The 57,671-nt window shown below is 70.8% G+C and carries 50 protein-coding genes, 1 pseudogene and 1 riboswitch (1 of these 52 running past the window's edge); of the genes and pseudogenes, 19 read left to right on the top strand and 32 right to left on the bottom strand.

Annotation, left to right across the window (positions count from 1 at the left end; genetic code table 11):
- Positions 1-84: 84 nt before the first annotated feature.
- The 5 genes from ABR738_RS28540 to ABR738_RS28520 form a co-directional block, all read right to left on the bottom strand.
- Positions 85-2,196 (bottom strand): putative bifunctional diguanylate cyclase/phosphodiesterase, encoded by a 2,112-nt coding sequence (locus ABR738_RS28540; protein ID WP_502964162.1) that lies wholly within the window; start codon positions 2,194-2,196, stop codon positions 85-87.
- 275 nt (positions 2,197-2,471) lie between these two features.
- Positions 2,472-4,667, bottom strand: a complete 2,196-nt coding sequence (ligA, locus tag ABR738_RS28535; protein WP_350232814.1) for an NAD-dependent DNA ligase LigA — start codon at positions 4,665-4,667, stop codon at positions 2,472-2,474.
- 31 nt (positions 4,668-4,698) lie between these two features.
- A complete protein-coding gene (locus ABR738_RS28530; protein ID WP_350232813.1) occupies positions 4,699-5,724 on the bottom strand; it encodes a methionine synthase in 1,026 nt (341 codons plus the stop codon).
- Positions 5,725-5,764: 40 nt separating this feature from the next.
- Entirely contained in the window at positions 5,765-6,454 is a 690-nt protein-coding gene (locus ABR738_RS28525; protein ID WP_350232812.1) for an SDR family oxidoreductase, read from the bottom strand.
- Between the two features lie 28 nt (positions 6,455-6,482).
- The gene (locus tag ABR738_RS28520; protein ID WP_350232811.1) at positions 6,483-7,022 is read right to left on the bottom strand and encodes an LOG family protein; all 540 of its coding nucleotides are present in this window, start codon (positions 7,020-7,022) and stop codon (positions 6,483-6,485) included.
- Between the two features lie 81 nt (positions 7,023-7,103).
- On the opposite strand from ABR738_RS28520, the gene ABR738_RS28515 reads away from it, so the two are divergent.
- Positions 7,104-7,433, top strand: coding sequence for a DUF427 domain-containing protein (locus ABR738_RS28515; RefSeq protein ID WP_350232810.1), 330 nt, complete (start codon positions 7,104-7,106; stop codon positions 7,431-7,433).
- A 9-nt stretch (positions 7,434-7,442) separates the two neighbouring features.
- Here the strand turns inward: ABR738_RS28515 and ABR738_RS28510 are convergent, their stop codons facing one another.
- On the bottom strand, positions 7,443-8,429 hold the full coding sequence (locus ABR738_RS28510; protein ID WP_350232809.1) for a GlxA family transcriptional regulator: 987 nt from the start codon (positions 8,427-8,429) through the stop codon (positions 7,443-7,445).
- A 125-nt stretch (positions 8,430-8,554) separates the two neighbouring features.
- On the opposite strand from ABR738_RS28510, the gene ABR738_RS28505 reads away from it, so the two are divergent.
- On the top strand, positions 8,555-9,505 hold the full coding sequence (locus ABR738_RS28505; protein WP_350232808.1) for an NADP-dependent oxidoreductase: 951 nt from the start codon (positions 8,555-8,557) through the stop codon (positions 9,503-9,505).
- Positions 9,506-9,525: 20 nt separating this feature from the next.
- On the opposite strand, the gene mnmA is transcribed toward ABR738_RS28505, so the two are convergent.
- Positions 9,526-10,671, bottom strand: a complete 1,146-nt coding sequence (mnmA, locus tag ABR738_RS28500; protein WP_350232807.1) for a tRNA 2-thiouridine(34) synthase MnmA — start codon at positions 10,669-10,671, stop codon at positions 9,526-9,528.
- 147 nt (positions 10,672-10,818) lie between these two features.
- Here mnmA and ABR738_RS28495 point away from each other — a divergent pair, with 147 nt between their 5' ends.
- Entirely contained in the window at positions 10,819-11,424 is a 606-nt protein-coding gene (locus ABR738_RS28495; RefSeq protein ID WP_350232806.1) for an N-acetylmuramoyl-L-alanine amidase, read from the top strand.
- A 22-nt stretch (positions 11,425-11,446) separates the two neighbouring features.
- Here ABR738_RS28495 and ABR738_RS28490 read toward each other — a convergent pair whose 3' ends face one another.
- The 3 genes from ABR738_RS28490 to ABR738_RS28480 form a co-directional block, all read right to left on the bottom strand.
- A complete protein-coding gene (locus ABR738_RS28490; RefSeq protein ID WP_350232805.1) occupies positions 11,447-12,616 on the bottom strand; it encodes a cysteine desulfurase family protein in 1,170 nt (389 codons plus the stop codon).
- Positions 12,617-12,685: 69 nt separating this feature from the next.
- A complete protein-coding gene (locus tag ABR738_RS28485) occupies positions 12,686-12,955 on the bottom strand; it encodes a DUF4190 domain-containing protein (RefSeq protein WP_350232804.1) in 270 nt (89 codons plus the stop codon).
- A 2-nt stretch (positions 12,956-12,957) separates the two neighbouring features.
- The gene (locus ABR738_RS28480; RefSeq protein ID WP_350232803.1) at positions 12,958-13,113 is read right to left on the bottom strand and encodes a hypothetical protein; all 156 of its coding nucleotides are present in this window, start codon (positions 13,111-13,113) and stop codon (positions 12,958-12,960) included.
- A 257-nt stretch (positions 13,114-13,370) separates the two neighbouring features.
- On the opposite strand from ABR738_RS28480, the gene ABR738_RS28475 reads away from it, so the two are divergent.
- A complete protein-coding gene (locus ABR738_RS28475; protein WP_350232802.1) occupies positions 13,371-13,985 on the top strand; it encodes a TetR family transcriptional regulator in 615 nt (204 codons plus the stop codon).
- 1,033 nt (positions 13,986-15,018) lie between these two features.
- On the opposite strand, the gene ABR738_RS28470 is transcribed toward ABR738_RS28475, so the two are convergent.
- The 11 genes from ABR738_RS28470 to ABR738_RS28420 form a co-directional block, all read right to left on the bottom strand.
- On the bottom strand, positions 15,019-15,888 hold the full coding sequence (locus ABR738_RS28470; RefSeq protein WP_350232801.1) for a thioesterase family protein: 870 nt from the start codon (positions 15,886-15,888) through the stop codon (positions 15,019-15,021).
- A 108-nt stretch (positions 15,889-15,996) separates the two neighbouring features.
- The gene (locus ABR738_RS28465) at positions 15,997-16,656 is read right to left on the bottom strand and encodes a trimeric intracellular cation channel family protein (protein WP_350232800.1); all 660 of its coding nucleotides are present in this window, start codon (positions 16,654-16,656) and stop codon (positions 15,997-15,999) included.
- A 45-nt stretch (positions 16,657-16,701) separates the two neighbouring features.
- Positions 16,702-18,105, bottom strand: coding sequence for a M1 family metallopeptidase (locus tag ABR738_RS28460; RefSeq protein WP_350232799.1), 1,404 nt, complete (start codon positions 18,103-18,105; stop codon positions 16,702-16,704).
- Between the two features lie 95 nt (positions 18,106-18,200).
- Positions 18,201-19,757, bottom strand: coding sequence for an ABC transporter ATP-binding protein (locus tag ABR738_RS28455; RefSeq protein WP_502964248.1), 1,557 nt, complete (start codon positions 19,755-19,757; stop codon positions 18,201-18,203).
- Positions 19,758-19,786: 29 nt separating this feature from the next.
- Positions 19,787-20,884: an ABC transporter ATP-binding protein gene (locus ABR738_RS28450; protein ID WP_350232798.1), complete on the bottom strand. Its 1,098-nt coding sequence runs from the start codon at positions 20,882-20,884 to the stop codon at positions 19,787-19,789.
- Positions 20,881-21,879: an ABC transporter permease gene (locus ABR738_RS28445; RefSeq protein ID WP_350232797.1), complete on the bottom strand. Its 999-nt coding sequence runs from the start codon at positions 21,877-21,879 to the stop codon at positions 20,881-20,883. The genes ABR738_RS28450 and ABR738_RS28445 overlap by 4 nt, the downstream gene beginning before the upstream one ends.
- Before the next feature lie 123 nt (positions 21,880-22,002).
- On the bottom strand, positions 22,003-23,775 hold the full coding sequence (locus ABR738_RS28440; protein ID WP_350232796.1) for an ABC transporter substrate-binding protein: 1,773 nt from the start codon (positions 23,773-23,775) through the stop codon (positions 22,003-22,005).
- A gap of 80 nt (positions 23,776-23,855) precedes the next feature.
- Complete coding sequence (locus ABR738_RS28435) at positions 23,856-24,860, bottom strand: ABC transporter permease (protein ID WP_350232795.1); 1,005 nt, start codon at positions 24,858-24,860, stop codon at positions 23,856-23,858.
- Between the two features lie 429 nt (positions 24,861-25,289).
- Entirely contained in the window at positions 25,290-26,087 is a 798-nt protein-coding gene (locus ABR738_RS28430; RefSeq protein WP_350232794.1) for an enhanced serine sensitivity protein SseB C-terminal domain-containing protein, read from the bottom strand.
- Positions 26,088-26,264: 177 nt separating this feature from the next.
- Positions 26,265-27,038, bottom strand: a complete 774-nt coding sequence (locus ABR738_RS28425) for an enhanced serine sensitivity protein SseB (RefSeq protein ID WP_350232793.1) — start codon at positions 27,036-27,038, stop codon at positions 26,265-26,267.
- Between the two features lie 139 nt (positions 27,039-27,177).
- On the bottom strand, positions 27,178-27,834 hold the full coding sequence (locus ABR738_RS28420) for an AAA family ATPase (protein ID WP_502964161.1): 657 nt from the start codon (positions 27,832-27,834) through the stop codon (positions 27,178-27,180).
- Between the two features lie 254 nt (positions 27,835-28,088).
- Positions 28,089-28,186: riboswitch (glycine riboswitch) on the top strand.
- Between the two features lie 153 nt (positions 28,187-28,339).
- Here ABR738_RS28420 and gcvT point away from each other — a divergent pair.
- From gcvT to efeB, 6 genes are all read left to right on the top strand, one after another.
- Entirely contained in the window at positions 28,340-29,467 is a 1,128-nt protein-coding gene (gcvT, locus tag ABR738_RS28415) for a glycine cleavage system aminomethyltransferase GcvT (protein WP_350232792.1), read from the top strand.
- Between the two features lie 100 nt (positions 29,468-29,567).
- Complete coding sequence (gene gcvH, locus ABR738_RS28410; RefSeq protein WP_350232791.1) at positions 29,568-29,942, top strand: glycine cleavage system protein GcvH; 375 nt, start codon at positions 29,568-29,570, stop codon at positions 29,940-29,942.
- Positions 29,943-29,980: 38 nt separating this feature from the next.
- A complete protein-coding gene (glyA, locus tag ABR738_RS28405) occupies positions 29,981-31,240 on the top strand; it encodes a serine hydroxymethyltransferase (RefSeq protein ID WP_350232790.1) in 1,260 nt (419 codons plus the stop codon).
- A 155-nt stretch (positions 31,241-31,395) separates the two neighbouring features.
- Complete coding sequence (locus ABR738_RS28400; RefSeq protein WP_350232789.1) at positions 31,396-32,793, top strand: L-serine ammonia-lyase; 1,398 nt, start codon at positions 31,396-31,398, stop codon at positions 32,791-32,793.
- A gap of 553 nt (positions 32,794-33,346) precedes the next feature.
- Entirely contained in the window at positions 33,347-35,386 is a 2,040-nt protein-coding gene (efeU, locus tag ABR738_RS28395; protein WP_350232788.1) for an iron uptake transporter permease EfeU, read from the top strand.
- A gap of 44 nt (positions 35,387-35,430) precedes the next feature.
- Entirely contained in the window at positions 35,431-36,702 is a 1,272-nt protein-coding gene (efeB, locus tag ABR738_RS28390; RefSeq protein ID WP_350232787.1) for an iron uptake transporter deferrochelatase/peroxidase subunit, read from the top strand.
- Between the two features lie 15 nt (positions 36,703-36,717).
- Here the strand turns inward: efeB and ABR738_RS28385 are convergent, their stop codons facing one another.
- On the bottom strand, positions 36,718-37,803 hold the full coding sequence (locus ABR738_RS28385) for a bile acid:sodium symporter (protein ID WP_350232786.1): 1,086 nt from the start codon (positions 37,801-37,803) through the stop codon (positions 36,718-36,720).
- Positions 37,804-37,922: 119 nt separating this feature from the next.
- Positions 37,923-38,189, bottom strand: a complete 267-nt coding sequence (locus ABR738_RS28380) for a phosphatase PAP2 family protein (protein ID WP_350232785.1) — start codon at positions 38,187-38,189, stop codon at positions 37,923-37,925.
- Between the two features lie 333 nt (positions 38,190-38,522).
- Here ABR738_RS28380 and ABR738_RS28375 point away from each other — a divergent pair, with 333 nt between their 5' ends.
- Genes ABR738_RS28375 through ABR738_RS28360 form a run of 4 tightly spaced genes read left to right on the top strand, consistent with a single transcriptional unit; the run spans position 38,523 to position 41,968 of the window.
- Positions 38,523-39,830, top strand: coding sequence for an MGDG synthase family glycosyltransferase (locus ABR738_RS28375; RefSeq protein ID WP_350232784.1), 1,308 nt, complete (start codon positions 38,523-38,525; stop codon positions 39,828-39,830).
- Complete coding sequence (locus ABR738_RS28370) at positions 39,827-40,576, top strand: polysaccharide deacetylase family protein (protein WP_350232783.1); 750 nt, start codon at positions 39,827-39,829, stop codon at positions 40,574-40,576. The genes ABR738_RS28375 and ABR738_RS28370 overlap by 4 nt, the downstream gene beginning before the upstream one ends.
- A 51-nt stretch (positions 40,577-40,627) precedes the next feature.
- Positions 40,628-41,017, top strand: coding sequence for a BlaI/MecI/CopY family transcriptional regulator (locus ABR738_RS28365; protein ID WP_502964160.1), 390 nt, complete (start codon positions 40,628-40,630; stop codon positions 41,015-41,017).
- A 3-nt stretch (positions 41,018-41,020) separates the two neighbouring features.
- Positions 41,021-41,968, top strand: a complete 948-nt coding sequence (locus ABR738_RS28360) for a M56 family metallopeptidase (RefSeq protein WP_350232781.1) — start codon at positions 41,021-41,023, stop codon at positions 41,966-41,968.
- A 50-nt stretch (positions 41,969-42,018) separates the two neighbouring features.
- Here the strand turns inward: ABR738_RS28360 and ABR738_RS28355 are convergent, their stop codons facing one another.
- The 5 genes from ABR738_RS28355 to ABR738_RS28335 all read right to left on the bottom strand — a co-directional run bounded on the left by ABR738_RS28355 (position 42,019) and on the right by ABR738_RS28335 (position 48,523).
- Positions 42,019-43,293, bottom strand: a complete 1,275-nt coding sequence (locus ABR738_RS28355) for a COG4705 family protein (protein ID WP_350232780.1) — start codon at positions 43,291-43,293, stop codon at positions 42,019-42,021.
- Between the two features lie 38 nt (positions 43,294-43,331).
- Positions 43,332-44,618, bottom strand: a complete 1,287-nt coding sequence (locus tag ABR738_RS28350) for a sensor histidine kinase (protein WP_350232779.1) — start codon at positions 44,616-44,618, stop codon at positions 43,332-43,334.
- The gene (locus ABR738_RS28345; RefSeq protein ID WP_350232778.1) at positions 44,609-45,262 is read right to left on the bottom strand and encodes a response regulator transcription factor; all 654 of its coding nucleotides are present in this window, start codon (positions 45,260-45,262) and stop codon (positions 44,609-44,611) included. Before ABR738_RS28345 ends, ABR738_RS28350 begins: the two co-directional genes overlap by 10 nt.
- 232 nt (positions 45,263-45,494) lie before the next feature.
- On the bottom strand, positions 45,495-47,330 hold the full coding sequence (locus ABR738_RS28340) for a phosphatidylglycerol lysyltransferase domain-containing protein (protein ID WP_350232777.1): 1,836 nt from the start codon (positions 47,328-47,330) through the stop codon (positions 45,495-45,497).
- A gap of 215 nt (positions 47,331-47,545) precedes the next feature.
- Positions 47,546-48,523, bottom strand: a complete 978-nt coding sequence (locus ABR738_RS28335; protein WP_350232776.1) for a magnesium transporter CorA family protein — start codon at positions 48,521-48,523, stop codon at positions 47,546-47,548.
- Between the two features lie 851 nt (positions 48,524-49,374).
- Here ABR738_RS28335 and ABR738_RS28330 point away from each other — a divergent pair.
- Together ABR738_RS28330 and ABR738_RS28325 are read left to right on the top strand one after the other, a co-directional pair.
- Entirely contained in the window at positions 49,375-50,721 is a 1,347-nt protein-coding gene (locus ABR738_RS28330; protein WP_350232775.1) for a magnesium transporter MgtE N-terminal domain-containing protein, read from the top strand.
- A gap of 92 nt (positions 50,722-50,813) precedes the next feature.
- Entirely contained in the window at positions 50,814-52,022 is a 1,209-nt protein-coding gene (locus ABR738_RS28325) for an NRAMP family divalent metal transporter (protein WP_350232774.1), read from the top strand.
- 116 nt (positions 52,023-52,138) lie between these two features.
- On the opposite strand, the gene ABR738_RS28320 is transcribed toward ABR738_RS28325, so the two are convergent.
- Complete coding sequence (locus tag ABR738_RS28320; RefSeq protein ID WP_053726211.1) at positions 52,139-52,351, bottom strand: EF-hand domain-containing protein; 213 nt, start codon at positions 52,349-52,351, stop codon at positions 52,139-52,141.
- Between the two features lie 54 nt (positions 52,352-52,405).
- Here ABR738_RS28320 and ABR738_RS28315 point away from each other — a divergent pair.
- The 3 genes and pseudogenes from ABR738_RS28315 (at position 52,406) to ABR738_RS28305 (ending at position 54,980) form a co-directional block, all read left to right on the top strand.
- Positions 52,406-52,929 (top strand): annotated as a pseudogene (locus ABR738_RS28315) (hypothetical protein).
- 168 nt (positions 52,930-53,097) lie between these two features.
- Positions 53,098-53,793, top strand: a complete 696-nt coding sequence (locus ABR738_RS28310) for a tRNA-dependent cyclodipeptide synthase (RefSeq protein WP_350232773.1) — start codon at positions 53,098-53,100, stop codon at positions 53,791-53,793.
- Positions 53,790-54,980 carry a cytochrome P450 gene (locus ABR738_RS28305; RefSeq protein ID WP_350232772.1) on the top strand — a complete coding sequence of 397 codons (1,191 nt, stop codon included), beginning with the start codon at positions 53,790-53,792 and terminating at the stop codon, positions 54,978-54,980. The genes ABR738_RS28310 and ABR738_RS28305 overlap by 4 nt, the downstream gene beginning before the upstream one ends.
- A 55-nt stretch (positions 54,981-55,035) precedes the next feature.
- Here the strand turns inward: ABR738_RS28305 and ABR738_RS28300 are convergent, their stop codons facing one another.
- From ABR738_RS28300 to ABR738_RS28290, 3 genes are all read right to left on the bottom strand, one after another.
- A complete protein-coding gene (locus ABR738_RS28300) occupies positions 55,036-56,220 on the bottom strand; it encodes a YncE family protein (RefSeq protein ID WP_350232771.1) in 1,185 nt (394 codons plus the stop codon).
- On the bottom strand, positions 56,220-57,029 hold the full coding sequence (locus ABR738_RS28295) for a polysaccharide deacetylase family protein (protein ID WP_350234781.1): 810 nt from the start codon (positions 57,027-57,029) through the stop codon (positions 56,220-56,222). The genes ABR738_RS28300 and ABR738_RS28295 overlap by 1 nt, the downstream gene beginning before the upstream one ends.
- A gap of 407 nt (positions 57,030-57,436) precedes the next feature.
- Positions 57,437-57,671 carry the 3' portion of an ATP-binding protein gene (locus ABR738_RS28290; RefSeq protein WP_350232770.1) on the bottom strand. 269 nt of this gene lie beyond the right edge of the window, so 235 of the gene's 504 nt are visible here — the last part of the coding sequence; its start codon lies off the right edge, out of view; it ends in the stop codon at positions 57,437-57,439.

Here is a 57,671-nt window from a genome sequence, read left to right as displayed (position 1 = left end):
GCTGGGGCCGGCCCGCGCATCACCGCACACCCCCGCACTCCCTGGCAGGCTCGGCGCCGGCCGGCATCGGTATCAGCGGCGGGGTCACTGGACGGGCTGGCCCGACGCCCGGCCCGCTTCCGCCTCGGCCTGCGCGGCCGCCGTGTCGGCCGGCCGGCGCCATCCCGTGTCCCCCCGCGCCAGCAGCCACGCCGTCGCCTCGGCCGGCGGCATCGCGGCGGCGACCAGCCACCCCTGCACCGCGTCGCAGCCGAGCCCCCGCAGCCGCTCCCACGTCTCGTCGTCCTCGACCCCCTCGGCGACGACGAGCAGCCCGAGCGAATGGGCGAGGTCGACGGTGCAGCGCACGATCTCCGCGTCCTCGTGGTCGACGGCGAGCCGGGCCACGAAGGACCGGTCGATCTTCAGCTCGCTGACCGGCAGCCGCCGCAGGTGGACCAGGGAGGAGTAGCCCGTGCCGAAGTCGTCCAGGGACATCTTCACGCCGTGGCTGGTCAGCCCGGCGAGGGTGTCGGCGGCCCGCTGCGGGTCCTCGAGCAGGACGTGTTCGGTGATCTCCAGTTGCAGCGCCCCGGCCGGTACCCCGTGCCGGGCCAGCCGCGCGGCGACGGCCCCCGCGAACCCGGGAGTGTGGACGTCGCGCGGGGAGACATTGACGGCGACCGGCACGAACAGGCCCTGGGCGCGCCAGCGCGCGACCTGCGCGAGCGCGGTGTCCAGGACGTACTCCGTCAGGTGCGGCATGAGCCCGCTCGACTCGGCGATGGCGATGAACTCGTCCGGAGCGACGCTCCCGCGCTCGGGATGCACCCAGCGCACCAGCGCCTCAAGTCCCGCCACCTGCCCGTCGAACCGCACCTTGGGCTGGTAGTGCAGCTCCACGTCCCCGGCGTCGAGCGCGCGCCGCAGATCCCCCAACAGGCCGAGCCGGTCCGGGGTGTTGGAGTCCCGCTTGGACTCGTAGACCTCCACGCCCGTACGGTCGCGCTTGGCCTGGTACATCGCGATGTCGGCCCGGCGCAGCAGTCCTTCCGCGTCGAGGGCGTGGTCGGGGTAGAGGGCGACGCCGGCGCTGGCCTCAAGGACGAGGGTCAGTCCGTCGAGGTCGAGCGGCGAGGACAGCTCGGCCACCAGGGCCCGGGCGGTGCGCATGGCCCCGGTGGCGGACTCGCACACGGGCAGCAGCACGGCGAACTCGTCGCCGCCCAGCCTCGCGGCCTCCGCGCCACGCGGCAGAGCGGTCTTGAGCCGTTCGGCTATCTGGAGGAGGAGGCGGTCCCCGGCGAGGTGGCCCAGGGTGTCGTTGACCGAACGAAAACGGTCGAGGTCGATCAGGACGAGGGCCGAACGGGTGGCACTGTTCTCGGCCTGCTCAAGCGCCGCCCAGGTGCGCTCCAGGAGCCACTGCCGGTTGGGCAGCCCGGTCAGCGGGTCGCGCAGCTGTTCCTCGGCGCGGGCGCGGGCGATCCAGAGCGTGGAGTCCAGGGCGACGAGCGGCACCGCGAACAGGGGCAGCAGGATGGGTACGGCCATGGCGACGACGCAGATCAGCGGGGCGATGCCGAGCAGGGCGATCGCGACGAGACCCTGGCGGAGCAGAGCGGTGCGGGCCACCGTCGGCAGACCGCCGCGGGGGGCGAGCGCGTACCAGAGCAGGGTCCTGGTGCACAGCAGATAGGCCCCGGCGGCCAGGACGATTTCGGGGACCGTGGTGACGCTCCACCGGGTGGGCCACCACGGCTCGGCGACGGAGGGGACGACGCCGAACACGGCGAGCACCAGGCCCGCCGCTCCCGCTCCCAGCACGTCCACGGCGCCGTGCAGCACGCCTTGGCGCCAGCGGTCGCGGCGCGCGGCGCCGACCAGGACCACCACGGCCAGGCTGACCAGCGCGGCCGGCAGCCAGCCGTACAGGAGCAGGACGGCGATGGTGAGGGCGGCTCCGGAGCCGGTGCCGCCCCACCAGCGCTCACGGCCGAGCGCGACGAGATGGCCGACGATGACGCCGCTGAGGACGGCGAGCGACCAGCCCGTCGTCGCGCCGGGGAACAGCGCGTCGCCCCGTTGGAGCGCGCGGGAGAAGCCGGTGGCGAGGGCCACGCCCGCGAGGCCGGTGACGACGGCCGTCAGCCTGGACGAAAAGCCCGTGAACCCGCGCAGCCTCACGGCCGGGGCGGTGCTCTCGGTCGGTTTCATGCCCGTCCCTCTCACAGCCGGCGGTGCCCGTGCGCGCGATGGCCCCCCTGCCATGCCACCACGACTGGTGTCGCACCCCAAGCGCTCCCCGGGCAGGGGCAGTCGGCCGTGCTCGACGGGCGCGCCTCTCAACAGTAGGCCGCTGAAGGCTCCGTGGGGCAGCGGTCTACAGCTCTTGCCCGAATGCGCCCCGGCCTCCCGCATCGGTCTGCTATGCGCCGAACGGGTGACTTGGCGCGGCCTCCGGGCTCTCGGTTACTACCCTGCTTTCTTGACTATTCCCCCTCCGGGGCGTTCGGCATCGCGACTTCCCGTGCGGCTTCCGGCCCTTGTTCCAGCAGAATGGCGAATCCGTCCTCGTCGAGAACCGGGACCTTCACCTGCATTGCCTTGTCGTATTTCGAACCCGGGTTGTCGCCCACGACAACAAACGATGTCTTCTTGGAAACGGACCCGGTGACTTTCGCGCCCCGGCTCTGGAGGGCTTCTTTCGCGCCATCCCTGGTGTGCCGCTCGAGCGTTCCGGTCACGACCACGGTGAGACCCGCCAGGGGACGCGGCCCCTCGTCCTCGCCGGTCCTCTCGTCCTCCATGCGGACACCGGCGGCCTTCCACTTGCGCAGGATCTCCTGGTGCCACTCCTCGGTGAACCACTGCTTGAGGGAGGCGGCGATGATCCCCCCGACGCCTTCGACCGCGGCCAGTTCCTCCTCGGTCGCCTGCTGGATGCGGTCGATGGAGCGGAATTCACGGGCCAGTGCTTCGGCGGCGACCGGGCCGACGTGACGAATGGAGAGCCCGGTCAGGACGCGGGCCAGCGGGCGCTGCTTGGCGGCCGCGATGTTCTCCAGCATCGAGACGGCGTTCTTGCGCGGCTCCCCGTTCATATTGGCGAAGACGAGCGCGGTCTTCTCCTCGCCGGTCTTGGGATCGCGCTTGGGCAGCCCGCTGTCCTGGTCCAGGACGTACGCCCTGATGGGGAGCAGCTGTTCCATGGTCAGGTCGAAGAGGTCGCCCTCGTCGCGCAGGGGCGGGGCTGCCGGTTCGAGGGGTTTGGTGAGGGCGGCGGCCGCGACGTATCCGAAGTTCTCGATGTCCAGGCTCTTGCGGCCGGCGAGGTAGAACAGCCGCTCCCTCAACTGGGCCGGGCAGGACTGCGCGTTGGGGCAGCGCAGGTCGATGTCGCCCTCCTTCATCGGACGCAGCGCGGTGCCGCACTCCGGGCACTGGGCGGGCATCTCGAAGGGGTACTCGCTGCCGTCCCTGAGGTCCGCCACGGGGCCCAGGATTTCCGGGATGACGTCGCCGGCCTTGCGCAGCACCACGGTGTCGCCGATGAGGACGCCCTTGGCCTTGACCACGTCCTGGTTGTGCAGGGTGGCGAACTCGACCTCGGAGCCGGCCACGGTGACCGGCTCGACCTGGGCGTAGGGCGTGACGCGGCCGGTGCGGCCCACGCCCACGCGGATGTTGATGAGTTTGGTGTTGACCTCTTCGGGCGCGTACTTCCAGGCGATGGCCCAGCGTGGGGCGCGCGCGGTGGAGCCGAGGCGGCCCTGGAGGGGGATCTCGTCGAGCTTGACGACGACGCCGTCGATCTCGTGCTCCACCACCGAGTGCCGGTTCTCGCCCATGTAGGCGATGAACTCCCGGACCTCTTCCAGGGAGTTGACCACCTTGTTGTGCTGGGCGGTGGGCAGGCCCCACTCGCGCAGCAGGCCGTAGGCCTGGGAGAGGCGGTCGATGTCGAAGCCCTCGCGTGCGCCGATGCCGTGCACCACCATGTGCAGCGGCCGGGTCGCGGTGATCTTGGGGTCCTTCTGGCGCAGGGAACCGGCCGCCGCGTTGCGGGGGTTGGCGAACGGCTTGTCGCCCGCTTCGACCAGACGCGCGTTGAGACCTTCGAAGGCCTCCATCGGGAAGTACACCTCGCCCCGGATCTCGACGAGGGCGGGCACGCGGTCGCCCTCCAGCCGGGCCGGGATGTCGGCGATGGTGCGCACGTTGGGCGTGATGTCCTCGCCGGTGCGGCCGTCGCCCCGGGTGGCGGCGCGGGTGAGTCTGCCGTGCTCGTACGTCAGGTTCACGGCGAGGCCGTCGACCTTCAGCTCGCACAGGTAGTGGAACGAGGGCGTGCCCACGTCCTTGGCGACGCGCTCGGACCAGGCCGCCAGCTCCTCGTCGTCGAAGGCGTTGTCCAGGGACAGCATCCGCTCGCGGTGCTCGACCGAGGCGAAGTCCGTCTCGTACGCCCCGGCCACCTTCTGTGTCGGTGAGTCGGGCGTGCGCAGCTCGGGGTACTCCTCCTCCAGGGCTTCCAGGGAGCGGAGCAGCCGGTCGAAGTCGCCGTCGCTGATGACCGGCTGGTCGCGGACGTAATACCGGAAGCGGTGCTCCTCGATCTGCTCGGAGAGGAGCGCGTGCTGCTCCCGTGCCTCCGCCGGCACCGTCGCGTTCTGTTCGCCAGCCACCGTCATGTCCTCCCGTTTCCCGTTGTCCCCGTCACTCAGGGTTGTCCGCGAGCGATCTCGCCGCCCGGACGCAGTGGGCGAGCGCGGCCCGTGCGTAGGCGGGGGACGCGCCCGCCATGCCGCATGCGGGAGTGATCACCACGGACTCGCCCAGAGTCCCCGGATTCAGCCCCAGCCTGCGCCACAGCGTCCTGACACCCATGACGCTACCGGCAGGGTCTGACAATGGGCCGTCGGTGCCCGCCACCACTCCGGCGAACAGCTTGATGCCGCTCTCGGCCGCTTCACCGATCTGTTCGTCGTCACGCTCGGTGAGCAGGCCGAAATCGAACGACACTCCCGCCGCGCCGGCCCTCCGCAGCAGCGCGAACGGGACGTCGGGGGCGCAGGAGTGGACGACGACGGGGCCGTCGTGGACGGCCACGACATCGCGCAGGGCGGACTCCACGACCTGGCGGTCGACGGCCCGGTGGGTGCGGTATCCGCTGGCGGTACGGATGTGGCCGCGCAGCACCGACGTGAGGGAGGGCTCGTCGAGTTGCAGCACAAGGTGTGCGCCGGGCACGCGGCGGCGTACGTCGGCGAGGTGGTCGCGCAGCCCTTCGGCGAGCGATCCGGCCAGGTCGCGGCAGGCACCGGCATCGCCGAGCGAGAGCTCGCCGCTTCTCAGTTCCAGGGCGGCGGCCAGCGTCCAGGGCCCGACGGCCTGCACCTTCAGCGGGCCGGTGTAGCCCTGGGTGAACTCCTCGAGGGCGTCCAGGTCCTCGCCGAGCCAGGACCTGGCCCGCCGGGTGTCCCGGCCGGGCCGGTCGCCGACCCGCCAGCCGCTGGGCTCGACGTGTCCGTACATCTCGACGAGGAGACCGATGGTCCGCCCGATCATGTCGGCGCCGGGGCCGCGTGCGGGCAGCTCCGCGAGGTGCGGGAAGTCGCCGCGCGCGCCTTCGGCGCCGATCAGCGAGCCGGTGACGGTCTTGGCGGTCTCCCGCGCGTCGCCGCCCGGCATCGAACCGATCCCGGTGGCGGGCCCCCAGGGGAAATTGCTCTGTTCGCTCACCCCGGAAGCCTACGCAACCGGGCGCGCGGCCCGGCCCCGGCTACTTGCCGGGGCGCACGGTGAGGTCGTTGACCTCTGCGTCGGCCGGCAGGTCGATGGCCATGACGATGGTGGTGGCCACCGACTCGGGGTCGATGTACCTGGCCGGGTCGTACTCCTTGCCCTCCTGCGAGTGCACCTTGGCCTGCATGGGGCTCGCGGTGCGGCCGGGGTAGACCGAGGTCACGCGGACACCGCTCGCGTGCTCCTCGTGGCGCAGCGCGTCGGCCAGCGCCTTGAGGCCGTGCTTGGAGGCCGCGTACGCGCCCCATTCGGCGTGCGCGCTGAGCCCGGCGCCGGAGTTCACGAAGACCACGTGGCCGCGTGAGGCGCGCAGTTGGGGCAGCAGGTGGCGGGTGATCTCGGCGGGGGCGATCAGGTTGACGTTGAGCTGCTGGTGCCAGGTCTTGGGCCGCAGATCGCCGATGGGGCCGAGGTCGACGACGCCCGCGATGTGCAGCAGCGAGTCGAGGTGGTCCGGCATGGGCTGCTTGTCGAAGGCCCAGGAGAGGCGGTCGGGGTCGGCGAGGTCGCCGACGAGGGTGCGGGCGCCCGGGTGGCGGGCGGCGAGCTCCTTGGCGCGGCCGGCGTCGCGGGCGAGCAGGATGAGCTCGTCGCCGCGCTCGTGCAGTCGGCGCGCGACAGCGGCGCCGATGCCGGAACCGGCGCCGGTGATCAGGTGAGTAGCCATACCCGCCATGCTCGCACTCCTCCTCGCCCTACTGGATGCCGCGGGACTCCTCCAGGTAGGCGAGCGCGGCGACGGCGTCCTCGGCGAAGAAGACGAGCTCGGTGAGGGGCACGGGCAGAAAGCCCTCCTGCTCCATGCGGCGGAACTGCTCCTTGAGGCCGTCGTAGAAGCCCGCGGTGTTCAGCAGGACGATCGGCTTGGTGGTCTTGCCGTGCTTCTTCAGCTCCAGGATCTCGGTGGCCTCGTCCAGGGTGCCGGTCCCGCCCACCATGATCACCACGGCGTCCGACTTGGCGAGGAGCAGCGCCTTTCGCTCGGCGAGGTCCTTGGTGATGACCATCTCGTCGGCGTTCTGGCGGGCCTTGGCCGCGAGGAAGTCGACGGACACCCCCACGAGCCGGCCGCCCGCCTCCTGCACACCGTCGGCGACGACCTTCATGAGGCCGCTCTCGGAGCCGCCCCACACCAGGGTGTGCCCGCCCTTGCCGAGGAGTTCGGCGAATTCGCGCGCCGGGCGGGTGTAGCGCTCGTCGAGGTCGGCCGCGGACAGGAAGACGCAGATATTCATGCGCCCACCCTACGAGGCGGGTGTCCGCGCGGACCAAGGGCGGCGGGGAAGAAGCGGGGCACCCAGGGCGCTGCACTGGGTATGACGACAGGACATCGCATCACCATCGAGCAGGGCAGCGAGCATGTGCGGGTCGTTCACGACGGGCAGGTGCTGGCCGAGAGCCGGCGCCCGCTGCTCCTGCGCGAGACCGGGCTCCCCGTGCGCTACTACCTTCCGCCCGAGGACGTACGGACCGACCTCTTGACCGCGTCGGACACCCACACCTATTGCCCGTTCAAGGGAACGGCCTCCTATTGGTCGCTGCCCGAGGCACCCGACCTGGTCTGGTACTACCCCGAACCCAAGGCGGAGGTGGCCGAGATCAAGGACCATCTCTGTTTCTACGAGGTCGAGAAGGTCACCGAGTAGGAGCGCGGTTCAGGCGGGCGCGCCGACCTGGAAGGTGCGCCGGTAGGCGACCGGTGAGACGCCGAGCACGGAACGCATGTGCTGGCGCAGCGAGTTGGCGGTGCCGAAGCCGGCCCTGTGGGCCACCAGGTCCACCGGCAGGTCACTCGACTCCAGGAGCTGGCGGGCCAGTTCGAGCCGCTGGGCGGTGAGCCAGGTGCCCGGTGTCATGCCCGCCTCCTCGCGGAAGCGGCGCGTGAAGGTGCGCAGACTCATGCGGGCGTGGGCGGCCATCTCACCCAGCGAGAGCGGTTCCTGGAGGCGCTCCAGGGCCCACGCGCGGGTGGCGGCGGTGCTGGCGAGGGTGGGCTCGGGAACGGGGCGCTCGATGTACTGGGCCTGGCCGCCGTCGCGCCAGGGCGGGACCACGCAGTGCCGGGCGGCGCGGTTGGCGACCGCGCTGCCGTGGTCGCGGCGCACCAGGTGCAGGCACAGGTCGATGCCGGCGGCCGCGCCCGCCGAGGTCAGGACGTCGCCGTCGTCGACGAACAGGACGCCCGGGTCCACGTCGACGCCAGGAAAGATGCGCGCGAAGGCGGCGGCGTCGCACCAGTGCGTGGTGGCGGGCCGCCCGTCGAGTAGCCCGGCGGCGCCCAGCACGTAGGACGCGGTGCAGATGGACACCATGCGGGTGCCGGGCCGGATCCGCTCGAAGGCGCGGACCAGCGGCTCGGGCAGCGGGCCGCCCTTCGCCATGGCGCCGAGATTGTGGGTGGGCGGGATGACCACGGTGTCGGCGGCGGCGAGCGCTTCGGGCCCGTGGTCGACCGCGACCGAGAACCCGGCCTCGGTGCGCACCGGTCGCCCGTCCGCGGTGCAGACGGTCACCTCGTACAGGGGCGTGCCGTCCGGCCCCTTGGCGCTGTTGAAGATCCGGGGCGCGATGCCCAGCTCGAAGGAGACCACTCCGTCGAGGGCGAGCACCGCCACCTGGTGCGTGTCCGGTCGTAGGGGCATGGCCAGATTCTGTCACATCATGGCCAAACGGCCAGCACCATACGAGGCCGTCAGACCGCAGGCTGGTCTCCGTTGGTGGCTCCCACCAGCCGAAACCCCTCGACAGCCGTTGAAAAGGATCACCCATGTCCCAGACCATGCGCGCCATCAGCTACGCCCGGCACGGCGGCCCCGAGGTGCTGGCCGAGATCGAGACCGAGCGCCCCGAGCCGGGCACGGGCGAGGTCCTGGTGCGCGTCCACGCGGCGGGGGTCAACCCGGCCGACTGGAAGATCCGCACGCACGGCGGGTTCACGCCGATGGGCGACCCCGCGATCCTCGGCCACGACGTGTCCGGCACCGTCGAGGCGGTGGGCGTCGGCGTCACGCTGTACCAGCCGGGCGCCGCGGTCTTCGGCATGCCGCTCTTCCCGCGCCAGGCCGGCGCCTACGCCGAGTACGTCGTCGCACCCGCCCGGCACTTCGTCCCCAAGCCGGACGGCATCGACCACATCCAGGCGGCCGCCCTGCCGCTGGCCGCGCTGACCGCGTGGCAGTCGCTCGTCGACACGGCCCGCCTCGCCCCGGGGCAGCGGGTGCTGGTCCACGCGGCGGCCGGCGGGGTCGGACACCTCGCCGTACAGATCGCCAAGGCGCTTGGCGCGTACGTCATCGGCACGGCGAGCGCGGCCAAGCACGCCTTTGTCCGGGGGCTCGGCGCGGACGAGGTGATCGACTACACCGCCGTCGACTTCACCGAGGCCGTAGGAGACGTCGACGTCGTCTTCGACGCCGTGGGCGGCGACTACAGCGCGCGCTCCCTCAAGGTGCTGCGCCCCGGCGGCACCCTGGTCTCGATCAACACGCCGGACGAGCCCGAGCTGCTTGCGGAGGCGGCGCGGCGGGGTCTGCGGGCCGGCTTCACCATCGTGGAGCCGGACCAGGCGGGCATGCGCGCGATCGCCACGCTCGTGACGGAGGGCAAGCTCCGCGTGGAGATCGACTCGGTGTTCGACCTGGCCGACGCCGCGAAGGCGCACGAGTACGGCGAGCGCGGACGCACCCAGGGGAAGATCGTCCTTCGCGTCGCCCAGTAGCGCCTTCGGGGGCGGCCCCGCTACACGCGAGCTGCGGCCCGCTCGGTCGTCGCGATCGTCGCCGAGCCCACCACGCGTGTGCCGTCGTACAGGACGATGGCCTGGCCGGGGGCGACGCCTCGGACCGGTTCGGCGAACGTCACCTTCAGGACGTCGTCGACCAGTTCCGCCGTCACCTCGGTCTCGCCGCCGTGGGCGCGCAGCTGCGCGGTGTACGTGCCAGCTCCGACCGGGGCGGTGCCGCACCAGCGGGGCTTGATCGCACCCAGGGCGGTGACGTCGAGCGCTTCGACGGGACCGACGGTGACCGTGTTGTTGACGGGCGAGATGTCCAGGACGTACCGCGGCTTGCCGTCGGCGGCCGGGTGCCCGATGCGCAGGCCCTTGCGCTGGCCGATGGTGAAGCCGAAGGCGCCCTCGTGGCTGCCGATCTTGGCGCCGGACTCGTCCACGATGTCGCCCTCCGCCTTGCCGAGGCGGTTCGCGAGGAAGCCCTGGGTGTCGCCGTCGGCGATGAAGCAGATGTCGTGGCTGTCGGGCTTCTTGGCGACGGCCAGGCCCCGGCGCTCGGCCTCGGCGCGGATCTCGTCCTTGGTGGTGAGGGTGTCGCCGAGCGGGAACATCGCGTGGGCGAGCTGACGCTCGTCGAGCACGCCGAGCACATAGGACTGGTCCTTGGCCATGTCGGACGCGCGGTGCAGCTCGCGGGTGCCGTCCTCGTTCAGGACGACGGTCGCGTAGTGGCCGGTGCAGACCGCGTCGAAGCCGAGCGCGAGGGCCTTGTCGAGCAGCGCCGCGAACTTGATCTTCTCGTTGCAGCGCAGGCACGGGTTGGGCGTGCGGCCCGCCTCGTACTCCGCGATGAAGTCCTCCACGACGTCCTCACGGAAGCGTTCGGCCAGGTCCCAGACGTAGAAGGGGATGCCGATGACGTCCGCCGCGCGGCGGGCGTCGCGGGAGTCCTCGATGGTGCAGCAGCCGCGGGCCCCGGTGCGGAAGGACTGGGGGTTCGCGGAGAGCGCCAGGTGCACGCCGGTGACGTCGTGGCCGGCTTCGGCGGCCCGGGCGGCGGCGACGGCGGAGTCCACACCGCCGGACATGGCGGCCAGGACGCGCAGGGGGCGCGGGGAGGTCATCGACGGGGGCTGCGGCGAAGTCTGAGTCATAGCACTCGTAAGGGTACGTGGGATCGGGAACCGGGGGCGCGGGAGTATCCGTTGTGCCTGTCAGAGGGGGTCCGATCCGGGATTCCGGGGCCCGCCGGGTGCGGCGCGGCCTGTTGGGGAGGTACGGGAGCGACGGGGGCGGGGCGTATGGCGACCAGCCGCAGGGGGCTGCTGATCGGGGGCGCGGTGGTGGCGCTCGGGACCATCGGATATCTGAACGCGCCGCACGCGCGCCCGCACAGACCGCGCAAGGCCGGAGAGCTGGACTACGCGGGGGCGCGGTGGGTGGCGGCCGCCCCGGCGAACTGGCGGATGGCGGACCGGCCGGAGGACTACGCGGTGGACCGGGTGGTGATCCATGTCGTCCAGGGCAGTTTCGACAGCGCGCTCAAGACGTTCCAGGACCCGAGGAACAAGGTCGCGGCGCACTATGTGGTGTCCGGGGACGGGCACATAGCGCAGACGGTCCGGGAGCTGGACGTGGCGTACCACGCGGGCAATCGCGCTTATAACGAGCGCAGCGTCGGCATAGAGCACGAGGGCTTCATCGAGGAGGCGTCCTCCTTCACCGACGCCATGTACGCGGCGTCGGCGCGGCTGACGGCAGCGATATGCGCCCGCTACCGCATAGCCGTCGACCGCAAGCACATCATCGGGCACGTGGAGGTGCCGGGCACCGACCACACCGACCCCGGTCCGCACTGGGACTGGCCGCGCTACCTGACGATGGTGGGCGCGGCCACCGGGGCCTGAGCCGCGCGCCGGGGTGGCGGTGTCAGACGAGTCCGGCGCTGCGGGCGCGCTCCACGGCGGGACCGATGGCGCCCGCGACTGCCTCGACATCCGCCTCCGTGGAGGTGTGGCCCAAGGAGAAACGCAGGGTGCCCCGGGCCAGGTCGGGGTCGGTGCCGGTGGCGAGCAGGACATGACTGGGCTGGGCGACGCCCGCGGTGCAGGCGGAGCCGGTGGAGCACTCGATGCCCTGCGCGTCGAGCAGCAGCAGGAGGGAGTCGCCTTCGCAGCCGGGGAAGGTGAAGTGGGCGTTGGCGGGGAGCCGGCCCGCCGGCTCCGGGTCCCCGCCGAGGATCGCGTCGGGCACGGCCCGGTACACGGCCTCCACGAGCCGGTCCCGCAGCCCCCCGGTGTCCCGGGCGAACGCGCCGCGCCGCTCGGCGGCGAGCCGCCCGGCGACCGCGAACGCGGCGATGGCCGGGACGTCGAGGGTGCCGGAGCGCACATGCCGCTCCTGCCCGCCGCCGTGCAGCACGGGCACGGGGGTGTACTCGCGGCCGAGGAGCAGGGCGCCGATGCCGTACGGGCCGCCGACCTTGTGGCCGGAGACGGTCATGGCGGCAAGGCCTGAGGCGGCGAAGTCGACGTCGAGCTGACCGAAGGCCTGCACCGCGTCGGCGTGCAGTGGGACGTCGAACTCGCGGGCCACGGCGGCCAGTTCTGCCACCGGCATGATGGTGCCGATCTCGTTGTTGGCCCACATGACGGTGGCGAGGGCGACGTCGTCGGGGTCGCGCTCGATGGCGTCGCGCAGCGCCTGGGGGTGCACTCTGCCGTACGCGTCGACGGGCAGGTACTCGACGGTGGCGCCCTCGTGTTCGGCGAGCCAGTGCACCGCGTCGAGCACGGCGTGGTGCTCGACAGGGCTGGCCAGGACGCGCACGCGGCGCCGGTCGGCGTCCCTGCGGGCCCAGTACAGGCCCTTGACGGCGAGGTTGTCGGCCTCGGTGCCGCCGGCCGTGAAGACGACCTCGCTGGGGCGGGCGCCGAGCGCGTCGGCGAGTTCTTCCCGGGCCTCCTCGGCGGTGCGGCGGGCCCGCCGCCCGGCGGCGTGCAGCGAGGACGCGTTGCCGGTGGCGGTCAGCTGGGCGGTCATCGCCTGGACCGCCTCCGGGAGCATCGGAGTGGTCGCGGCGTGGTCGAGGTAAGCCATGGTGGGCCCGATTCTACGAGCCGCGCCGGGTGGACCGTGCCGCGGTTCCGGCCAGGGGCGTGGCCCGGATCAGCCGCTCAGGCCCCAGGAGACGGTGTGGTCGGCCATGACGAGGGCGGCGAGAACCACGAGGTCGGCGACGCCGAGGGCGAGTCCGAGCAGGGCCCGGCCGCGGCGGCGCGTCCGGTACAGGAGGGAGAGCGAGGCCAGGACGATGGCGATGGGGCCCAGCACGACGTTCATGACGAGCAGCCCGAGCAGGCCGAGAACGAAGGCCGCCACGGCCATTCCGTCGGCGTCACGGTCCCGGGTGCGGCGGCGGATCGCGGCGAGTTCCATGGTCAGCCCTTCCGGTGCGAGAAGCGTTCACGGGCGGAGAAGACGAGCAGCCAGACGGCGATGACGCCTGCGACGGCGAGCGTGACCGGGAGCGGGAGGTGCGCCGCTGAGCCCAGCACGACCCCCAGCAGGAGGAGGGCTGCGACGAGGAAAAACATGAGATCCCTTTCCGTGTGCGGTTCTTCGGCGATCCGGCTCCCGGTATCCCGGTATCCCGGTATCCCGATGTCTCGTCTTTGGCACCGGGCCGGTGTCCCGGGTGGTGCTCCGGATGAGCCGGTTGGGGCTCCGGATGCCCTGGTCGTGTTCCGTGTACCTCCGATCGGCGGGGCCAATCACCTTTCGGAGTACGACTGTTCACTGACTGATGAGTCTAGTCTTCCGAACTTCGGCGAACAGCTGTTTACTGAGTGGTATGAGCCACACTCTCGGAATCCGGCAGGCCCAGAAGCAGAAGACGCGCCAGGCCCTCATGGACTCGGCGCTCCAGCTCCTGGAGCACCAGAGCCTGAGCAGCCTCGGGCTCCGCGAGGTCACCCGGGCCGTGGGCGTGGCGCCGGCCGCGTTCTACCGCCACTTCAAGGACACCGCCGACCTCGGCGTCGCCCTGGTCGAGCAGGCACTCGGATCGCTCCATGGCACGATTCGGGCGGCGATCGTCACCACCGGGGCCAGCGACGAACGCATCGACCGGGCGGTCGCGTTGATCGCCGCCCACGTCTGCGCCTACCCCGCGCACGTCCGCTTCATCGCCCGCGAACGGCACGGCGGGGTGGCGCCGGTCCGCGACGCGATCGGCGTGCAGCTGCGGTCCTTCGCGGACGAGGTGGCCGAAGCGCTGGGTGCGGACCCGCAGTCGAAGGGATGGCCCCCGGCTGATCTGCGCATGCTGGCGGGCCTGTACGTCGACCACATGGTGATGACGGCGTCGACGCTCCTGGAGGACGACGAGGGCGCGGACGCGATCCTCACGACCGCCCGCGCGCAGCTGCGTTTGGTCGCGCTGGGGCGCCGGCACTGGCTGGACTGAGCGGGGGCCACGGGGTGGTGCGCGGGGGGTGCCTACGCCGCGCCGGGCCCGCTGTGCGGCTGGGCCGGCCTTGGAGCCGGGCCCGCTGTGCGGCTGGGCCGGCCTTGGAGCCGGGCCCCGCTGTGCGGCTGGGCCGGCCTTGGAGCGCCCGTGGCCCCGGCCCGGCCGCCGGGGGCTTCGCCCCGGACCCCGGGAGGCCCCACCCCACCCCTTCCCGAAACCCTCCGGGGGTGAACGCGCGGCCACAGCTCACAGCCGGACCCGGCACAAGCCCCGTGGGCGCTGCCCCCGGACCCCCGCTCCTCAAACGCCGGAGGGGCTGGATTTCACACCCGACCGGGGTACGAAGTGCGCCCGCAGGCCCGAGGTCGCCCCCAGACCTCGCCCCCTCCCGGGGCCAATGAACGGACAATCGAGCAAGCGGCACGTCGGCCAAGTCCCAAGGGGGTGCAGGGGGGAGCCCCCGCGTGGGGCGGGGGCGAGCTAGGGGCACACGGAGTCCGGGGCGCAGCCCCATGAGCCAGCCCTCCTTGCCCCCGCACGGGCGGGTGGGCAAACCCCCAGGGGTGCAGGGACCGAACCCCGCACGGGGGCCGGGGCGCAGCCCCAGGTGGGGTCCGGAGCGCAGCCCCAGGGTCCAGCCCAGCCAACCCCGCGCAACAGGCGGGCGGGTGGGCAAACCCCCCAGGGGTGCAGGGGGCGGAGCCCCCCGCACGGGGGCCGGGGCGCAGCCCCAGGTGGGGTCCGGGGCGCAGCCCCATGCGCCAGCCCTCCTTGCCCCCGCACGGGCGGGTGAGCAAACCCCCAGGGGTGCAGGGACCGAACCCCGCACGGGGGCCGGGGCGCAGCCCCAGGTGGGGTCCGGGGTGCAGCCCCAGGGGCCAGCCCCACCAACCCGCGCAACAGGCGGGCGGGTGGGCGACCCCCCACGGGTTCAGGGGGCGGAGCCCCCGCGTGGGGTCCGGGGCGCAGCCCCAAGGGCCGGGCTCGCCAACCCCGGGCAACGGGCGGGCAGGTGGGCGAACCCTCCGCCTCAACCCCGCGGCGCCCGCGCCAACTGGCGGGACTGGGCGACCAGTCGATCGGCCGAGTCCCAGACCTCCGCGTCCTCCTCCAGAAAACCCCCGGCCAGATTCCGCGTGGTGATCGACACCCGCAGCGGCCCCGGCGCCGGCCGGCAGCGGATGTGCGTGGTCAGTTCGACCGTCGGCGTCCACCCCTTGAGCCCGAGCTCGAAGGACGTCGGCGGCAGCGCGTCCACGGTGAGGAGCAGCGAGATCGGGTCCGCGTCACGTCCGTCCGCGAGCCCGAACCACGCCCGCATCTCGCCCTTGCCGGACGGCGCCCCCACCGCCCAGCCGAGCGTGGTCGGATCGAGCTTGAGCATCAGCCGGTCGGTGATGGCCGAACTGCCGGGGATGGGCGGACGGGAGCCGTCGGGCGCGTCCGTCGCGCCGATGCAGTGCGAAAGCGGCGGCATCGCGGGCGGCTGCGCGGTGGTGCGCACCTCGTCGGTGAGCGCGTCGAGATCCCCGTAAGAGCCGAGGACCCGGATGCGCTCGACCTCCGCGCCCGCCTCGTCGTACTGGAAGAGCGAGGCCTGACCGGTGGAGAGGGTGCGCCCGGTGCGTACGACCTGGGTGCGGATGACCGCGGGACCCGGCACGGACGGCGTGAGGTAGTGCGCCGAGACGCTGAACGGGTCCGGGTGCGGCAGCGCGTCACCGAGCGCCCGGCCCAGGAGGGCCAGCAGATAACCGCCGTTGACGGCGTTGATGATGGTCCAGCCCGCCGAGAGCTCGGCGTCATAGACTCCCGCTTCCCGCAGGGTGATCGCGGTGTCGCGGTCGAACTCGCTGTCCCCGATCGCGGCGGGGAGTACCGGTGACGTTGCCTGTGCCATGCGCAGCACCGTACACCGATAAATTACTGAGCGGTAGCTTTCTTGCCGCTCGCACTCCTCACATCCGCGCCCGCCCCCTCACACCCACTCCCCCACACACCTCACACCTCACACCTCCTCAAGCGTCGAGCTGCGCCGGTGCCACGCGCGCGGTGCCCGCCAGTGGTACTTCAGGGCCGCGATGCGCAGCAGGAAGGCCGTGACCACCGCGAGCCCGCTGGTCCCCGCGTTCAGGAGGTCGAAGCGGATGAAGAGCACGACCATCGTGGAGCCGACGATCGCGGGCACCGCGTACAGATCGCGGTCCCAGCGCAGCAGGGAGGGCACCTCGTTGGCGAGGACGTCACGCAGCACGCCGCCGCCCACCGCCGTGGCGAGGCCGAGCGCCGCCGACGAGGTGAGCCCGAGCCCGTAGTCGTACGCCTTGGTCGTGCCCGTGACGCAGAACAGGCCGAGCCCCGCCGCGTCGAAGACGTTGACCGCGAGCTGGGTGCGCTCGACCTCGGGATGCAGGAAGAAGACCAGCACGGCGGCGAGCAGCGGGGTCACGAAGTACCCGAGGTCGGTGAAGGCGGCCGGCGGGACCGCCCCGATCATGAGGTCGCGGAACAGCCCTCCGCCCAGCGCGGTGACCTCGGCGAGCACCGCGATGCCGAACACGTCGAAGTTCTTGCGCACGGCGAGCAGGGCGCCGGAAATCGCGAAGACGAAGATTCCGACAAGGTCCAGCACATGCTGGACGGAGGGGCTGAACAATGAGTGGAGCACCCCGCATTTTTACTCATCGCGGGGCGCCCCCCGGCACCGCCTGGCTCAGAGTGCGGGCTTGCCCGTGTCGTAGATCCACTTCTGGAACAGCCCGTCGAGCGACTTGCCCGATATCTCCTCGGCGAGGCCGATGAAGTCCTCGGTGTCGGCGTTGTGGTAGCGGTGGGCCTTGGTCCAGGCCGGGAGCAGCTTGAAGAAGGCCTGGTCACCGATGCGTTCGCGCAGTTCCTGGAGCATCATCGCGCCGCGTTCGTAGACCGCGTCGGAGAACATCGTGTCGCGCTGCGGGTCGGCCACCTCGATCTTCCAGAAGTCGTCGTCGGCCGGGATCGAGTTGTAGGCGGCGAGGAAGGACTCGTGCGCGGTTTTCGTGCCGCGGTGCTCGGCCCACAGCCACTGGGCGTAGGTCGCGAACCCCTCGTTGAGCCAGATGTCGTCCCAGTGGGCCACCGAGACGGAGTCGCCGAACCACTGGTGGGCGAGCTCGTGCACGATGGTCGACTCGGAACGTACCGCCGAATAGCTGGGCTTGGACTGGGTCTCCAGGGAGAACCCGGCCTGCGGCATGTCGTCCACGACGGCCCCGGTCTCCTCGAAGGGGTATGGGCCGAAGAGCTTGGACCAGTAGTCGGTGGCCTCGGCGGTCACCGCGTACACGTCGACCTTGTTCTGGTTGGCGAGTACGGGGTCGATGGCCACGTAGATGGGCGTACCGCCGGGCGTGCGGCCGGTCTTCACGTCGAACTTGCCTATGGACGCGGTGGCCAGGTAGGTCGCCATCGGCTTGCTCTCGCGCCAGTGGTAGTACGAGCGTCCCCCTCGGTCGTAGGAGTCCACCAGGCGCCCGTTGGACACGCCCGTCAGCCCCTTCGGCGCGTCGATGCGGATGTCGTACGTGGCCTTGTCGGAGGGGTGGTCGCTGGAGGGGAACCAGGTGGAGGCGGCGTTGGGCTCGCAGGCCACGAAAACGCCGTCCTTGGTCTTCATCCAGCCGTAGTCGGAGCCGAAGACGATGGGTCCGTTCAGCGCGTGCGGCACTCCGCCGTAGACGACGGTGACCTCGAACTGCTCGCCCCGGGAGAGCCGGTGGCGTGGGGTGATGACGATCTCGTCACCGGTTCTGCTGAAGTCGGCCGGCCTGCCGTTCACCCGGATCGAGTCGACCGTCAGCTTCTGGAGGTCCAGGTCGAAGCGGGAGAGGTTCTGGGTGGCGCGGGCGGTGACCGTGGTACGCCCGTCCAGGCGCCCGGAATCGGGGTTGTAGCTCACCCCGAGGTCGTAATGCAGGGCGTCGAAACCACCGTTGCCCATCAGGGGGAAGTACGGATCGCCGATGCCCGGGGCGCCGGGTGAGGCGGCGGGCGCTGCGGCGATGGTGAATCCGGCGGCCACCGCGGTGGCGAGGGCGAGCAGCCGGGAGCTGTGACGTGCCGAACGGGAGAGTGCCATGAGTCTGCCCTTCGAGCGTGTGCCGTTGGTACGGACACGCAGACTCTGCACTCTCCCGTCTCGTCATGAACATGACTTTACTGAACTGTCATGCCCTACTTGCCGGTTGACTCCTGCGCCCCGGTCTCCGGCTTGCCTGCTCCCGGCTTGCGGCCCCCCGTCTTGCGAGCCGCCGGCTTACGGGCCCCCGGCTTGCCGGCCGCCGACTTGCGGACGTCGGTTTTGGCCGCGCCGGCGTCGGGCGCCTCGGCTTCGGAGTCGGCCACGCTCGCGTCGGACGCGCCGGCTTCGGACACTGCCGCGTCAGATGTGCCCACTTCAGGCGCCTCCGCCTCGGACGCGGCCGCTTCGGGTACCTCCGCCTCGGACGCGCCCACTTCAGGCACCTCGGTCTCGGACGCGGCCGCTTCGGGTACCTCCGCCTCGGACGCCTCCGCCGGCTCGGACGACTCGACCGCCTCCGCCGGCTCAGCCGATGCCGCCGACTCGGGCGCCTCCACCGCCACCACCGGCTCGGTGGCCTCCGCATCCGTTCCGCCGATCGTCACGACCTCGATCGACTCCCGGGCCTCCGCGAGAACCGTCTCGCCCGGCGCCTGGTCCGGCGCGTTCTCCGGGTGGTGGCAGGCCACCCGCTGGCCCGGCTTCAGCTCGACCAGCACCGGCTCCTTGGTCGTGCAGATCTCCGTCGCCTTCCAGCACCGGGTGTGGAACCGGCATCCGCTCGGCGGCGAGATGGGCGAGGGAACGTCACCCTTGAGCAGGATCCGCTCGCTCTTCATGCCGCGCCGCCGCGGATCGGGCACCGGCACCGCGGACATGAGCGCCTTGGTGTACGGGTGCATCGGCGCCGCGTACAGCGACTTGCGGTCGGCCAGCTCGACGATCTTGCCCAGGTACATGACCGCGATCCGGTCCGACACGTGCCGGATGACCGACAGGTCGTGCGCGATGATCACGTAGGTGAGGCCGAGCTCCTGCTGGAGGTCGTCGAGGAGGTTGACCACCTGCGCCTGGATCGAGACGTCGAGGGCCGAGACCGGCTCGTCCGCGACGACCAGCTTCGGCTTGAGCGCGAGCGCGCGGGCGATGCCGATGCGCTGACGCTGACCGCCGGAGAATTCATGCGGATAGCGGTTGTAGTGCTCGGGGTTGAGCCCCACGACCTCCAGAAGCCGCTGGACCTCCTTCTTGACGCCGCCCTCGGGCTGGACGCCCTGGAGCTTGAAGGGGGCCGAGATGATGCCGCCGACCGTGTGCCGGGGGTTCAGCGAGGAGTACGGGTCCTGGAAGATCATCTGGACGTCGCGGCGCATCGGCCGCATGCCGCGCACCCCGAGGTGGGTGATGTCCCGTCCCTCGAACTCCACGGTCCCGCCGGTCGGTTCGAGCAGCCGGGTGATCAGCCGGCCCATCGTCGACTTGCCGCAGCCGGACTCGCCGACCACGCCGAGCGTTTCGCCGGAGCGCACGTCGAAGTCGAGGCCGTCGACGGCCTTGACCGAGCCGGTCTGCCGTTTCAGCAGGCCGCTGCGGATCGGGAAGTGCTTCTGGAGGCCGCTGACCTTGAGCAGGACCTCGCCGGGAGCCACCTCGCCGGACGTCCTGGTCCCGGCCGGGACGGCGCCCTTGCTCTGGGCGGGAATCGTCACGTCGTTGTCCGTCACGCCTTTGTCCTCGCTCACAGCTTGGGCGCAATCTCTTCGGTCCAGATGCGCTCCCGCTCATCCGGCGACATGTGGCAGGCGGTCCAGTGACCGCTCCCGCCGTCGGCCAGTTCGGGGCGCACGGTCCGGGTGATGTTGTCCTTGGGCACATCGGCGTACGGGCAGCGCGGGTTGAAGGCGCAGCCGGACGGGATGTTGATCAGGGACGGCGGGGAGCCCTTCACGGGGATGAGCCGTTCGGTCTCCTCCCGGTCGATGCGCGGCATCGAACCGAGCAGCCCCCAGGTGTAGGGGTGGCGGGGCTCGTAGAAGACCTTCTCGGCCGGTCCGCGCTCCACGCAACGTCCGCCGTACATCACCAGGATGTCGTCGGCGAGCTCGGCGACGACGCCCAGGTCGTGGGTGATGATGATGACCGCGGAGCCGAACTCCTTCTGCAAGTCCCGGATCAGGTCCAGGATCTGCGCCTGCACGGTGACGTCCAGGGCGGTCGTCGGCTCGTCCGCGATCAAGAGGTCGGGGTTGTTCACCAGCGACATCGCGATCATCGCGCGCTGGCGCATGCCGCCGGAGAACTCGTGCGGGTAGGAGTCGACGCGCTTGTCGGGCTGGGGGATGCCGACCCGGTCGAGCATCTCGATCGCCCGGGTGCGAGCGGTCTTCTTGTCGACGTCGTGGTGGACCCGGTAGGCCTCGATGATCTGCTTGCCGATGGTGAAGTACGGGTGCAGCGCGGACAGCGGGTCCTGGAAGATCATCGCCATGTCGCGGCCGCGGAGCTTGCGCACCTCGTCCGGGTCGGCCGACAGCAACTCCTTGCCGTTGAGCCAGATCTCGCCGGAGATCTGGGCCTTGCGCTTGCCGTACTGGCCGGCCGTGTGCAGCCCCATGATGCCCATCGAGGTGACGGACTTGCCGGACCCGGACTCACCGACGATGCCGAGGGTCTTGCCCTTCTCCAGCGAGAAGGTGAGCCCGTCGACGGACTTGACCAGGCCGTCGTCGGTCGGGAAGTGCACCTTGAGGTCGCGTACGTCGAGGAAGGCGTCCGAGGGCCGCTCACCCGCGACCGGTTCGCCGACGGCGGCGCCGGTCTTGTTCAGGTCGGTCATGCGAGCCTCACTCGGGGGTCGATCACGGCGTACAGGAGGTCCACGACCAGGTTCGCGAAGATCACCGCCGCCGAGGTGATCAGCGTGACACCGAGGATCACCGGAAGGTCGCGGTCGTTGATGGCCTGGAGCACGGCCCGGCCCAGACCCGGAATGCTGTAGGTGGTCTCGGTGAGGATCGCGCCGCCGATGAGGGCGCCGATGTCCATGCCGAGGACCGTCAGGATCGGCGCCATGGTGGAGCGCATGGCGTGCTTGCCGATGACGGTGGCCTCGGTCAGTCCCTTGGCCCGGGCGGTTCTGACGTAGTCCTCGCCCATCACTTCGAGCATGGTCGCCCGGGTGAGACGGGCGTACATCGCCGCCTGGAGGAAGGCGAGTGTGATCCAGGGCAGCAGGAGACCGCTGAACCAGCCCGTTGGTGACTGGCTGAAGGGCACGTACTCCCCGTTGAGCCAGTGCAGTTGGTAGGTGAAGATCGCAAGCGACAGCAGACCGGTGAAGTAGATGGGCAGCGACACGCCCGCCAGAGCCACCGTCATGGAGAACCGGTCCCACAGCGAGCCGCGCTTGAGGGCCGAGACGACGCCGGTCAGGACGCCGAAGATGACCCACAGGATGGCCGCGCCGATGACCAGCGACAGGGTGACGGGGAAACGGTCCTTGAGGACGGGCCAGATCGCCTGCTCGTTCTTGAACGAGTAGCCGAAGCACGGGGCGTCACAGTGGATCGTCGTACCGCCGCCGGTGTAGTCGCGGCCGGCCACGATGCCCTTCACGAAGTCGAAGAGCTGGACGAAGATCGGGTCGCCGAGACCCAGCTTGGAGCGGACCGCTTCGAGAGCAGCGGCGTCGGACTGCTTGCCGACGTACATGGTGGCCGGGTCGACGCCCGTCCACTTGGGAACCAGGAAGAAGATGCCGAACGTCACGAGCATGACGATCAGCAGCATCACGATGGCGGCGGCGAACCGCCTGATGAGATATGCGAGCACTGCTCTCGGCCCGGCGGCGGGCCGGGGGCACCGGATTGCGGTACCCCCGACCCGTCACACGACGGCCTTCACCTGCCCTTCGTGCCTAGCGGCGGGTGCGCCGGCGGAGCGATTGGACGACGGTCACTTCTCGACGCCGAGCGAGGCGTAGTCGTAGAAACCGTTGTTGTTGGTCGTCGTGTAGACGTTGGTGAGGCGGGAGCTGCGCCACTTGACGTTCTTCTCGAAGACGAACGGCAGGTAGACGGCGTGCTCGGAGACCTTCTGGTTGATCTGCTTGTAGATCCCGGCGGCCTCTTCGGGGGTGTTCGCCGCGATGGCGTTGTCGAAGAGCTTGTCGATGTCCGGGTCGTTCAGCATCGAGTAGTTGTTGTTGCCGTTGGGCAGGATGAACTTGGAGTCGACCAGCGGGAGCAGGAAGCCCTGGCCGGACGAGAAGTCCGGGCCCCAGCCCATGATGATGATTCCGTAGTTCTTCTTCTTGACGACCTCGGGGTTGCCGATGATGCCGGTCGTCTGCGCGCCGTCGTACTGGTCGATGTCGGCCTTGATGTTGACCTTGGCGAGCGCGGCCTGGAGCGACTGCGCCGTGGCGACCTCGACCTGCTTGTTGTTGCGGACCGCGATGGTGGTGGAGAAGCCATCGGGCTTGCCGCAGGCGGCGAGCTCTTCCTTGGCCTTCGCGATGTTCGGGGCGCCGTCGTTGGCGGTCGCGCCGTAGGGGTCGTACTTCGGGTCCGAACCGCTGATGATCGGCGGCAGCATGTTGGTGGCGATGTCACCACCGGCCTGCGGGCCGCCGCGGGCGGTCTGGAGCGACTTGTGGTCGGCCGCGTAGATGACGGCCTTGCGGCAGTGCTCGTTGTCGAACGGGGCCACCGTCTGCGGGAAGACCGCGTAACGGATGTAGCCCGTGTCCGGGTTGTCGACGTTGCCCTTGTACTGCTGGAGCGCCTTGGTGCGGCCGGCGGCGCCGAGGCCGGTGCCGTTGATGTCGACGTCGTAGTCGCCGTTGATCAGACGGCTGTCCATCTCGTCGGCGCTGCTCAGCAGGGTGAGGCTGATCTTGTCCGGCAGGGCCTTGCGGACGTTGTCCGTCTTCGGGTCCCACTGGTCGTTGCGGACCAGGACCATGGACTTGTTGGGCGAGTAGGACTCCCACTTGTACGGGCCGAGCGAGAACGGCTTCAGGCCGTACTTCGACTGGGTGTCCTTGTCCTGGCGGACCGGGGTGCCCGAGGGCATGGCCAGCATCTGCTCGAAGTCGACGTTGGGCGCCGGCAGCTTGAAGACGATGGTCTTGTCGTCGGGCGTCTCGATGGCCTTCAGACCCAGCTTGTCGGGCGAGGTGTCCTTGTAGGGACCCTTGTACTCACCGGTGGGGTCGAGGACGTCCTTCAGGTAGACGGGGCCGCCGGAGATGACGTCCTGCGCCCAGATGCGCTCGATGCCGTACTTGACGTCCTTGGAGGTGACGGCCTTGCCGTCCTCCCACTTGACGCCGTCCTTCAGGTGGTACGTGTACGTCTTCTTGTCCGGCGAGACCTCGGCGAGACCGGTCGCGATGTCCGGGACGAGCGTCTCGCTCTCCTTGCCCGGGGCGGCCTTGAACGTGATCAGCGTGCGCGTGTAGTAGCGCGCGTAGTCCCACATGAAGCCGTAGTAGCCACGCTGCGGGTCCCACGAGTCGGCGTCCTGGGTACCGACGAACTTGAGCTCGCCGCCCTTCTTCGTCGACGCGTTCGCCAGCTTGCTGTTGGCGGCGTTGAAACCGGGCGCCTTGCCCTTGCTGTCGCTGCCGCCACCTCCGCCGCAGGCCGCGGTGGACAGCAGAGCCGCAACGACGATCGCGGCGCCGGCGACCGTCTTTCGCCTTGATGAACCTGGGGTTGTCACGATCTCGCTTCCTCCGTAGTGGGCGTCTTGCGTGTCGCGGCCCGTGCGGTGCGCCGGGCCGGAGTCTGTGAATTCCCGCATCAGCGGGTGCCCTTCGGGTCGAGGGCGTCGCGGACGCCGTCGCCGAAGAGGTTGAACGCCATCACGGTGATGAAGATCGCCACACCCGGGATGATCATGAACATCGGATCGGACTGGTAGGTCGCGATCGCCGTCGACAGCATCTGTCCCCAGGAGGACGTGGGCGGCTTGACGCCCGCTCCCAGGAAGCTGAGCGCCGCCTCGGTGAGGATGTTCGTCGGGATCATCAGCGTCATGTAGACGGTGACCGGCGCGATCAGGTTGGGCAGCAGCTCCTTGAACAGGATGTAGCCGCGGCCGGCGCCCAGACTGCGCGCCGCCTCGACGTACTCGCGCTCCCTCAGCGACAGCGTCTGGCCGCGCACGATGCGCCCCACGTACGGCCATCCGAAGAAGCCGATGACGAGGATCATCACGAGCAGCCGCACTCCGGTGCCGCTGAGGCCGAAGAGCTGGCTGGGGACCACGGAGATCAGGGCGATGATGAAGAGCAGCTGCGGGAAGGAGAGCAGCATGTCCATCACCCGGCTGATGATCGCGTCGAGCCAGCCGCCGAAGTAACCGGCGATCACGCCGAGCACGGTGCCGACCACGACGGCGAAGACCGCCGCGAGGAAGCCCACGAGCAGCGAGACGCGCGCGCCGTAGACGATGCGGCTGAACACGTCGCGGCCGTTGACCGGCTCAACTCCCAGCAGGAAGTGGGAGTTGATGCCGCCCCAGCTGCCGGTCGGCGTGGAGAGCAGCGGGTCGATCTGGTCCTCGTGGAACTCCTCCGGCGGATGGCCGAACGCGTCGACGATCCACGGCGCGAAGATCGCGACGAGGACCAGGAACACGACAACGATGCCACCAGTGAGGGCGAGCTTGTCCTTCTTCAGCCGGTTCCAGGCGATACGGCCCAGCGAACGCCCCTCGACCGCTCTGGTCTCGTCGCTCGGCGTGGCGCCGAGGTCGGCGGTCGGGTCCGCGTCGGCGGGTGTGTCGTGCAATGGTGCCGTCATCGTGGCAAGGACCCCTCTCAACCGGCGGTGACCGGCCCGCACTTGCCGCTGTAGCGGCGCGTTCCCATCAGCAGTGCGAGCGGGGGGCGACACCGGGCAGCGGGTCGGGCTGCTCGCACACGGGCCCGAACGGCCCTGCATGCCGGGAGTCTTCAATGGCGTCGCGATCACCCGCCAGACCTGACGGCGAAAGTATGCGCAAACGTGATGCGGAAAGGGGGTTTCCGTTATGCGGACGCGGGTTAACAGGGGTCGGACATGCGGAAGTTGGGGCGCATGTGACACGCGGGGCCATTGCGGTCTTCGCCCCATCAGAACGGACATTCCCCAGGCGCGCGGGGGAAGTTGACCGCGTCCGCCCTGGTGGGAGCCTCACGCGGCGGAGCCCGGTGCGCGCGCCGGAGGAGCCGCGCGGCCGCCGGGGCGGACTCAGTAGGCGCGCGGGGCGGCCGGCGGGTAGCCGTAGCCGGACGTTCCGGGGGCCGGAGCGGCGCTTGCCTCACGGTCGTAGAACGGGCGTGCGTGGGCTTTCAGCCACATGCAGACGGGGTCGTACGCGTCCGACATGGCGACCGCGGAGACGGCGAGCCCGTCCGGCACGGCGGCCGCCGACTGGCGCATCATCGCCCGCACGGCCTCCACGGACGTGGCGCCGAAGTCGTACAGATCGAGACCGATGGCGAGGTAGGGCGCGCCGAGCGCGGGCTGCACCCAGGCGCGGCGCAGGGAGCGCACGGCCGGGGTGTGGTGCGCGTTCTGCGCGAGCAGGGCGTAGAACTGCGGTACCTCGACGGCCGGTTCGCAGAGCCTGAGCGGTCCTGCGGGCATCCGGTCGAGGCCGGTGGCGATCCGCCGCAGGTCGGTCCAGGGGATGCCGACGCCGCCGCCGGGGGCATGCGGATTGAGCCAGATCCCGTACCGGTCGGGGTAGAGGGCGCGGGCGACGTCGAGGGCGCCGGTCACCTCGTGCGCCCGGTTCCAGCCGCTGGCGGAGAGCTCCTGCGACGAGGTCACACAGGGCGCGTACGCGACGCCGTCGACCTCCATGGTGCCGTACTGGGCGTCCGGCGAGCCCGGCGTGCCGTTCCACAGGAGCATCCACAGCCGGCCGGACGCGGGGTCGGCGAGCGCGTGCAGCAGCGCCTCGTACACGTCGTAGCGCCCGGGCGTCACCTGGCGCAGCATGTGCTCGACCTGCCCGGCCGCGGCGGTGCCTGACGCGCTCACCCTGGGTTCCGCCCCTCTTCGATCCACCGTGCCGACGTCCTGCGCCACCCCGCAGCCCCGCAGCCCCGGGCACGCGCGTGCGGCTGCGGGGCTGCAAGGGTCATGAAACCAGGTTAAGCCGCCGCGCAGACACCGCCATGACCCGGCGAGGACCTGCCGCGAGGCGCCCGGCGGTTGTTACTGGGCCCGCGTATAGAAGGGGCGTACCCGCTCACGCATCCAGGTGGCGACGGGATCCTGTGTCACATCGAGCAGGACCAGGTGGACCGGCCAGCCGACCGGGGCGCGGCCGAGCGCCCGGCCCAGTGCCTCCATGGGGGCCCCGCGTCCCGCGCCGTCCCAGGTGGAGAACTCCACGCCGATGAAGAGGGTGGGCGCGTCGCCCTCGATGGAGGCGAGCGCGCGGCGGGCGCTGAGCACCACGCCGGTCGCCTCGAACTCCTCGGCCGCGACGCCGAGGAATTGCACCGGGTCCTCCTGCCAGTCCGGCTCGAAGAGGCGTACCCGGGCGCCGGACGCGGGTCCATCGAGTGCGGTACGCCCGGTACGGCACAGCTCGGCCACGGCGGGCGGGGGCAGCGGCATGCCGACGGTGCCCTCGGGGTTGACCACGATGCCGAGCTGCGGCGGGAGCCCGCGCGCGAACTCGACGGCGGGCGCCACCGCGAACGACATATGGGCACCTACGCACTGCATGAACTGCTGCTCGGAGCTGTAGACGGGGACATAGGGGGCGCCGTCCAGCTCCAGGGTGGGCAGGTCGAGGTCGGTGCTGTCCTGGCTGCCGCCGTTGGGCAGCGGCACCCACACCGCGTTGCGGCCCAGGACCTCTATCAGGCGCGGACCCGCGTCGGGCTGCCCGACAGCCGCGGCCAGCACCTCTTCGAGCTCGTTGCCCGGCCAGCCTCCGCCGCCGTGCGGATGCGCGAACACCTGCTCCGGAAAGTTCATGTGCCGTCCCTCTCCCCCGACTGTCCCCGACCCCCGCCGCGTGCCCGGCTCCTGCGCGGCCGTGCACCTCGACCCTAACGCCGCACCCCTGGCCGGAAGAAAGCCGACGGGGCCAGGGCCCGGCGCACGCCCGCGCGCCTCACTCGGTGAAGCCGATCCGTCGCAGCACGGAGGCCGACTCCCGGTCGAGCAGGACGGCGCTGGCGCAGCCGGTCGGCAGCCGCCCGGCCTCGACCTGGGCGATCAGGCGGCGGGCGGCGCCGCGGTGCCGGGCGAAGGCGTACGCCGACACCCAGCGGCCCCGCGCGGCCTGGCCCTCCAGAGCGGTGCCGGCCGGCACGTCGAGCACGACCAGACGCAGTGCGCGTCCCCTGCGCCGCGCGCCCCGCCCCAGCCAGTGCCGCACCCAGGCCTGGGTGCCGCAGTCGTGCACGACGAGGCTGTCGCCCGAGCGCAGCGCCCACCAGGTCCGCGCGAAGTGCGCGGTGCGGGTGAGCGGGCGGTACAGGAGGTAGGGGATGCCGGGCAGTGCGCGCTGCCAGGCGAGCCGGGTGTCCTGGGAGTCGATCCTGCGGTCGGTGACGGCGCGGCGCATCAAAGTCGTCTTGCCGCTGCCGGGCAGGCCGGACACCACCACGACGTCACCCGCGTCGAACAGGAGCTCCGGCGGGGTGAGCCCGGGCCGCCCCCGCAGATCCCATACCGTCCCGGACACCTTGGGTACCTTGGGCACATCGGGCGCCTTGTGCACCTCGGGCGCCTTGTGCACCTCGGGCGCCTTGGGCACCTCAGACACCTCTGACACCCCGGGCCCCGGTCGCCCCGAGCGTGCCCGGCGCGCCGCCGGTACCGTCAGCCTCGCCTTCCGGCCGTCCGGCGCGGGCACCTCCCGCACCCGACCGGTCCTGTGGTCCGCCGTCATGGCACTCCCCCCTGTTCGCTCCCGCGTTCCTTGCCCAGGGAGTGTAAAGAGCCGGTAATGGGTCACCGGCGATGTGCCGTCCTCGGGATGCGTGCAATGATGTGCGCGCCAACTGCATACCGGCCGTTCGAATCCGCGCGGGAGAGTCCTCAGCAGCTGTGAGCTGGGGCGCCGAAGGAGCAAGTTCCTCCCTTGAATCTCTCAGGCCCCGTACCGCGCGGGTGAGGCAGATCTGAAAAGCGGGCTGTCCCCTGCCGGGCGGTCCCACCCAAGGTGCAAGCCGAGCCGCGCAGCGCGCGCCGGTGAACCTCTCAGGTTCCGATGACAGATGGGGAGGATGTCCTCGACCGTCATGCCCCGGGACCTTGGAGCACCATCCATGAGCAACGCCCCCCGCCTCACCTCCCTCGATGCCCTGCATCGATCGCTGGGCGCCACGATGACCGACTTCGCGGGCTGGGACATGCCGCTGCGGTACGGGAGCGAGCGCGACGAGCACAACGCCGTACGGACCCGCGCCGGGCTCTTCGACCTCTCCCACATGGGCGAGATCACCGTCACGGGCCCCGAGGCCATGAAGGCGCTGAACTACGCGCTCGTCGGCAACATCGCCACCATCGGCGTGGGCCGCGCCCGCTACACGATGATCTGCCAGGAGGACGGCGGCATCGTCGACGACCTGATCGTCTACCGCTTGGGCGAGACCGAGTACATGGTGGTCGCCAACGCGGGCAACGCTCAGATCGTGCTGGACGCGATCACCGAACGCGCGGCCGGCTTCGACGCCGAGGTCCGCGACGACCGCGACGCCTACGCGCTGATCGCGGTCCAGGGCCCCGAGTCCCCCGGCATCCTGAAGTCCGTGACGGACGCCGACCTGGACGGCCTGAAGTACTACGCGGGCCTGCCCGGCACCGTCGCGGGCGTGCCCGCGCTCATCGCCCGCACCGGCTACACCGGCGAGGACGGCTTCGAGCTGTTCGTGGCGCCCGAGCACGCCGAGCGGCTGTGGCGCGCGCTGACCGAGGCCGGAGCGGACGCGGGCCTTGTGCCGTGCGGCCTGTCCTGCCGCGACACGCTGCGCCTGGAAGCGGGCATGCCGCTGTACGGGCACGAGCTGACGACCGCGCTCACCCCCTTCGACGCCGGCCTCGGCCGGGTCGTCAAGTTCGAGAAGGACGGTGACTTCGTGGGCCGCGCCGCTCTGGAGGCCGCCGCCGAGAAGGCCGGCGCGAACCCGCCGCGCAAGCTGGTCGGACTGATCGCCGAGGGCCGCCGGGTGCCGCGCGCCGGGTTCGCCGTGGTCGCCGCGGGCGGAGCCGGGGGCGAGACCGTGGGCGAGGTCACCTCGGGCGCGCCGTCGCCGACGCTGGGCAAGCCGATCGCCATGGCCTACGTGGACGCGGCGTACGCCGAGCCGGGCACGGCCGGGGTCGGCATCGACATCCGCGGGACGCACGAGCCCTACGAGGTCGTCGCGCTCCCCTTCTACAAGCGCCAGAAGTGACGCGCGTCCTTCTTCCCCTCCCCCTCTCGTCTCTCGCCTTCCGCGACACTTCTCGAGACCCCGTCAGCAGCACTTCCCCGCGTACAGGAGAATTCAGGTCATGAGCAACCCCCAGCAGCTGCGCTACAGCAAGGAGCACGAGTGGCTGTCGAACGCCGAGGACGGCGTGTCGACGGTCGGCATCACGGAGCACGCGGCCAACGCGCTCGGTGACGTCGTGTTCGTACAGCTTCCCGAGGTGGGTGACACGGTGACGGCGGGCGAGACCTGCGGCGAGCTGGAGTCCACCAAGTCGGTCAGCGACCTGTACTCCCCGGTCACGGGCGAGGTCGTCGAGGCCAACCAGGACGTCGTGGACGACCCTTCGCTGGTCAACTCGGCCCCCTTCGAGGGCGGTTGGCTGTTCAAGGTGAAGGTCACGGACGAGCCGGGCGACCTGCTCACCGCCGCCGAGTACACCGACTTCGCCAGCTGACCCGCACCACAGGGATACAGGGAAACAGGGATCGTCTGATGTCGCTTCTGAACCAGCCCCTCCACGAGCTGGACCCGGACGTCGCCGCCGCCGTCGACGCCGAGCTCCACCGTCAGCAGTCCACCCTCGAAATGATCGCCTCGGAGAACTTCGCTCCGGTCGCGGTCATGGAGGCCCAGGGCTCGGTCCTCACCAACAAGTACGCCGAGGGCTACCCGGGCCGCCGCTACTACGGCGGCTGCGAGCACGTCGACGTGGTCGAGCAGATCGCGATCGACCGCGTCAAGGCGCTGTTCGGCGCCGAGGCCGCCAACGTGCAGCCGCACTCGGGCGCCCAGGCCAACGCGGCGGCCATGTTCGCGCTGCTCAAGCCGGGCGACACGATCATGGGTCTGAACCTGGCCCACGGCGGTCACCTGACCCACGGCATGAAGATCAACTTCTCCGGCAAGCTCTACAACGTGGTCCCCTACCACGTGGACGAGACCGGCGAGGTCGACATGGCCGAGGTCGAGCGCCTGGCCAAGGAGGCCAAGCCGCAGCTGATCGTGGCCGGCTGGTCCGCCTACCCGCGCCGGCTGGACTTCGCCGCCTTCCGCCGCATCGCGGACGAGGTCGGCGCCTACCTGATGGTCGACATGGCCCACTTCGCGGGCCTGGTCGCCGCGGGTCTGCACCCCAACCCCGTCCCGCACGCCCACGTCGTGACCACCACCACGCACAAGACCCTCGGCGGTCCGCGCGGCGGTGTGATCCTCTCGACGCAGGAACTCGCCAAGAAGATCAACTCGGCGGTCTTCCCCGGCCAGCAGGGCGGCCCCCTTGAGCACGTGATCGCGGCGAAGGCGGTGTCCTTCAAGGTCGCGGCGTCCCCCGAGTTCAAGGAGCGCCAGCAGCGCACCCTGGACGGCGCCCGGATCCTGGCCGAGCGCCTGGTCCAGGACGACGTCAAGGCGGTGGGCGTGGACGTCCTGACCGGCGGCACCGACGTGCACCTGGTCCTGGTGGACCTGCGCAACTCGGAGCTGGACGGCCAGCAGGCCGAGGACCGTCTGCACGAGGTCGGCATCACGGTCAACCGCAACGCCATCCCGAACGACCCCCGGCCGCCGATGGTCACCTCGGGTCTGCGCATCGGCACCCCGGCGCTTGCCACCCGCGGCTTCGGTGCAGAGGACTTCCGCGAGGTCGCCGACATCATCGCCGAGGCGCTGAAGCCGCAGTTCGACAAGGACGCCCTGTCGGCCCGGGTGTCCGCTCTGGCCGCCAAGCACCCGCTGTACCCCGGCCTGAAGTAATTTCGTACTCTTTCGTTATCGGATCCTTCCGTACGAAAGCCCCGGGGCACCCCGCACACTGGGTAGTGAGCGTGGTGCCCCATCCCATGCTGTGCCAGCTTTGCTCTGCACCACCACGGCAGACAACGGCGTCTACCAACCCCAAGGAGTTCTCCGTGGCCATCTCGGTCTTCGACCTGTTCTCGATCGGCATCGGCCCGTCCAGCTCCCACACCGTCGGCCCGATGCGGGCGGCCCGGATGTTCGCGGCGCGCCTGAAGAACGAGGGCCTGATCGCCCACACCGCCCGCATACGGGCCGAGCTGTACGGCTCGCTCGGCGCGACCGGGCACGGCCACGGCACGCCGAAGGCGGTCCTGCTCGGCCTTGAGGGCGACTCGCCACGCACGGTCGACGTGGAAACCGCCGACGCCCGCGTGGAGAAGATCAAGGAGTCGGGCCGGCTGAACGTGCTCGGCATGCACGAGATCGCCTTCTCCTACGACGACGACCTGGTCCTGCACCGCCGCAAGGCGCTGCCCTACCACGCCAACGGCATGACGGTCTTCGCCTACGACCCCGACGGCGAGCTCGTCCTGGAGAAGACGTACTACTCGGTCGGCGGCGGCTTCGTCGTCGACGAGACCGTGCTCGCGCAGGAGGGCGCGGCGGGCGACAACCCGATCGTGCCCGACGACACCGTCCTCAAGCACCCCTTCCGCACCGGCGACGAGCTGCTGCGGCTCGCGCGGGAGACCGGCCTTTCCATCTCCGCGCTGATGCTGGAGAACGAGAAGGCCTGGCGCACCGAGGAGGAGATCCGCTCCGGCCTCCTGGACATCTGGCGGGTCATGCAGGCCTGTGTCTCGCGCGGCATGTCCCGCGAGGGCATCCTGCCCGGCGGCCTCAAGGTCCGCCGCCGCGCCGCCACCACCGCCCGCCAGCTGCGCGCGGAGGGCAACCCCGACGCGCACGCGATGGAGTGGGCGACGCTGTACGCGATGGCCGTCAACGAGGAGAACGCGGCGGGCGGGCGCGTCGTGACCGCGCCCACCAACGGCGCGGCCGGCATCATCCCGGCGGTCCTGCACTACTACATGAACTTCGTGCCCGGCGGGACCCCGCAGGAGAAGGAGGACGGCGTCGTCCGCTTCCTGCTCGCGGCCGGCGCGATCGGCATGCTGTTCAAGGAGAACGCCTCGATCTCCGGCGCCGAGGTCGGCTGCCAGGGCGAGGTCGGCTCCGCCTGCTCGATGGCGGCCGGCGCCCTCGCCGAGGTCCTGGGCGGCACCCCGGAACAGGTCGAGAACGCGGCCGAGATCGGCATGGAGCACAACCTGGGTCTGACCTGCGACCCGGTCGGCGGCCTGGTCCAGATCCCGTGCATCGAGCGCAACGGCATGGCCGCCGTGAAGGCCGTCACCGCCGCCAAGATGGCGATGCGCGGCGACGGCAGCCACAAGGTGTCCCTGGACAAGGTCATCAAGACGATGAAGGAGACGGGGGCCGACATGAGCGTCAAGTACAAGGAGACGGCCCGCGGCGGGCTCGCGGTGAACATCATCGAGTGCTAGGCGAAGCGGCTCCGGCCAGCGCGTTCGTACGTTCATGCCGCGTGGCGCCCGGTCGTACCGCCGGGTGACGTTTCGCCTTGTCAGAGCACGTGCGGCCGGTTGGTCTGTGCTCGTTTCGTGTCGTCCGAGGACGTCCGGCCACCGGCGGCGGGACCGCCGGTGCCGACAAATAAAGGGGCCGCACGCGTTGTAGGCCTTCCACAGTGCCTCCTGCTGCCGGTCCCGCTCCCCTGCGGAATCGACCTGACGCGTCGACAAGAACTTCCCCGCGCCGGGGACATCGTGGTGCCGGGACAGTGATGTTGTTCCGGAGGTGGATCTGCCACGGACGAGGCCGCTCGGCGAGGGAGCGGGAGAGCCCGTGGTGGCTGCCTGGTCGGCGGTTGGAGCGGCGGCCGGTTCGTGGCGGACTGCTACGGGGGGATGCCCTCGACTACAGCTGTGTAGACAGATCTCGCCAAGAAAACTAAGGTATGCCTTCGCTAACCATGCGAGCGGGGCGCCGGACGTCGTCGCGGGGTGGATGTCGGTCGCGAGGCTGGAGAGAACGGGTATGTGGGACGACGCGTTTCCGAGCTTTCTGATCGGCTTGAGGGAGGGACTGGAGGCGGGGCTGATCGTCTCGATCCTGGTCGCCACGCTCGTGCGCGCCGACGCCAAGTCCCGCCTGCCACAGGTGTGGACCGGGGTTCTCGCGGCGGTCGCGCTGGCGATGAGCTTCGGGGCGGTCCTGACTTTCTCGGCCGCCAGCATGTCCGCGACCGCCCAGGAGGCGTTCGGCGGCACGCTCAGCGTGATCGCCGTCGCGTTCGTCACGGCGATGGTCTTCTGGATGCGCCGCTCCGCGCGCAACCTCTCCGGTGAGATCAAGGAGAAGGTCACCGGGGCGCTCGCCATGGGTGCGGGCGTGCTCGTCGTCACCTCCTTCCTCGCGGTCGGCCGCGAGGGCCTGGAGACCGCCCTGTTCCTGTGGACCACGGCCCGAGCGGCTGGAGAGTCGGCGGGCCCGATGATCGGCGCGGGCATCGGCATCGTGATCGCCGTCGGGCTCTGCTGGGGCCTGTACCGCCGGGTCCTGAGGATCAACCTCACCAAGTTCTTCACCGCCACCGGCGCCGTGCTCATCGTCATCGCCGCGGGAGTGCTCGGCTACGGCCTGCGGGACCTCCAGGAAGGCGGGGTGCTGCCCGGCAAGTCCGCGTACGCCGTCGACCTGAGCCAGAGCATCGATCCGGGCGCCTGGTACAGCACCCTCATCCAGGGCGTGTTCAACCTGACACCGACGATGACCTGGCTCCAGGTCCTCACCTACGTCGCCTACCTCGCCGTCGTGATGACCCTGTTCGTCCAAGGCGTGCGCACGACGGCCGAGAAGCCCGTCAGGGCCGCGGGATCCGCCGAAGGCGAGCCCACCGGGCCCCAGACGCCCTCACGGCGGCGGCCCGCCTGGATGGTGCCGGTCGCGGTCGTCGCCGTGCCCGCCGTCATCGCGGGCGCCGTGGTCGCCTTCGGGGGGTCCAAGCCCGTCGGCGCGCAGACCGTCGCGGTCTCCGAGAAGGAGTGCGGCAAGGGGTTCAGCGCGCCCAAGCCCGGCCGCCGGACCTTCCAGATGCACAACACCGGTGACAAGGCGTCCGAGGTCTACCTCATCGACCCGGCGAGCAACGCGGTGTACGGCGAGATCGAGGGACTGGCCCCCGGCACCACCCGCGACCTCGTCGCCACCGTCGCGGGCGGCTCCTACGCCTGGCGCTGTGTGCCGACCGGAGGCAAGGCCGTCACCTCCGTGCCCGTACGCGTCAGCGGCGGTGGCGCCGCCAAGGCGGTCGCGCCGGTCTCCGACGCCGACCTGGCGGCGCCCCTCACCGCGTACAAGCAGTACGTGAACCAGAACCTGGCCACCCTGGCCGTTCAGACCAGGCAGCTCAGCGACGACATCGCGGGCGGCGACCTGGACGCCGCCCGCACCGACTGGCTCACCGCGCACCGCACCTACTCCTCGCTCGGCGCCGCCTACGGAACCTTCCAGGACTTCGACAAGAAGATCAACGGACGTGCCGCAGGCCTCCCGGACGGCGTGAACGACAAGGACTTCACTGGCTTCCACCGGGTCGAGTACGGCCTGTGGCACGGTCAGTCGGCGGGCGCCCTCGCCGCCCCCGCGGCGCGCCTCGCCGAGGACGCGGCCGGTCTCCAAAAGGCTTTCCCCGCCCAGGACTTCGCCCCGGGAGACCTGCCGCTGCGCACCCACGAGATCCTGGAGAACACCCTCCAGTCCGAGCTGACCGGCGACGCCGACCAGGGCAGCGGGACCAGCCTCGCCACCGCCGACGCCAACCTCGCCGGCACCCGTGAACTGCTCGGCGTGCTCAGGCCGTTGCTCGCCCCGCGCGACGCCCAGCTGCTGTCGAGGGTCGACGGCGATATCGACCGGGTGCAGAAGCTGCTCGACGCCGCGCGCCACGGCCGGAGCTGGACGCCCGTCGATCAGCTGGACGCCGCGGCCCGTACCCGGCTCAACGGCGCGACCGGCCAGCTCCTGGAGGACCTGGCCCCGGTGCCGGACCTCCTGGAGATCCGGAAGTCCGCCTGATGCCCGCCGAACGATGTGCCGCACGCCCCGAAGGGAACCCCGACATGCCCGCCGAGACCCCCGCCCCGCAAGGCGGTTGCCCCGCCGGACGGCGCTCGTTCGTCAAGAAGGCCCTGGGCGCGGGCGCTGCCGGTGCCGTCCTGGCTGGCGGGGGATTCGCGCTCGGCGAGGCCGGTACGGCCCCGGCGCACGCGGACGGCACCACCGACGGGGGTCAGGTCGCCTTCCACGGCGCCCACCAGGCCGGCATCCTCACGCCGCAGCCCGCGGCCGCCACGTTCGTCTCCTTCGACGTCATCGCCGAGAGCCGCGAGGACCTCGCCGGCCTGCTGCGCACCATCACCGAACGGGCCCGCTTCCTGACCGCGGGCGGCACCCCCGCCGACCTCGGCGTCGGAGCCCCACCGTCCGACAACGGCATCCTCGGGCCCGTCGTCCCCGCCGACGAACTGACCGTCACGGTCGGCGTCGGCGCCTCGCTCTTCGACGACCGGTACGGACTCGCCAAGGCCAAGCCCGTGCGCCTCACGCCCATGCGGACCTTCCCCAACGACAACCTCAAGGCCGCCGAATGCCACGGCGACCTCTCGCTCCAGATCTGCGGCGCCCGCCAGGACGTGGTCCTGCACGCCCTGCGCGACATCGCCCGGCACACCCGCGGCGCCATGCAGATCAAGTGGCGCATCGACGGCTTCCAGAACACGCCGCGCCCCACCGGTGCCCAGCGCAACCTGCTCGGCTTCAAGGACGGCATCGTCAACCCGGACGTGAGGTCCGCGCGCGAGACCGACCGGCTGATCTGGGTCGGCGACGCGCTGGGCGAGCCCTCCTGGGCGGTCGGCGGCAGCTACCAGGTCATCCGGGTCATCCGCATGCTCGTCGAGTTCTGGGACCGGGTCTCGCTCACCGAGCAGGAGAAGATGTTCGGCCGCCGCAAGGACACCGGCGCCCCGCTCGACGGCGCCACCGAGACCGACATCCCCAACTACACCAGGGACCCGCACGGCACCGCGATCCCGCTGGACGCGCACATACGCCTCGCCAACCCCCGGACCGCGCAGACGGACAACACCCGTCTCCTGCGCCGGGGTTACAACTACGACCGGGGCATCGACAACGTCGGCAACCTCGACATGGGTCTGGTCTTCTGCAGCTACCAACAGGACGTCAAGCGGCAGTTCGAGACGACCCAGGAGCGGCTGATCGACGAGCCGCTCGTCGACTACATCTCCCCGACCGGCGGCGGCTACTTCTACGCGCTGCCGGGAGCCAAGGACTCCTCCGACTGGCTGGGCCGGAGCCTGCTCGCCTCCTGACAGCGACGCCGCTGCTCATCCGGCGCGTTCAACGGCGGCCGCCGCCCGAGGTGCGTCGCGCCTGCGGGCGAACAGGCTGTCCGTCAGGCCGGCGCCGGTCTTCTGGAGCAGGCTGTAGGCGAGCACGGGCAGGAGTACCTGGGGGTGGGTGGGCAGTTGGGTCGACGCCAGGACGGCCCCGGCGCTGCTGTTGTTCATGCCGGTGGCGAACGTGAGGGCGACGGTGTCGCCGTGTGTGGTGTGCAGGGCTTTGGCCAGGATCCAGCCGATGGCGAAGGAGGCGGCACACATCACGGCGGCGGTGACTGCCGAGGCCGTGAGGAGCGCGAGGTTGGGGTGGCGGAGGAATCCACCCAGAGCGCCGGCGGCGTTGGTGTAGGTGAGGCAGAGGGCGCAGACCAGCGACAGGAGCCGCAGCAGGGGCAGGTGGCGTTCCAGCGTGCGCCGGGGGCTGATCGCCCGGACGAGTAGTCCTGCCAGGCAGGGGACGGCGACGCCTGCCAGGGCGAAGAAGCCGCCGCTGGTCCGTGCCAGGCGTCCGAGGTCGGTGGCGTACGAGCCTCTGGTCACGTGGGCGGCGAGGTCGAGGGTGAGGGGGATGGTGAGCGGGCTGAGGAGGGTGGTGGTCAGCACCAGGCCGAGCAGGAGGGCGGGGTTGCCGCCCGCCCGGTGTCCCCATACGGTGGCGCCGCCCGCCACGGGCATCGCCCCGATGAGGGCCATCCCGGTGATCAGCCCGCCGCACCCGTCGCTGTCGGGGAGTTGTCCCAGGCCGAACGCCACCAGGGGCAGCAGGAAAAGAGGGGCGGCCGCTCCCGTGGCGGTGCCGGCCAGCAGGGGCAGCGGCTTGCGCAGCAGGGGCGACAGCGCGGAGCTGGGCACCTGGAGGGCGGCGGTGAACAGGACGAAGGCCAGGAGCACTCCTTGCGCCGTGACGGGGTAGGACGAGCCGCCGGGGGCGAACCGGGCGGAGAGGCGCAGATGACGGACGGCGTTGCCGGGCGCGGGCATCAGCAGGGCAGCGCCGTAGGCAGCCACTATGGCCCAGGTCAGACGGCGCTGGAGCCGGCCGAGGGCCCGGGAAACCGTGGAGACGTGCATGAGGGGCGCTCCTGTGGCGGGGCGAGTCCGGACGGAGATGTGCCTGTGTGAGCCAGGGTCGATGTGATCCCCCGCACTCGTCGAACGGCACGAACTGCTGTGCTCACGGCGTTCATGACCTACGTCATCGCGACGAGCAGCGGCGCGAGAGGCCCGTCACGCAGCCGGGACACGAACGGCCCCGCGAAGGTGCGGGCTGCCCAAGACGCCGCGCCCCCCACAACGGCGCCGACGGCGAGACCCACCACGACGTCATGCGGATGGTGGGCGCCGGCGTAGACAAGGGAGGCGGCCACCAGGAGCGCTTTGGCCGGGGCGGCGACCGCCGGACGCCTGTCTACGAGGAAGAGAGCGGCGGTGTCTACGAGGAAGAGTGCGGCGGCCATGGGCGAGTTGACCAGTGGGTGTGCCGGGCGAAGTCTGTGAATTCGCTGTACAGACTGCCGTCGATGGACGCGCCGTCCAATGCCTGCGTGATGGTGAGGCGGGTCATCGGTCATGGGTCTCCGTTGTGGTGAAGCGTTGCCGTGAGGAGGAACAGACGGAAAACGCCCCCTGGTTTTCCGGGAGTGTCCGGTCGGCCACCAAACGGTTCGTCTACAGCCGTCCCTCATGTTCTACATCATGTAGTAGATTCCCGTGTCAGCCCCACGCCGGGCGCGTCGTCCCGGCCGTTCTTGTGGCCTGCTCCGCGTGCTCCTTCAGGAGGCTGACCAGCCGTGCCCCGACATGACGTCCCGGATGACTTCCGGCCCAACGCAGTGCCCCCGGCCGGCCTGATCACCATCGTGTCCGCCAGTGTCGGCGCGGGGCACGACGGTGCCGCCGACGCGCTCGCCACGCAGCTGGAGGCGGCCGGCTTCGAGGTGGACCGCCTTGACTTCCTCGACCTGCTGCCGGCGGGTCTTGGCCGGGTCCTGTCCGGTGCGTACCACCGGCTCCTGACCGCCGCGCCCTCCGGTTATCAGCGGATCTACGCCGCCACCGAACGCTCCGGCTCGCCGGGGCCCGTAGTCCGCGCTCTGTTCCGCAGCGCCGAGCGGCGCACGCTCCGGGCGATCGGTCCGCGTCCGCGAGCGGTCGTGTCCACCTATCCGGGCGCGAGCCAGGTGCTCGGCGCACTGCGCCGCAGGGGGCGCCTCCACGTCCCCGTGCTCACCTACCTCACCGACTTCTCCGTACACCCGCTGTGGGCGGCCCCCGGCATCGACGCGCACCTCGCGGCCCACCCCGTTCCGGCGGCGCAGGCCAAGGCGCTCGGCGCGGCCCGCGTGACGGTGACCGGGCCGGTGACGGGAGCCCGGTTCACCGCGACAGGTGAGCCCGAACGCCAGGCCGCCCGGGACCGGTTCGGCCTCCCCCACGATGGCGCGCTGGCGTTGCTTGTCGCCGGGTCCTGGGGGGTCGGGCCGGTGCGTGAGTCCGCCGCCGAGATACGGGACAGCGCGATCGCCGAGCCAGTCATCGTCTGCGGCCGCAACAGCGCGCTCGCCGAGCAGTTGCGCGCCGAGGGCTTCCCGTACGTCCACGAGTGGGTCGGGGACATGCCGATGCTGATGCACGCCTGCGACGTCCTCGTCCAGAACGCGGGTGGCCTCACCTCGATCGAGGCATTCGCCAGCGGGCTGCCCGTCGCCAGCTATCGGTGCATACCGGGTCACGGCCGAACCAATGCCGCAGCCCTGGACGAGGCGGGGCTGGCCGTCTGGATACGAGAATCCCAAGACCTCCCCTCTGTACTCTCCGACCTGGTCAAGGGGCCGCGCGGTGAACGCCAACGCGCCGCCGGCCTCGCGCTGTTCTCGTCGGATTCCTCCCCTGTGGCCGCCATCACAGGCATGGCCGCACCACGTCCGGTCGTGCCGGGGCGGCCCCAACTGGCGCGCCGGAGGCCCAGGTTGGTGGCGGCTCTGCTCACCGCGACCGTCTCGCTGGGGATCGGCGCGCCCCTCGCCCATGCCTACGGCTCCGATCCCGGGCGCTTCTCCACGGCAGCCCACCGCCTCATCGAGGGGTACGAACTGTGAACTCCCGTACCGCGAAGGCCGCCCTGCTCGCCGCGGCGGGGACGCTGCCCGCGCTCGCCGCCCTGCACGCGGCGCCGGCCGTGTCCACCTTCGGCCCGCTGCGCAACCGTACGATGCCCCGGCTCTCTGGGCGGGGCAGCCCCGACCACATAGCGCTGACCTTCGACGACGGGCCCGACCACCTCTCCACCCCGCACTTCCTGCGCCTCCTGGACCGCGAGGGGGTACGGGCGACCTTCTTCCTGCTCGGCTCGATGCTCGCCCGCTCACCCGGGCTCGCCAAGGAGATGACCGCCGCCGGGCACGAGATCGGCGTGCACGGCTGGGCCCACCGCCCCCTGGTCCTGCGCGGGCCACGCGCCACTCGCGACGACCTCGCGCGCACCCGCGACCTGATCGCGGACGTCACCGGCGAGCGGCCCCGCCTTTTCCGGCCGCCGTACGGAGTGATGAGCACGGCAGCCCATCTCGCCTGCCGCGACCTCGACCTCACTCCCGTGCTGTGGACGGCGTGGGGCGAGGACTGGCGCCGCCGCGCCACGCCCCACTCGGTGTACGACACCGTGATGGGCTCGCTGCGCGGCGGCGGCACCGTCTTGCTGCACGACTCCGACTGCACCTCCGCCACGGGCTCGTGGCGCTCCACCCTGGGCGCGCTGCCCGCCCTCCTGGACACCTGGCGCGGCCATGGCTGGGCCACCGGGCCGCTGCGCGACCACGGCTGCGACGGGCTCTACTCCACGTAGTAGCTTGGGGTCCGCCCGATGGCCCACCGGGCTCCCCCGCGGCTGAGGAGTATGAGCGTGACGGACGACAGCGTCGAAGCGGCCGGGCGGCGGGCGCCCGGCGAGCTGGAGAACGAGGTGCTTGCCGCGCTGTGGGCAGCCGGCGCCCCCGTCGCGGCGGGCAGCGTTCGCGCGCAGGTCACCGGCGACCCCGCCTACACCACGGTCCTGACCATCCTGTCCAGGCTGCACGACAAGGGCCTGGTCACCCGCGAGCGGGCCGGACGCGGCTATCTCTACTCGCCCGTACGGGACGAGGCGGGACACGCCGCCGCGGGGATGCGGGCGCTGCTCGACAACGGCGGCGACCGGGCCGCGGTGCTCGCCCGATTCGTGTCCGAACTGGCCACGGAGGACGAGGAGATCCTGGAACAGCTGCTGCGCGGACACAAGGAGGGCTGAGCGGTGCGCATCGCCCTCTTCACTCCTCTCGCGGTCAGCGCGGTGCTCGCGCTGGCCGCGCCCTGGGCCGGCGGGCGGCTGCCGCCTCGCCAGGCGGCCCGGCTCCTGACGCTCACCTCGCTGATCGCGTCGCTCGTCACCGCCACCGCGCTGGGCATGACGGCCTTCACCCTCATCGGGCAGATCCCGGCCGTGGCCGAGGAAGGCGAGTGGTCACCGGGCGTGCTGGCAGCGCAGGCCCCGGTCAACTCGCTGGTCGCCGCCGTCTGCGCGGTCGCCTTCGCGGGGTGTGTCGGCGCGCTCGCGATCAGCGCCCGGCAGCAGACGATGCTCTGGCTGGCGGCCCGCCGGGAGTACCGCGCCCTCCCAACAGGCGGTGAACTCGCGGTGGTTGACGATCCGCTGCCCCAGGCGTTCGCGCTGCCCGGCTCACCCGGCCGCGTCGTCGTATCGTCCGGGATGCTGCGGGCCCTGTCCCCCGCCGAGCGCGCGGCGCTGCTCGCCCACGAGCGGGCCCACCTGCGCCACCGCCACCACGTATTCCTGCTGACGCTGCGCCTCGCCTCGGCCCTCAACCCGCTGCTGCGGCCCGTCGCCCGCGCCGGGAACTTCGCCGTGGAGCGCTGGGCGGACGAGGAAGCAGGCACCCTGGTGGGCGATCGGTCCCTGGTGGCGCGGGCGGTCGCCCGCGCGGCACTCGCGGCCAAGCGGGCCCCGCGCCACTCGCTCGCGGCGACCGGCGGCCCCGTACCGCAGCGCGTCCGGGCCCTGCTGGCACCGCCGACGCCACTGCGTCGCGATCTGGTCGTGGCGCTCGGGCTGCTCATGGCGATCTGCTGCTTCAGCCTGGCCCGGTCCGCCAACGACATGGATCAGCTCTTCGACACCGCTTCACCCGGCCACCTCCACTCGGAAGCCGGGCGGGTCCAACACCACCACGAGCACCAGTAGGCGGCGGTGACCGAGCCCGTCGTCGGGGTGGCCGGGCGTTGTGTGGTCCGTCAGCCCAGGTCCGCCAGGAGGGTGTTCAGTTCGCTCTCCTGCCGCGCCGGCGACATGGGCGGGTTCGAGTGGTCGATGCCGAAGGTCTTGAGCACCTTGTCCATCTGGGCGTCGACGGAGGTCCAGCCGGTGTCGTCCAGCGGCTGGAGCGAGTCCTGGTCGGCGTCCCACAGGTCACGCAGCGACTGGGCGGCCGCGTGGGCACCGGCCGCGTCCCCCGAGCGTGCGTCCTTGAGCGAGGTGGACGCGAGGTTGCGCAGCGCGCCGACCTTCGCGGGCGGGAAGTTCTTCACCGCCTGGCCCGGGGCCAGCTGGACGGCGGAGGTGGTGTCGCTCTCCGGCGCCGGGCCGACGTGCGGCTGGCTGTGGGCCCAGCTCAGCAGGGCCGCGGTGGCCACGGCCAGTACCCCGAAGCCGGCCAGTGCGACGCGCTCCTTGCGCGGGTCGCCGGCGGCCTGTGCGGCGTGCGCCGTGTCGCGGGTCTCGGTGACGTCCGAGCGGGTCACCGTCAGGTAGACCACCGTCGCCAGGATCAGGCCGAGGAAGATCAGACTGGTGGTGAACGTGCCCAGCGCCAGACCGGTCGGGTCGCCCGGGTTCTGGGCGGCCTTGGGGGAGGCGAGCCAGTCGCCGATGTTCGCGCCCAGCGGGCGGGTCAGGATGTAGGCGAGCCAGAAGGCCAGCACCGGGTTCGCGCCGAACCTCCGCAGCGCCGCGATGGCCGCGATGAGGCCGAGCGGCAGCAGCACCGAGACGCCCGGGCTCCAGCCGGTGAGCTCCAGCGTCCAGTCGCCGGTCGCGGTGCCGAGCGCGAAGGTGACCAGGACGGTCAGCCAGTAGAACGACTCCCGCGGGAGCGTGGTGACCGAGTGGATCGACAGCGTGCGCTCCCGCAGCCACCACACGCCGAAGACCACCGCGAGCAGCACCGAGAAGACGGCGGAGCTGATCCACAGCGGCACGTTCAGCTGGTCGGTCAGGATGTCGGTGTACAAAGTGCCCGTGACGCTGACAACGACCACGGTCAGCCAGTAGGGGAACGGAACGTACCGCTTCAGCCGCAGCTGGACGGCCAGGACCACCACGAAGACCGCGGTGAAGATCCAGGCCGTGTTCACCAGGCCCACGCCCAGCTGGGTGTTGATCCAGTCGGCGAAGCTCTCACCGACCGTCGTGCACAGGACCTTGATCACCCAGAACCAAATGGTGACCTCGGGGACCTTGTTGAGCATGAGCCGCCCGCTGCGCGTGCGTGCTTCGGTTGTGGTTGTCATGCGGGGAGGCTGACGCACGGAACCTGCAAGCAACCTGACTACGTGGCGGCATGCTGACTGCGTGGCGCTTCGGCGGCCGGGAGCGTCACCTCGATGTGGCCGCGCCCGTCGGCGATCGCGCGGACCTCCACCCCCGCGGAGGCGGCGATACGCCGCACCACCGGCAGCCCGAGGCCGTATCCGTCGCCGCTGGTCACCCCCGCTTCGAAGACCCGGTCGACTTCGGTGGGATCGACCCCGGGGCCGTCGTCCAGGACATCGACCACGACGGCCTCACCCTGGACGCGCGCGGTGATCCACACACGCGACCGGGCATGCCGCAGTCCGTTCTCCAGCAGGGGCGACAGCAGCGACACGGCGACGTCGGGCGCCACGGCGACCTCGGTTTTGGCAGGGAAGGCGACCTCGACCGCCCGACCGGCGATCGCCTGCCGCGCGGCGGACCGAAGATCACACCGGGTTCCGGCGTCCGTCCGTGCGCGCGCGGCGCGCAGAAGCGTCGTGATCGCCGTGTTGAGGCGGTCGACTTCGCTCAGCACCGCCTCCGGCGCCACCGGCTCACCGGCCAGCTGCGCCAGCTGCGCCTCGCCCCGCAGGACCGTGAGCGGTGTCCGCAGCTCGTGGGCGATCTCGTCGGTGAGCCGGCGCTCGTCCGCCAGCGCGGTGTCGACACGCTCCAGGAGGCGGTCGAGGGTCTGCGCCAGTTGCCCGAACTCGTCGCGGGCAGCCCCGAGGCCGAAGCGCCGCCCGGGTTCGTGGTGGCCCCAGTCGTCGGCCAGGGCCGCCATGTCGTGCACGACCCGCAGCGCCCGGCGCACCACGAGGTGTGCGACACAGCCTGCGAGCAGGACCGCGAGTCCGCCCAGTACCAGCGACAGGGTCAGGCTGTGCTGCTCGGACGTCTCGTACGGCGTGAGGTCCACCCGGACGACCACCATGACGCGGTGGCCGTCCACCGGGACCTTTCGCGCGTACAGGAGGTAGTGCGCGACGGTGGCGGTCTGCGACCGCCCCGCGACGGCCAGTGCCTCGACGCGCTCGGCCATGCCGGGCGGAACGTTCCCGTCGATCAGACGGCCGTCCGCATAGACCCAGGCGACCTCGTCCAGCGCCTCGCTGTCGTTCTCCGTCAGCACGACACGGCCTCCCGCGGTGGTGACGTTCGCCGCGACCGCCTCGGCGCGGGTACGCGCCAGATCATGTGCGTCGGCGTCCGTCACCCGGCTCAGCAGCACGTGCGAGACCACGACCAGGACCGCGACCACGGCGGTGGCGGTCAGCACCGTGAGCGCGACGACCCTTCTGCGAAATCCCGTCACTGCCATCGGTAGCCCACACCGCGGACGGTCGCCAGATGCTCGGCGACACCCAGCGGACCGAGCTTGGTCCGCAGCCGGCGCACGAAGGAGTCGAGGGTGTTGTCGCTGACCTGTGCACCGTGCGGCCAGCCGGCAGCGGTGAGGGCGTGACGGCGTACCGCGTCGCCCGGCGAGGCGATCAGGCGGCCCAGCAGCCGGAACTCCGTCGGGGTCAGGCTCGCGCTCACCGAGTCGTAGGTCACCACGTGCTTCGTCGGATCCAGGACGACCTCGCGCGGTGCGAACGCCACGGTGGCGCGGCGCAGCAGCGCTCGGACGCGGACCAGCAGTTCCGGGATGTCGAAGGGTTTGGTCATGTAGTCGTCGGCGCCGGCCTCGAAGCCGTCCACCTTGTGATGAAGGCCGTCCAAGGCGGTGAGCATCAGCACCGGCACATCGACACCGCGCGACCGAAGGGCAAGGCAGACATCGCGCCCGTCCGCGTCCGGAAGCCCCAGATCCAGGACGACCAGTTCGGGCGCCGGTACGAGCTGCCGCAGCAGGCCGTCGGCGGTGGCGGAGACGCCGACGCTGTGGCCGTCGTGTTCCAGGGCGCGCTTGAGGATGCCGCGGACCGCCGCGTCGTCCTCGCACACCATGATGAAAGCCACGCACCGACCGTAGAGACTCGCGTCCAAGTTCTCCATCTGCCCTGGTCGGCCGCCTGACGGTCGGGCAGGGGAACGAGGAGGACACGAGGGCCGACGACCAGCACTCCCGGGGGCCCCGAGGTCGCCGCCGACACCTGGTGAACTCGGACCGCCGCTGCCCACTGCGCGCGGCCCGCGCTTGGTACGGAGCTGGAAGGACCCGCCCGCTTCCACCGTGGCGGATGCCGGATCCCTACGGTTGTTGAGGGGCCGTTGGCGTGGCGGCCGGGTGTCGGCGCCGGAAGAGTTCGGGCAGGCGGGGGGCGCTGACGAATCCCTCGGCCCGAGCGCCGGCGAGAGCGATGCGGGGCAGGTCGCCGCTTGAGGCGAACAGAATGTAGCGGGGCTCCCAGATGGGTCGGTATTTGGCATTGGCGCGGTAGAGGGACTCGATCTGCCACCAGCGGGAGAAGAAGGTGAGGATGGACCGCCACAGCCGCAGGACAGGCCCGGCACCGAGGCGGGAGCCGCGTTCGAAGACGGAACGGAACATGGCGAAGTTGAGTGAGACCCGTTCGATGCCGAGTTCGACAGCGCCGGCCAGCACCTCAGTGACCATGTACTCGAGGAGGCCGTTGTCGCAATCGCGGTCCCGGCGCATGAGGTCCAGAGACAGCCCGTTGTCCCCCCAGGGAACGAAGCTGAGCAGCGCCGCGAGACCGCCCTTCGCGTCGTGGCACTCGACCATGACGCAGCGCCCGTCCAGCGCGTCACCGAGTCGCCCCAGAGCCATGGAGAAGCCGCGTTCGGTGGCGCCGTCGCGCCACTGGTCGGCCTTTTGAACGAGTCGTGCCATCTCGTCGTCCGGAATGTCCTGGTGGCGGCGGATCCGGACCGTGTACCCGGCTCGCTGTACCCGGTTGCACGCTTGTCGCAGGCCTCGCATCGCACGGCCCTCAAGGGTGAATTCGGAGCGTTCGACGATGGCCTCGTCACCCAGTTCGAGGGCGTTCAGGCCATGCCGGGCGTAGACGGCGCCTGCCTCCTCGGAAGCGCCCATGACCGCGGGCGCCCACCCGTGTTCCCGGGCTTCGCCGAGCCAGCGCTCGATGGCGCCGGGCCACGCCTCCAGATCGCCGATGGGGTCGCCGGATGCGAGCGTGACACCGCCGACGACGCGATACACCACTGCGGCCTTCCCGCTCGCGGACCACATCACCGTCTTGTCACGTCGCAAGGCGAAGTACCCCAGCGAGTCCCGGTCTCCGTGCTTGGCCAGCAGGCTGCGCAGCCGCTGCTCATCCTCGCCGTTGAGCCATTCCCTGCCGCGCGGGGCGCGGAAGCAGGCGTACAGGACCAGCATCAGCGTCAGCGCGCTCAGTACGTTGATCGTCACATCCACTGTGCGGGGGACGGCAATCAGCTCCTGGGCCCGTTCCGACGGCTCCAGGGTCACCATCCTGGCGAGTGTGTAACCGAGCCGGTCTCGCGGCGCGGAGCCTGACACCGTGTTGGTCCAGGTGACCAATGCCGTACCGAGGGCAACGCTGAAGGCTGTCGAGGTCACCCCTACGCCCACCGCGAGACCGATGTTCGACCGGTCGCCCTTGGCGACGAACTCCTTGCGGCCCACCAGGAGCATCAACACGAACAGCGCGGTCAGCCCGGCGGAGAAGTAGTTGAAAGGATGACGGCGGTAGCTGGCGTCGGGGTCGGAAAGAGCCAGCAGCACGACCATGGAGACAAGCGTCACGCCTGCCAGGCCGACGTTGAAAATCCACGCCGCGCGCTTACGGCGCCGCATCACCAGGGCCAGGAAGAGGGACAACACCACCGAGACCAGACCTGCTGTCGCCAGGTACGGGGTGAAGTAGCGCCCGTCGGCATTGTGAATGCGCACCTGCGAGCGGAAAGGCACGGAGAGGACGGCCACAAGGTTGAGCGCCGCGACCAGGCGCAGATACCAGACTGAACCGCCGGCGGCCCTGCGGCGCCAACGACCGCGCCGGGCCTGACCCGTTTCGGCGTCCCGACGCTGGGCCTGCGTCGGCGGACCGGTCTGGCCGGGACGGTCTTCGGACACGGGCATGTGCCTTCCGGATTCGGGGGAGCGCCAGGACACACAGCGTGCGACGCGTCCTCAGGCGCCTGTTCGGCGCCTCCCAGCCTACGGTCTACGACACTGTAGACGCACCGGGGTGCTGCCGTCGGGCGCGCTGGGACCCTTCGCGGCCCGGGGCCCGTCTCTTCGGGAGAACCTTCCCGGCGCGTACCCAGGCACGCGCACGCCGCCCCTGGAGCACGTCAGATCCAGTCTTTGCGTTTGAAGGCGGCGTACAGGACGACGGACAGGATGATGATGGCTGCCGTCGACGTGATGAACCCGGTCTGGGTGCTGAACCCGGGGTAGGGCACGTTCTGCCCGTAGAAACCGGTGATCGCGGTTGGCACGGCGATGATGGAGGCCCAGCTGGTGACCTTCTTCATGATGAGGTTCATGCGGTTGCCCTGAACCGTCAGGTTGGTCTCCATGATCGAACCGATCATGTCCCGCAGCGACTCGGTCCACTCTCCGGCCCGCAGCACGTGGTCGTAGACGTCCTGGTAGTAGGGCAGCAGCGGCTCGGCCACGATGTGCAGGTCACGGCGCAGAAGGCTGTTGACCACCTCTCGCATGGGCAGGACCACGCGTCGCAGCCGGGAGAGGCTTTTGCGCAGCTGATAGGAGCCGCGTTGGACGGTGTCGATCTGTTGGCGGCCTTCGTCGAACAGCAGGTCCTCAACGGCTTCGATGCGGTCGTCGAGGTCTTGCACGGCCGCGAAGTACCCGTCCACGATGTGGTCCAGGAGTCCGTGCAGGAGGTAGCCGACGCCGTGTTTGGCCAAGTCCGCGTTGTTGTCCCAGCGCTCGACGACCTCCTCGATACTGAAGCGCTCATCGGGGCGGACGGTGATGAGCGCGTTCTCGGTCACGAAGACCGACAGTTCGCTTGTGGACACGCGTCCGCTGTCCGGGTCCGTGCGGACCGCGTAGGCGCTGAGGAAGGCATGGGTGCGGTAGCGGTCGAGCTTGGGCCGCTGATGCTCGTGACGGGCATCTTCGACCGCCAGTTCATGGAGACCGAACTCTTCGCTGATCATGGCGAAGTCGGCAGGGCCCGGTGCGCTCAGGTCGAGCCAGACCGTCACACCTGGTTCGTCGATGTATTCGGATATGTCCTCGGCCGGGAAGTCCTCCAGCGCCAGTGTGCCGCTGCGGTATAGCCGTGTGCGTGTCGTCATGACCTGCAATCTCAAGAACGGTGTAGTGGGAGCGGGCGGGCAGGCGGGCGTCGCCCGGGGCGTTGTCGCCCTGCTTCAGGAGCGGGTATGGCCGTCAGGGCTTGGAGTCTCGCGGCCGGTCCTGGTGGGAGGCGATCCACTGTTGGACAGTGGTCACGGAAAGCCCGGGCGTCCTGTGCGATGGCGTGGAGGGGAACGCCGGCCGCGCGTCCGCACAGGAGGCCGCCTCCCCGGGGCCGGAGTTCACTGGTGCACCGCTTCGCTGTGCTCGTCGGCGGGCGAGGAACAGGGTCGCACCGACGGCAGCCGTGCCGGCCATGGCGCTGCTGAGCAGCGTCCGTGCTTCAGGTGGCGCGTATGCGAGGCCCGGCGTTTCGAGCGTTGCGCCCAGACCGAGGCCACGCCAGCCGTCGCGGCCATGGCGGGTCGGTGGCGTGAGGGTTTCATGCGGCAGCCCACCTGTTCGACAGTTGCCCGGATCTAAGCACCACTTGCGCAACTGGGCAACTATTTCCCGTATGCTGCGGAAGCGCACCACACTCATCTGAGCCCGTCCTGGCGGAGGTTGGGGTGCGTCTTGCGAGCGCCGTCCACAGCTGCGAGCCGGTTGTGCCGGCGGCAGGTCGGATGGCAGAGCACGGATGCTCATGAGCAAAGGAGGCGAGATGGACAGTAGTCCGGGTCACAGTCGGCCCTCCATGTCGTCTTCCTCGCCGTCTCTCCGCGACACCAGGTAACCGCCGCATCCCACCGCTGTTGGTCAGCACGGGGAACGCGCGTGGCGACATGGTGTCGCCCGCTCCCGCCACGGCGGGTTCAGGGGGCTCGCCCTGTCTGCCAACCAACTGCTCATGACCACCTCCTCGCGTCTGCGGGACCGCCGTGTCAAGCTCGCACGCCAAGCCACCGCCGCCCGAACGGTGCGTGGCTCCCTGCTGTCCGTAGCAGGCCTGGTCGGTGGTCCTGTCACCAATCAGGCAGGGGAGGACGTCGGCCGTATGGCCGACGTGGTGGCCCGCCTGTACGGCCCGGACCCCTATCCACCGGTGACCGGCCTGGTCATCCGCGTTGGGCGCCGACGCGCCTTCCTTCCCATCGACGCCGTTGAACGGATCGACGCGGGCCGGGTACGTCTGCGGACGGCGCGGATGGACATGCGCGAGTACGAGCGACGCCCCGGTGAGGTGCTGCTGGCCCGTGACGTGCTCGACCACCAGCTCGTGGACGTGGACGGAATCCAGGTCACCCGCGCCGCCGACCTCTACCTCGCACCCCTGGCCGAACGGACCGTCCTGGTCGGCGTAGACGTCTCCCTGCCCACGCTGCTGCGCAGGCTGGGGCCGCGGCGCTGGCAAGTCCGGCCCACCCCCGAGCGTGTACTGGACTGGCGGTCGGTGGCCCCGTTCGCCGAACACGCCATGGAAGGGCCGGCCGAGGTCAGCCTGCGCGGCACTCGCGCCTCGCTGCACCGGCTCAGGCCCGCGGACCTCGCCGACGTACTGGAGGATCTGGGCCGTGCGGAGCGCCAGCAGTTGCTGACCTGGCTGGAGCCCGGGCACGCCGCCGACGCCCTGGAGGAGATGGAGCCCGGCGAGCTGGAGAACCTTCTGCGTGAGGCGGGACCCGCCTACGCCGCACAGATGCTGGGCGAAATGGAACCCGACGAGGCCGTCGACGCGTTGCGCGACCTCGGCGCAAGCGAGCGCAGCATTCTCCTGGACCGGATGGCCCCGGCACAGGCCACCGGCCTGCGCGGACTGCTGGCCCGCCCTGAAAACACCGTGGGCGGCGCCATGACCACCCGGCTCGTCACCGCGCTGCGCGAGAACAGCGTCGCCCAGGTCCGGGGCAGGCTCGCCGAACAGGCCGAGCACCGCACCGAAATCGACGCCGTGGCCGTCGTGGACGCAGACGGACGGCTGGTCACAGACGTTCCGCTGTTCCATCTCGCCATTGCCGAGGACACCTCGACCATGGGCGACATGGCGGATTGGCTTGCCCAGTTCGGGCCGCGGATCGCTCTCCGTCCCGACACCCCCGTCGACGAGGCCGCCGATCATCTGCTGGCCTCCCGCGCTTCCTCCCTGCTGGTCATCGACGAGAACGAGACCCCTCTGGGACGCATGCTCGCCGACGACATTCTCGAAGCCCTTCGCCCCGAACGCGGGCGGCGCCACTTCCGGAGGTTCTTGCAGTGACCAGCGACGCGCACACCACCGCGGGAGCCGTCGGCGGCCCTGACGGCACGCGGCGACCGGCGCCACGAAAGGGCTGGCGGAGGATTGTCGCGGTGTCGGCGGTCGCGGGCCCCGGACTGGTGGCCGCCAACGCCGGCAACGACGCTGCCGGTATCGCCACTTACGCCTCAGCCGGCTCCCAGTTCATCTACGGCACCCTGTTCTTCATGGTGCTGGTCACGATCGCCCTGGTGATGGTCCAGGAAATGGCGGTCCGTCTCGGCGCCCATACCGGCAAAGGCCTGGGCGCCCTGATCCGCGAACAGTTCAGCCTCCGCATGACCGCCCTCGCCGTGTTCTGCCTCCTGTTGGCCAACACCGGTCTTGTCGTCTCCGAATTCGCCGGAATCGGCGCCGCCTTCGAACTCCTCGGCGTACCCAAATGGGCCGTCGTCCCCCCAGCCGCCCTGCTTCTGTGGGCCCTGGTGCTCTTCGGCTCGTACCAATGGGCCGAGCGCATCTTCCTGATCATGTCGTTGGCGTTCTTCGCCTATCCCGTCGCCATGGTCCTGGGCCACCCCGACTGGGGCCGGGTCGGCTCCCACTTGGTGATCCCGCACATGGAGGGCAGTCAGGCGTTCGTCCTGCTCGCGGTCGCGTTGATCGGCACCACGGTCAGCCCCTACATGCAGTTCTACGCCGCCGCCGGAGTCGTGGACCGCGGCGCGAAACCCGAGGACTACAAGCTCCTGCGGGCCGATGCCGTCCTGGGCGCGGTGTTCGCCTGCCTCATCAGCCTGACCATCATCATCGCCACCGCCGCGGCCATTGGCGGAACAGGGCCCCTGCAATCCGCCGCCCAAGCCGCCCACGCACTCGAACCGGTCGCCGGGCAGGGTGCCGAACTCCTCTTCGCGTTCGGCCTGATCGGAGCTTCCGCACTGGCCGGAGCCGTGGTTCCGCTGTCCGCCAGCTACGCGGTCGGTGAGGCCGCCGGGGTCGAGCGCTCCGTCTCTCGCCGCTTTCGCGACGCACCCCTGTTCCTCGGTATGTTCACCGGCCAGATCATCCTCGGCGCCGCGGTCGCCCTCACGCCGGTCAACGTCATTCAACTCCTCATCGGAACCCAGGTACTCCAGGGCCTGATCAGTCCGATCGTCCTGGTCTACCTCCTGGTCCTGACCAACCGCCGCACCGTCCTCGGCCCCGCGGCCAACGGACCGCGCTACCGCGTCGCCGCCACCATCGTCGTACTCGCTGTCGCGGGCATGTCCACCATCCTTCTCGCCCAGACCGTCCTGAGCCAGCTCGGCTGGGCCTGACCCACCCTCCGTTTTACCTGCCGCCAATGCGGCAAGGCGTCGGTGCTCACGAGTCGATCCGGCCCTCGCGCTCCGGTGGCGCACGGGCGGGCGTGCGCCACCGGAGCCGGCGGGGATCACTTGTTCAGGGACGCCCAGAACTCCTCGAAGGAGAGCTTGCCGTCTCCGTTGGCGTCCTTGGCCTTGATGATGGCCTGGGCCACCGTCTCGGTGACGTGGAAGTCGCCCAGCTGCGCCATGACCGCCTTGTACTCGCTCGCGGTGACGCGCCCGTCGCCGTCGATGTCGAGCTTCGCGAACGCCTTGCGCGCCTCTTCGATGTCCGCCACTGGGTCCACCCCTTTGTTGGTGCCACTGCTTGGTGCGTTTCTGACGCCGGTCAGATTAGCCGCCCATCCGACCACTCGACGCGGCGGCCGACCCTTGGCGGGCGCCCACCGCGCCACAAGCCCGACGGCGGCACGTCGCTGGTGGCGCAGCCGGGGCCGCGCGACGCGGGGGTCCTCGCCTTCACCGCGCATTCGGTGATCTTCCTGGACGAGGACGAGATGGGGGGTCTGCGGGAGATCGAGGACCCGGCGCACCCCGGGTCGCGCGGGCCCTGAAGTTCCGGGACGACGTACGGGTGGGGGCGGCGGACGGCGGCGTCCTGATACTCGGACGCGGGGTCGCGGGCCGCCGGGAGGTCGCCGTCGAGCTGGACGAGCGGGCGCGGGGCCGGGTCTCGGCGCCCCAACGCGCCCTCGCCGCACGGCACTTGGTGCCGGACGACGTGCTGCGGGCGCAGCAGTCGCCGGGCAACGCGCGCAGCGTCCGCACCTTCCAGGACGCCGGTTTCCGGCCGGTCGGCTCGGAGGCCCTGCTCCTCGGCACTGACCTTCGCGCCGCCCCAGGCCCCCTGACCTGACTGTTCGCCATATACGGAGGACGGTTTTCCGCCCGTCAAAGAGGAATTCGCGCCAACCTCACATCGCCGCTTCCTCACGCTCCGCCACCACGGGATAACTTCTCGCTGTCGCCGCCACACCGGGAGCACAGGGCTCCCAGGGACTAGCGGCGCTGGGGCGTTACAGCCGTGGCCATCACCACTGAAGCATTCACCGTGCGGCCGTTCACACGAAGTTGCCACCACATATGGGACGAGGGCGATCACGTCCTCATCGGTGTGAGTCCGGGGAACAGCTATTTCAGCGCCGGCCGCATCACCGAACTCGTCCGCTGGGCTTCGGCACGGTTCTCCCGGATCGACGTCGTGTACGCCGACCTGCACGTCGCCGAGCTGTTCGGCGCGCTCGGCTACGAGGAGGACCACGCGGCACGCCGCGCCTCGAAGGAGCTGAAGGCGGTGCGCCGCCGGATCGTGCGCGGCGTCGAGGAGGCCGGCCCGCACGGCACTCCGGTCGGCGTGCACGGGCTCTCGGAGTTCGCCGGGAACACGGTGTACGGGCTGCTGCACCGCCGGGTGCGGCACTTCCTGGCGACGGAGCCGGCCTTCCGCGCGGCCTGCGAGCGGATGGCGGCGCACTTTCTGTCCACGAAGGCCGCCGGCCCGGGCCCGAGCGAACGCCGGCTCTCCGCCTGCCTCGACTACATCGCCGCGGAACTCCCCTTCTTCCTGGACACCCCGGGCATCCTCGGCGTTCCCTCGTCGGTGTCGTGCTACCACGCGCCGATCCCGCTGACCGACCTCCTCTACGCCAAGGGCGGCGGCCTCCTCGCCTCCCGCAACCAGGCCTACGCCGTGGTGCGCCCGGAAGGAATCGCCGCATGAGCCCCGAGCCCGTCCTCGACTTCCCGCTCTCGCACCGCGGCGACGTGCTGCCCGAGGAGTGCGCCCGGCTGCGCGACAAGCAGCCGGTGGCCCGGGTACGCACCCTCACCGGCGACCGGGCCTGGCTGGTGAGCAGCCACGCGCTGGCGCGCCAGGTCCTGGAGGACGAACGCTTCAGCCTGAAGGACACCGCGGGCCCCGGGGTCCCGCGCCAGTACGCGCTGACGATCCCGCCCGAGGTCGTCAACAACATGGGCAACATCAACAGCGCCGGGCTGCGCGACGCCGTGATGAAGTCCCTCAGCCCGCGCACGGAAGGCCTCGCCGGGCGGATGCGCGCGCGGGCCGACTCCCTGGCCGACGCGCTGCTGGCCGAGGGGCCGCCGGCCGATCTGCGGGCGGGGTTCGCCGACCCCTTCTCCGCGGCCCTGCACTGCGACGTGGTGGGGGTCCCCTTCAGTGACTGGCGCCGGCTCATGTCCGGGCTCGATGTGGCCTTCATGACCAGCGCCCACACCTTCGAGGGCGCGGGCCTGAACTGGTACAAGGACCTCGGCTACATGGTGGAGCGGCTGAACGCGCCCGACGTGCCGCCGGAGAGTCTGCTCGGCCGGCTCGGCGCGCTGCGCGAGGACCGGGAATCGGCGCACCTGACCGACGAGATGCTGGCCACGGTCGCGGTCTCCCTGTTCGGCGCGGGCGCCGTGTCCACCTCCTCCTTCCTGGTCCTCGCAGTGCTCGCCCTGCTCCAGCACCCGGAACTGACCGGGTATCTGCGCGAGCACCCCGAGCGCATGGACCGGGCCGTGGAGGAGCTGCTGCGCTGGAACCTGTCGATCGGCGACGGACTGCCCCGGCTCGCGCTCGCGGACGTGCACCTGGGTGACGTCCTCGTCAGGAAGGGCGAGTTGGTGCTCGTCCTGGTCGAAGGAGCCAACTTCGACCCGGAGGTCTTCACCGATCCCGGACGCCTCGACCTCGACCGCGCGCACAACCCGCATCTGTCGTTCGGCGCCGGGCGCCACTTCTGCCCCGCCACCGGTCTCGGCCGGCTGCACGCGCGGACGGCGCTCGCGGCCCTGGTGGAGCGGCTGCCGGGGCTGCGCCTCGCGGTCCCGGCCGAGCAGTTGGTGTGGCGCACGGGCTTCATCAAGCGCCTGCCCGAGCGGCTGCCGGTGCTGTGGTGAGCGCGCGGCGCCCCGGGGCTCAGGGACTCCGGGGCGCAGCGCGGTTCCGCCGCGCTCAGCGGAAGACGCCGGTGTGGCCGAGCGAGTACCGGCCGGGCTGGGGGTAGACGGCGAGCCCGTGCGGGCCCGAGCCCACCGGGATGCGGGCCAGTTCCTTGCCGGTGGCGGTGTCGATCGCGTACACCTCGGCGTTGTAGCGCCCAGAGAGCCACAGCACCTTGCCGTCGGCCGAGACGCCGCCCATGTCGGGGCTGCCGCCGTCGGGCAGTTCCCACTTCTTGGTCAGTTTGTTCTTGGTGAAGTCGAAGATGGAGATGGTGCCCTCGCCCCGGTTGGAGATGTACATCTCCTTGGAGTCGCGGCTGACGTAGAGGCCGTGGCAGCCCTTCCCGGTCGGCAGCAGGGTCGGCTTGGAGAACTTGTCGCCGTCCAGGACCCACATGCCGTGCGCCATCATGTCGGCGACGTAGAACGTTTTGCCGTCCGGGGACATCTTCACGTCCTGCGGCATCGCCCCGTCGAAGGGGAGCTTCTGCTGCCCCACGATCTTCATCTGTTCGGTGTCGACCTTGAGCAGTTCGCCGGAGAACTCGCAGGAGACGATGAAGTACCGGCCGTCCATCGAGAAGTCCGCGTGGTTGACGCCCGCGCAGCTCACCGGGACGGTCTTGACGCGGTTCATGGTGACCGGGTCACGGAAGACCAGCTCGCGGTCCATCGAGGCCATCACGACGGCGTACTTGCCGTTGGGCGTGAAGTAGAGGTTGTACGGGTCGGAGACCTGGACCGTGCGTCCGGTCTTGCCGGTGGCCGGGTCGATGGCGGTCAGCGAGTCGCCGAGGTCGTTGTTGACCCACAGCGTCTTCATGTCCCAGGACGGCACGACGTGCTGCGGCTGGTGGCCGACGCGAATGGTCTCGATGACCTTGTAGGTGGCCGGGTCGATCACGGAGACCGTGTTGGAGTTGGTGTTGGGCACGTACACGCGGGGCAGGAAGTTCTTGACCGCGGGCTGGAGCGCGTTCGGCCGGTCCGCCGCGTAGGCGTCCTTGGGGTCCAGGACGGGCGGCATCCCGGGCAGGCCCTGCGGCACGGTCTTCTTGGCGACGGCGGGCGGCGGGGCCGCCTTGGTGCTCATCGCCTCGTCCTTGTGGCCGGAACCCGACCCGCAGCCGGCGAGTGCCGCGAGCAGGGCGGCCGCCGAGAGCAGCGCGGTGGTCGTCTTCGTTACGGTCGGCATCAGATCAGCAGCTCCGTGGTCGTGACCGCGCGCAGTCGGCGGCGTTCCAGTTCGGCGAGGAGGACGGGAAGCGCGGCGACCGTGTCCGCGTAGCCGAAGTGCAGGCTCACCACCGATCCGTCGCGGATCTGCCCGGTGACGTTGCGGGTGACGGCCGAGGCGCCGGGCGAGGTGAAGTCGAGCGAGTCAACGTCGTACGACAGCACGTGCGGGTACCCGGCCCGCCGGGCCAGCTTCTGGACGAGCGGCGTCGCGTACTGGGTGCGGGAGGGCCGGAACCAGGTCCCGATGGAGCCGGTGAGGCGGCGCAGCCGGTCCGCGCAGCCGGTGATCTCGGCGTACGCCTCCTCCTCGTCCATGGCGGAGATGTCGGTGTGGTGCAGGGTGTGGTTGCCCAGTTCGTGGCCGCCGTCCAGGATGCGGCGGGCCATCGCGGGCTGCTCGTCGAGCCAGGTGCCGACGGCCAGGACAGTGACCTTGGCGCCGGCCTTCTCGGCCTCGCCGAGCAGGGTGGTGGCGATCTTCGGGTCGCCCTGGCCGTGGAAGGTGAGCGCGACCTGGGGCCGGCCCCTTGGTCCGCTGCTGATCTGGACCGGCTGCCCGGGGAAGGCGCGCGGGGCGGGCGCGGGGCGGGGCGCGTGGGGGCGGGCGGCGGCCGCCGCGGAGGCGGACGGCGGCGTCGGGGAGCCGGACGGCCGACGGCCCTCCGCCTCCCGCGAACAGCCTGCCGTCAGCGCCCCCGCGATGGCCGCGCCCGCCCCGGCGCGCAGGGCGCCGCGGCGGTCGACCGCGCGGGGTGATGGATTCAGCACATGGACATTTAAGTGCGCCGACGTGCGGTTCGTAATGATTGACCCATTTAAGGACCTTTGCGGGTCGCGTCCACCGGGCCCCGCCCCGAGCCCTGCCACTCGATGATTCACTCATCCCTGTCGATAGTTATTCATGCTTTAGAAGGTGCGTGCTGTAGCTCACCTACGATTCACAGCTAAACTGTGATGGTTTGTGGGGCTATGTCCGATTGTGGACTTTTGATGATGGGCCGCCCATCTGTCATAGTCGGAGCCACGACCCCCATTGACCCGGGCCAGGTCGTCTTCAGCGCCGGTGATCACACCCCCCTTCAGATCGCCGGCGCCCCACAGAAGCCCCCGAGGTGCCCCATCCGGCCGCCAGGGGGCTTCTGTGATGTCCCGCCAGGGGCTTTTCCGTGATGTCAGCGGTCGGCGACCCGCATCTCGAACCAGGTGGTCTTGCCGCGCGGCAGCAGATCCACGCCCCAGCGGTCGGACAGCTTGTCGACGAGGAACAGCCCCCGGCCGCTCACGTCGAGTTCGCGCACCGGCATCAGACAGGGCAGCCCGCGCGAGGGATCGCGCACCTCGATCCGGATCCAGCCCCGGCGGCGCAGCATGCGCAGACCGAAGACGCGGGCCCCGGTGTGGCGCACC

The sequence above is a fragment of the Streptomyces sp. Edi4 genome (assembly GCF_040253615.1).
GTDB lineage: Bacteria > Actinomycetota > Actinomycetes > Streptomycetales > Streptomycetaceae > Streptomyces.
This window is presented reverse-complemented; position numbering and strand designations above follow the sequence as displayed.

Excerpts from the sequence above, each read along its gene's own strand:
- ABR738_RS28340 (WP_350232777.1), bottom strand. The coding sequence starts at position 47,330 with ATGCCCGTGTCCGAAGACCGTCCCGGCCAGACCGGTCCGCCGACGCAG.
- mnmA (WP_350232807.1), bottom strand. The coding sequence starts at position 10,671 with ATGACTCAGACTTCGCCGCAGCCCCCGTCGATGACCTCCCCGCGCCCC.
- gcvT (WP_350232792.1), top strand. The coding sequence starts at position 28,340 with ATGAGCAACGCCCCCCGCCTCACCTCCCTCGATGCCCTGCATCGATCG.
- ABR738_RS28305 (WP_350232772.1), top strand. The coding sequence starts at position 53,790 with ATGAGCCCCGAGCCCGTCCTCGACTTCCCGCTCTCGCACCGCGGCGAC.
- ABR738_RS28540 (WP_502964162.1), bottom strand. The coding sequence starts at position 2,196 with ATGAAACCGACCGAGAGCACCGCCCCGGCCGTGAGGCTGCGCGGGTTC.
- efeB (WP_350232787.1), top strand. The coding sequence starts at position 35,431 with ATGCCCGCCGAGACCCCCGCCCCGCAAGGCGGTTGCCCCGCCGGACGG.
- ABR738_RS28460 (WP_350232799.1), bottom strand. The coding sequence starts at position 18,105 with ATGGCACTCTCCCGTTCGGCACGTCACAGCTCCCGGCTGCTCGCCCTC.
- ABR738_RS28350 (WP_350232779.1), bottom strand. The coding sequence starts at position 44,618 with ATGGCAGTGACGGGATTTCGCAGAAGGGTCGTCGCGCTCACGGTGCTG.
- ABR738_RS28385 (WP_350232786.1), bottom strand. The coding sequence starts at position 37,803 with ATGCACGTCTCCACGGTTTCCCGGGCCCTCGGCCGGCTCCAGCGCCGT.
- glyA (WP_350232790.1), top strand. The coding sequence starts at position 29,981 with ATGTCGCTTCTGAACCAGCCCCTCCACGAGCTGGACCCGGACGTCGCC.
- ABR738_RS28425 (WP_350232793.1), bottom strand. The coding sequence starts at position 27,038 with ATGAACTTTCCGGAGCAGGTGTTCGCGCATCCGCACGGCGGCGGAGGC.
- ABR738_RS28495 (WP_350232806.1), top strand. The coding sequence starts at position 10,819 with ATGGCGACCAGCCGCAGGGGGCTGCTGATCGGGGGCGCGGTGGTGGCG.
- ABR738_RS28435 (WP_350232795.1), bottom strand. The coding sequence starts at position 24,860 with ATGACGGCACCATTGCACGACACACCCGCCGACGCGGACCCGACCGCC.
- ABR738_RS28330 (WP_350232775.1), top strand. The coding sequence starts at position 49,375 with ATGACCACCTCCTCGCGTCTGCGGGACCGCCGTGTCAAGCTCGCACGC.
- ABR738_RS28335 (WP_350232776.1), bottom strand. The coding sequence starts at position 48,523 with ATGACGACACGCACACGGCTATACCGCAGCGGCACACTGGCGCTGGAG.
- ABR738_RS28515 (WP_350232810.1), top strand. The coding sequence starts at position 7,104 with ATGACGACAGGACATCGCATCACCATCGAGCAGGGCAGCGAGCATGTG.
- ABR738_RS28480 (WP_350232803.1), bottom strand. The coding sequence starts at position 13,113 with ATGTTTTTCCTCGTCGCAGCCCTCCTCCTGCTGGGGGTCGTGCTGGGC.
- ABR738_RS28380 (WP_350232785.1), bottom strand. The coding sequence starts at position 38,189 with ATGGCCGCCGCACTCTTCCTCGTAGACACCGCCGCTCTCTTCCTCGTA.
- gcvH (WP_350232791.1), top strand. The coding sequence starts at position 29,568 with ATGAGCAACCCCCAGCAGCTGCGCTACAGCAAGGAGCACGAGTGGCTG.
- ABR738_RS28505 (WP_350232808.1), top strand. The coding sequence starts at position 8,555 with ATGTCCCAGACCATGCGCGCCATCAGCTACGCCCGGCACGGCGGCCCC.
- ABR738_RS28450 (WP_350232798.1), bottom strand. The coding sequence starts at position 20,884 with ATGACCGACCTGAACAAGACCGGCGCCGCCGTCGGCGAACCGGTCGCG.
- ABR738_RS28520 (WP_350232811.1), bottom strand. The coding sequence starts at position 7,022 with ATGAATATCTGCGTCTTCCTGTCCGCGGCCGACCTCGACGAGCGCTAC.
- ABR738_RS28300 (WP_350232771.1), bottom strand. The coding sequence starts at position 56,220 with ATGCCGACCGTAACGAAGACGACCACCGCGCTGCTCTCGGCGGCCGCC.
- ABR738_RS28485 (WP_350232804.1), bottom strand. The coding sequence starts at position 12,955 with ATGGAACTCGCCGCGATCCGCCGCCGCACCCGGGACCGTGACGCCGAC.
- ABR738_RS28490 (WP_350232805.1), bottom strand. The coding sequence starts at position 12,616 with ATGGCTTACCTCGACCACGCCGCGACCACTCCGATGCTCCCGGAGGCG.
- ABR738_RS28525 (WP_350232812.1), bottom strand. The coding sequence starts at position 6,454 with ATGGCTACTCACCTGATCACCGGCGCCGGTTCCGGCATCGGCGCCGCT.
- ABR738_RS28355 (WP_350232780.1), bottom strand. The coding sequence starts at position 43,293 with ATGACAACCACAACCGAAGCACGCACGCGCAGCGGGCGGCTCATGCTC.
- efeU (WP_350232788.1), top strand. The coding sequence starts at position 33,347 with ATGTGGGACGACGCGTTTCCGAGCTTTCTGATCGGCTTGAGGGAGGGA.
- ABR738_RS28365 (WP_502964160.1), top strand. The coding sequence starts at position 40,628 with ATGAGCGTGACGGACGACAGCGTCGAAGCGGCCGGGCGGCGGGCGCCC.
- ABR738_RS28470 (WP_350232801.1), bottom strand. The coding sequence starts at position 15,888 with ATGGCACAGGCAACGTCACCGGTACTCCCCGCCGCGATCGGGGACAGC.
- ABR738_RS28510 (WP_350232809.1), bottom strand. The coding sequence starts at position 8,429 with ATGCCCCTACGACCGGACACGCACCAGGTGGCGGTGCTCGCCCTCGAC.
- ABR738_RS28475 (WP_350232802.1), top strand. The coding sequence starts at position 13,371 with ATGAGCCACACTCTCGGAATCCGGCAGGCCCAGAAGCAGAAGACGCGC.